This is a genomic window from Bradyrhizobium sp. SZCCHNS3016 (genome assembly GCF_032484535.1).
GTDB lineage: Bacteria > Pseudomonadota > Alphaproteobacteria > Rhizobiales > Xanthobacteraceae > Bradyrhizobium.
The window spans coordinates 282,416-338,528 of sequence record NZ_JAUETE010000003.1; the positions used below are offsets into that span (position 1 = coordinate 282,416).

The 56,113-nt window shown below is 65.9% G+C and carries 56 protein-coding genes and 1 pseudogene (1 of these 57 only partly in view); 39 read left to right on the forward strand and 18 right to left on the reverse strand.

All coding sequences use genetic code 11. From position 1 onward, the window contains the following. The first annotated feature begins 350 nt into the window (after positions 1-350). Positions 351-1,498 (forward strand): annotated as a pseudogene (locus QW881_RS08780) (PcfJ domain-containing protein). Between the two features lie 47 nt (positions 1,499-1,545). Here QW881_RS08780 and QW881_RS08785 read toward each other — a convergent pair. Continuing rightward, complete coding sequence (locus QW881_RS08785; RefSeq protein WP_315755469.1) at positions 1,546-2,826, reverse strand: gallate dioxygenase; 1,281 nt, start codon at positions 2,824-2,826, stop codon at positions 1,546-1,548. Between the two features lie 135 nt (positions 2,827-2,961). On the opposite strand from QW881_RS08785, the gene QW881_RS08790 reads away from it, so the two are divergent. Beyond that, positions 2,962-3,882, forward strand: a complete 921-nt coding sequence (locus QW881_RS08790; RefSeq protein WP_315755470.1) for a LysR family transcriptional regulator — start codon at positions 2,962-2,964, stop codon at positions 3,880-3,882. Positions 3,883-3,901: 19 nt separating this feature from the next. On the opposite strand, the gene QW881_RS08795 is transcribed toward QW881_RS08790, so the two are convergent. The 5 genes from QW881_RS08795 to QW881_RS08815 all read right to left on the reverse strand — a co-directional run bounded on the left by QW881_RS08795 (position 3,902) and on the right by QW881_RS08815 (position 6,791). Continuing rightward, positions 3,902-4,273, reverse strand: coding sequence for a signal transduction histidine kinase (locus tag QW881_RS08795; RefSeq protein WP_315755471.1), 372 nt, complete (start codon positions 4,271-4,273; stop codon positions 3,902-3,904). Then, complete coding sequence (locus tag QW881_RS08800) at positions 4,264-5,070, reverse strand: sensor histidine kinase (RefSeq protein ID WP_315755472.1); 807 nt, start codon at positions 5,068-5,070, stop codon at positions 4,264-4,266. Before QW881_RS08800 ends, QW881_RS08795 begins: the two co-directional genes overlap by 10 nt. A 73-nt stretch (positions 5,071-5,143) precedes the next feature. Then, positions 5,144-5,542 carry a hypothetical protein gene (locus tag QW881_RS08805; RefSeq protein WP_315755473.1) on the reverse strand — a complete coding sequence of 133 codons (399 nt, stop codon included), beginning with the start codon at positions 5,540-5,542 and terminating at the stop codon, positions 5,144-5,146. Positions 5,543-5,812: 270 nt separating this feature from the next. Continuing rightward, positions 5,813-6,121: a hypothetical protein gene (locus QW881_RS08810; protein ID WP_315755506.1), complete on the reverse strand. Its 309-nt coding sequence runs from the start codon at positions 6,119-6,121 to the stop codon at positions 5,813-5,815. A 190-nt stretch (positions 6,122-6,311) separates the two neighbouring features. After that, entirely contained in the window at positions 6,312-6,791 is a 480-nt protein-coding gene (locus QW881_RS08815; protein ID WP_315755474.1) for a VOC family protein, read from the reverse strand. A gap of 269 nt (positions 6,792-7,060) precedes the next feature. Here QW881_RS08815 and QW881_RS08820 point away from each other — a divergent pair, with 269 nt between their 5' ends. From QW881_RS08820 to QW881_RS08885, 14 genes are all read left to right on the forward strand, one after another. Then, complete coding sequence (locus QW881_RS08820; RefSeq protein ID WP_315755475.1) at positions 7,061-7,303, forward strand: hypothetical protein; 243 nt, start codon at positions 7,061-7,063, stop codon at positions 7,301-7,303. A 143-nt stretch (positions 7,304-7,446) separates the two neighbouring features. Further along, positions 7,447-7,791 (forward strand): hypothetical protein, encoded by a 345-nt coding sequence (locus QW881_RS08825; protein WP_315755476.1) that lies wholly within the window; start codon positions 7,447-7,449, stop codon positions 7,789-7,791. Positions 7,792-7,811: 20 nt separating this feature from the next. Beyond that, positions 7,812-8,384: a TlpA disulfide reductase family protein gene (locus QW881_RS08830; protein ID WP_315755478.1), complete on the forward strand. Its 573-nt coding sequence runs from the start codon at positions 7,812-7,814 to the stop codon at positions 8,382-8,384. 128 nt (positions 8,385-8,512) lie between these two features. After that, positions 8,513-8,860 (forward strand): DUF2282 domain-containing protein, encoded by a 348-nt coding sequence (locus tag QW881_RS08835; RefSeq protein ID WP_315755479.1) that lies wholly within the window; start codon positions 8,513-8,515, stop codon positions 8,858-8,860. 53 nt (positions 8,861-8,913) lie between these two features. After that, a complete protein-coding gene (locus QW881_RS08840; RefSeq protein WP_315755480.1) occupies positions 8,914-9,783 on the forward strand; it encodes a DUF692 domain-containing protein in 870 nt (289 codons plus the stop codon). Beyond that, positions 9,783-10,568: a DNA-binding domain-containing protein gene (locus tag QW881_RS08845; RefSeq protein ID WP_315755481.1), complete on the forward strand. Its 786-nt coding sequence runs from the start codon at positions 9,783-9,785 to the stop codon at positions 10,566-10,568. Before QW881_RS08840 ends, QW881_RS08845 begins: the two co-directional genes overlap by 1 nt. Then, positions 10,565-11,071 (forward strand): DoxX family protein, encoded by a 507-nt coding sequence (locus QW881_RS08850; RefSeq protein ID WP_315755483.1) that lies wholly within the window; start codon positions 10,565-10,567, stop codon positions 11,069-11,071. The genes QW881_RS08845 and QW881_RS08850 overlap by 4 nt, the downstream gene beginning before the upstream one ends. Next, positions 11,061-11,693, forward strand: a complete 633-nt coding sequence (locus tag QW881_RS08855) for a sigma-70 family RNA polymerase sigma factor (protein WP_315755484.1) — start codon at positions 11,061-11,063, stop codon at positions 11,691-11,693. The genes QW881_RS08850 and QW881_RS08855 overlap by 11 nt, the downstream gene beginning before the upstream one ends. Beyond that, on the forward strand, positions 11,690-12,358 hold the full coding sequence (locus QW881_RS08860) for a DUF1109 domain-containing protein (RefSeq protein WP_315755485.1): 669 nt from the start codon (positions 11,690-11,692) through the stop codon (positions 12,356-12,358). The genes QW881_RS08855 and QW881_RS08860 overlap by 4 nt, the downstream gene beginning before the upstream one ends. 152 nt (positions 12,359-12,510) lie before the next feature. Then, positions 12,511-13,179: a hypothetical protein gene (locus QW881_RS08865; RefSeq protein WP_315755486.1), complete on the forward strand. Its 669-nt coding sequence runs from the start codon at positions 12,511-12,513 to the stop codon at positions 13,177-13,179. Between the two features lie 1,087 nt (positions 13,180-14,266). Then, on the forward strand, positions 14,267-14,875 hold the full coding sequence (locus tag QW881_RS08870) for a nuclear transport factor 2 family protein (protein ID WP_315756953.1): 609 nt from the start codon (positions 14,267-14,269) through the stop codon (positions 14,873-14,875). Between the two features lie 373 nt (positions 14,876-15,248). Beyond that, positions 15,249-16,292 carry an aromatic ring-hydroxylating dioxygenase subunit alpha gene (locus tag QW881_RS08875; RefSeq protein ID WP_315756954.1) on the forward strand — a complete coding sequence of 348 codons (1,044 nt, stop codon included), beginning with the start codon at positions 15,249-15,251 and terminating at the stop codon, positions 16,290-16,292. A 5-nt stretch (positions 16,293-16,297) separates the two neighbouring features. Beyond that, complete coding sequence (locus QW881_RS08880) at positions 16,298-17,053, forward strand: GntR family transcriptional regulator (protein ID WP_315738426.1); 756 nt, start codon at positions 16,298-16,300, stop codon at positions 17,051-17,053. 10 nt (positions 17,054-17,063) lie between these two features. Next, on the forward strand, positions 17,064-18,044 hold the full coding sequence (locus QW881_RS08885; RefSeq protein ID WP_315756955.1) for a PDR/VanB family oxidoreductase: 981 nt from the start codon (positions 17,064-17,066) through the stop codon (positions 18,042-18,044). A 12-nt stretch (positions 18,045-18,056) separates the two neighbouring features. On the opposite strand, the gene QW881_RS08890 is transcribed toward QW881_RS08885, so the two are convergent. Both QW881_RS08890 and QW881_RS08895 read right to left on the reverse strand, forming a co-directional pair. Then, the gene (locus tag QW881_RS08890) at positions 18,057-18,704 is read right to left on the reverse strand and encodes a hypothetical protein (protein WP_315756956.1); all 648 of its coding nucleotides are present in this window, start codon (positions 18,702-18,704) and stop codon (positions 18,057-18,059) included. A 138-nt stretch (positions 18,705-18,842) separates the two neighbouring features. Then, a complete protein-coding gene (locus tag QW881_RS08895; RefSeq protein WP_315757101.1) occupies positions 18,843-19,877 on the reverse strand; it encodes a uroporphyrinogen decarboxylase family protein in 1,035 nt (344 codons plus the stop codon). A gap of 170 nt (positions 19,878-20,047) precedes the next feature. Between QW881_RS08895 and QW881_RS08900 the strand changes: the two genes are divergently transcribed. From QW881_RS08900 to hemC, 3 genes are all read left to right on the forward strand, one after another. Next, entirely contained in the window at positions 20,048-21,226 is a 1,179-nt protein-coding gene (locus tag QW881_RS08900; protein ID WP_315756957.1) for an acetate/propionate family kinase, read from the forward strand. A gap of 91 nt (positions 21,227-21,317) precedes the next feature. After that, positions 21,318-22,943, forward strand: a complete 1,626-nt coding sequence (locus QW881_RS08905; RefSeq protein ID WP_315756958.1) for a choline dehydrogenase — start codon at positions 21,318-21,320, stop codon at positions 22,941-22,943. 15 nt (positions 22,944-22,958) lie between these two features. Then, entirely contained in the window at positions 22,959-23,936 is a 978-nt protein-coding gene (gene hemC, locus QW881_RS08910) for a hydroxymethylbilane synthase (protein WP_315756959.1), read from the forward strand. A gap of 4 nt (positions 23,937-23,940) precedes the next feature. Here hemC and hemE read toward each other — a convergent pair whose 3' ends face one another. After that, a complete protein-coding gene (gene hemE, locus QW881_RS08915; RefSeq protein ID WP_409998997.1) occupies positions 23,941-24,987 on the reverse strand; it encodes a uroporphyrinogen decarboxylase in 1,047 nt (348 codons plus the stop codon). A gap of 182 nt (positions 24,988-25,169) precedes the next feature. Here hemE and QW881_RS08920 point away from each other — a divergent pair, with 182 nt between their 5' ends. Both QW881_RS08920 and QW881_RS08925 read left to right on the forward strand, forming a co-directional pair. Beyond that, complete coding sequence (locus tag QW881_RS08920; RefSeq protein ID WP_315738420.1) at positions 25,170-25,409, forward strand: hypothetical protein; 240 nt, start codon at positions 25,170-25,172, stop codon at positions 25,407-25,409. A 170-nt stretch (positions 25,410-25,579) separates the two neighbouring features. Continuing rightward, a complete protein-coding gene (locus QW881_RS08925) occupies positions 25,580-27,490 on the forward strand; it encodes a diguanylate cyclase (protein WP_315756960.1) in 1,911 nt (636 codons plus the stop codon). Positions 27,491-27,503: 13 nt separating this feature from the next. Here QW881_RS08925 and QW881_RS08930 read toward each other — a convergent pair whose 3' ends face one another. Both QW881_RS08930 and QW881_RS08935 read right to left on the reverse strand, forming a co-directional pair. Further along, entirely contained in the window at positions 27,504-27,731 is a 228-nt protein-coding gene (locus QW881_RS08930; protein ID WP_315756961.1) for a SlyX family protein, read from the reverse strand. Further along, a complete protein-coding gene (locus QW881_RS08935) occupies positions 27,718-28,497 on the reverse strand; it encodes a rhodanese-related sulfurtransferase (RefSeq protein WP_315756962.1) in 780 nt (259 codons plus the stop codon). Before QW881_RS08935 ends, QW881_RS08930 begins: the two co-directional genes overlap by 14 nt. A gap of 132 nt (positions 28,498-28,629) precedes the next feature. Between QW881_RS08935 and ggt the strand changes: the two genes are divergently transcribed. Both ggt and QW881_RS08945 read left to right on the forward strand, forming a co-directional pair. Further along, positions 28,630-30,216, forward strand: coding sequence for a gamma-glutamyltransferase (ggt, locus tag QW881_RS08940; RefSeq protein WP_316158239.1), 1,587 nt, complete (start codon positions 28,630-28,632; stop codon positions 30,214-30,216). 872 nt (positions 30,217-31,088) lie between these two features. Then, positions 31,089-31,547 carry an FKBP-type peptidyl-prolyl cis-trans isomerase gene (locus tag QW881_RS08945; RefSeq protein WP_409977948.1) on the forward strand — a complete coding sequence of 153 codons (459 nt, stop codon included), beginning with the start codon at positions 31,089-31,091 and terminating at the stop codon, positions 31,545-31,547. 441 nt (positions 31,548-31,988) lie between these two features. On the opposite strand, the gene QW881_RS08950 is transcribed toward QW881_RS08945, so the two are convergent. Further along, on the reverse strand, positions 31,989-32,204 hold the full coding sequence (locus QW881_RS08950; protein ID WP_315756964.1) for a CsbD family protein: 216 nt from the start codon (positions 32,202-32,204) through the stop codon (positions 31,989-31,991). A 149-nt stretch (positions 32,205-32,353) separates the two neighbouring features. Between QW881_RS08950 and QW881_RS08955 the strand changes: the two genes are divergently transcribed. Then, a complete protein-coding gene (locus QW881_RS08955; RefSeq protein ID WP_315717363.1) occupies positions 32,354-32,872 on the forward strand; it encodes a cupin domain-containing protein in 519 nt (172 codons plus the stop codon). 152 nt (positions 32,873-33,024) lie between these two features. On the opposite strand, the gene zigA is transcribed toward QW881_RS08955, so the two are convergent. The 5 genes from zigA to QW881_RS08980 all read right to left on the reverse strand — a co-directional run bounded on the left by zigA (position 33,025) and on the right by QW881_RS08980 (position 39,632). Next, entirely contained in the window at positions 33,025-34,230 is a 1,206-nt protein-coding gene (zigA, locus tag QW881_RS08960; RefSeq protein ID WP_315756966.1) for a zinc metallochaperone GTPase ZigA, read from the reverse strand. A gap of 429 nt (positions 34,231-34,659) precedes the next feature. After that, positions 34,660-35,889, reverse strand: coding sequence for a Tad domain-containing protein (locus QW881_RS08965; protein ID WP_315756967.1), 1,230 nt, complete (start codon positions 35,887-35,889; stop codon positions 34,660-34,662). Positions 35,890-36,175: 286 nt separating this feature from the next. Further along, the gene (locus QW881_RS08970) at positions 36,176-37,609 is read right to left on the reverse strand and encodes an MATE family efflux transporter (RefSeq protein ID WP_315756968.1); all 1,434 of its coding nucleotides are present in this window, start codon (positions 37,607-37,609) and stop codon (positions 36,176-36,178) included. 152 nt (positions 37,610-37,761) lie between these two features. Continuing rightward, entirely contained in the window at positions 37,762-38,928 is a 1,167-nt protein-coding gene (locus QW881_RS08975) for a hypothetical protein (protein WP_316158242.1), read from the reverse strand. 2 nt (positions 38,929-38,930) lie between these two features. Further along, on the reverse strand, positions 38,931-39,632 hold the full coding sequence (locus QW881_RS08980; protein ID WP_315756970.1) for a FecR domain-containing protein: 702 nt from the start codon (positions 39,630-39,632) through the stop codon (positions 38,931-38,933). A 139-nt stretch (positions 39,633-39,771) separates the two neighbouring features. Here QW881_RS08980 and QW881_RS08985 point away from each other — a divergent pair, with 139 nt between their 5' ends. Continuing rightward, positions 39,772-41,100: a phospholipid carrier-dependent glycosyltransferase gene (locus QW881_RS08985; protein WP_315756971.1), complete on the forward strand. Its 1,329-nt coding sequence runs from the start codon at positions 39,772-39,774 to the stop codon at positions 41,098-41,100. Between the two features lie 68 nt (positions 41,101-41,168). Here QW881_RS08985 and QW881_RS08990 read toward each other — a convergent pair whose 3' ends face one another. Further along, on the reverse strand, positions 41,169-41,819 hold the full coding sequence (locus QW881_RS08990; RefSeq protein ID WP_316158244.1) for an OmpA family protein: 651 nt from the start codon (positions 41,817-41,819) through the stop codon (positions 41,169-41,171). A gap of 385 nt (positions 41,820-42,204) precedes the next feature. Here QW881_RS08990 and QW881_RS08995 point away from each other — a divergent pair, with 385 nt between their 5' ends. The 14 genes from QW881_RS08995 to glpD form a co-directional block, all read left to right on the forward strand. After that, entirely contained in the window at positions 42,205-42,435 is a 231-nt protein-coding gene (locus QW881_RS08995) for a hypothetical protein (protein WP_315756972.1), read from the forward strand. A 74-nt stretch (positions 42,436-42,509) separates the two neighbouring features. Further along, positions 42,510-43,682 carry a winged helix-turn-helix domain-containing protein gene (locus tag QW881_RS09000; RefSeq protein ID WP_316158246.1) on the forward strand — a complete coding sequence of 391 codons (1,173 nt, stop codon included), beginning with the start codon at positions 42,510-42,512 and terminating at the stop codon, positions 43,680-43,682. Between the two features lie 127 nt (positions 43,683-43,809). After that, on the forward strand, positions 43,810-44,367 hold the full coding sequence (locus QW881_RS09005) for a TetR/AcrR family transcriptional regulator (RefSeq protein WP_315756974.1): 558 nt from the start codon (positions 43,810-43,812) through the stop codon (positions 44,365-44,367). Between the two features lie 49 nt (positions 44,368-44,416). After that, positions 44,417-45,379: an alpha/beta hydrolase gene (locus QW881_RS09010; protein ID WP_315756975.1), complete on the forward strand. Its 963-nt coding sequence runs from the start codon at positions 44,417-44,419 to the stop codon at positions 45,377-45,379. Positions 45,380-45,638: 259 nt separating this feature from the next. Further along, the gene (locus QW881_RS09015; protein ID WP_315756976.1) at positions 45,639-46,970 is read left to right on the forward strand and encodes an MFS transporter; all 1,332 of its coding nucleotides are present in this window, start codon (positions 45,639-45,641) and stop codon (positions 46,968-46,970) included. 225 nt (positions 46,971-47,195) lie between these two features. Beyond that, complete coding sequence (locus QW881_RS09020) at positions 47,196-48,302, forward strand: efflux RND transporter periplasmic adaptor subunit (RefSeq protein WP_315756977.1); 1,107 nt, start codon at positions 47,196-47,198, stop codon at positions 48,300-48,302. Positions 48,303-48,573: 271 nt separating this feature from the next. Then, on the forward strand, positions 48,574-51,714 hold the full coding sequence (locus QW881_RS09025; RefSeq protein ID WP_315756978.1) for an efflux RND transporter permease subunit: 3,141 nt from the start codon (positions 48,574-48,576) through the stop codon (positions 51,712-51,714). Positions 51,715-51,738: 24 nt separating this feature from the next. Then, positions 51,739-52,347, forward strand: coding sequence for a TetR/AcrR family transcriptional regulator (locus tag QW881_RS09030; RefSeq protein WP_315738721.1), 609 nt, complete (start codon positions 51,739-51,741; stop codon positions 52,345-52,347). 123 nt (positions 52,348-52,470) lie between these two features. Next, a complete protein-coding gene (locus QW881_RS09035) occupies positions 52,471-53,094 on the forward strand; it encodes a flavin reductase family protein (protein WP_315756979.1) in 624 nt (207 codons plus the stop codon). A gap of 46 nt (positions 53,095-53,140) precedes the next feature. After that, entirely contained in the window at positions 53,141-53,569 is a 429-nt protein-coding gene (locus QW881_RS09040) for an acyl-CoA thioesterase (protein ID WP_315756980.1), read from the forward strand. A gap of 369 nt (positions 53,570-53,938) precedes the next feature. Next, positions 53,939-54,181: a hypothetical protein gene (locus QW881_RS09045; protein ID WP_315738400.1), complete on the forward strand. Its 243-nt coding sequence runs from the start codon at positions 53,939-53,941 to the stop codon at positions 54,179-54,181. 160 nt (positions 54,182-54,341) lie between these two features. Next, a complete protein-coding gene (locus QW881_RS09050) occupies positions 54,342-54,533 on the forward strand; it encodes a hypothetical protein (protein WP_315738399.1) in 192 nt (63 codons plus the stop codon). A gap of 159 nt (positions 54,534-54,692) precedes the next feature. Continuing rightward, positions 54,693-55,526, forward strand: coding sequence for a DeoR/GlpR family DNA-binding transcription regulator (locus QW881_RS09055; RefSeq protein WP_315750374.1), 834 nt, complete (start codon positions 54,693-54,695; stop codon positions 55,524-55,526). Between the two features lie 153 nt (positions 55,527-55,679). Next, positions 55,680-56,113 carry the 5' end (the start) of a glycerol-3-phosphate dehydrogenase gene (gene glpD / locus QW881_RS09060; RefSeq protein WP_315756981.1) on the forward strand. The gene runs 1,120 nt beyond the window's last position, so 434 of the gene's 1,554 nt are visible here — the first part of the coding sequence; its start codon is at positions 55,680-55,682; its stop codon lies beyond the right edge, outside the window.

A 56,113-nucleotide genomic window follows, 5' to 3' on the forward strand; every position in this document is an offset into this window, starting at 1 on the left:
TAGGCGCGTGCGACGTTCTGCCGCATGCCTGATTGGGCGCTGCATCCTGCTCGTCGATGAATAGAATCATTTGCAACTAACAGCGCCGCGCCTTCGTGATGATGCGCGGCTGAAAGAATATAGCGTTGGCGTGCCCCGCCGCTGATGCCTCGTGACATGCCTGCGCTGAAGAGCTGCGCACGACGGCTTGCAATATCTGCAGTTCGGATGTATGAGCGTCGCCCGTTTCAATACCCAAAGCGTTCAACGCGAGAGGCCATCAGCCATGTCAAGTCCACTGTGCGCGACACGATCCGTGCCGACGCCCGCAGTGCGTCCGGCTGACAGTCACTCCATCATGTTGAACGACCATGGCACGGTCATTGATGGCGCGCCGGCGGGAGGCCGAGCGCGCGCGGGTTGAATCGTATCAGCTGACGCTGCGCCGCGCGGCGCGGCCGACGCGTTCGCCGCCGGATCTGCACAATGCGATCCGCGAGGCGCGGCGCGGCTTCGAGGCTGACATCATTCGCGATCCAGAAGGCTGGAAGCCCCAGTTGAAGACGCGCGACGCCGCGCGGCTGCGCGTCATCTGTTCGGCCGCTATTCGGTGGCCCAGCACTTGGAGCTGATCTGGATCGATGACGGCGGGCTCGACCGCGACGAGACGATCCTGCGCAGGCGCTGGTACATCGCGGCCGCCGGCGGCGGCTCGCTGTACAAGGCAGGCGCCTCGGCCTGGCTGTCGCGCAAGGAGGTTCACGCCTTCCTCCATCCGCTCGGGCAGGTCGGCTTCGACGAGGCGATCTGGCAGGCGATTGCGCGGTCCTACACGGGCGATCCGGCGATCGTGTCGCGGATCGCCCGGTCCAGGATTGCGCGGACGCCGCGGGGCGAGATCGCGTTCTGGCGCGAGGCGGCGCAGTTGTTCTGCGCACATCCGACGACGGGCGAGGAGATCGACGATCTCTGCGACTACATCGCGCATCGTCGCCGGCGCGAGCGCCAGTTCAGCCTCAAGGGCCGCTCGCTGGCCGCGCTGCGCCGGCTGATGAACGCATGGCATCGTGATCTCGCGGTGATCGCCCGCATCGAGGCGGCGCGGCGGCGGGCCGAGATCGCCCGTGGCCGCATGGCCGCACGGACGGCGGAGCTTGCGGCGGATTGGCCGGGGGCCGCGCTGACGGACTGGTCATGGAGCCCGTCGAAGGGCTCGGCCACGCGCGACGCGTATGTCATCATGCAGTTGCGGACCGCCGAGGATCTCGTCGCGGAGTCCAGGGCGATGCATCACTGTGTCGCGAGCTACGCGGACAAGTGCATCGCCGGCTACGCCTCGATCTGGTCGCTGCGCTATTGTCACGCCGGCAAGACGCAGCGGCTGCTGACGATCGAGCTCAACCCGCGGCGCCGCGCGGTTCAGATCCGCGGCTTCGCCAACCGCGTCGCTCACGCGGACGAGCGCAAGGTCCTGGAGCGCTGGGCCAAGGCGCGCGGCATCAACCTGCCGGAGACATGACCTGCGTCGCCGCTGCGGGGCGGCGGCGCGGGTCGTGCGTGCCAATGTCAATGGGCGTCGATCGCGTCCGCCTTGGCGCCGCCGGCGACGGAGTAGCGCATCGGCACCTTGCGGGTTTTCAGAAAGGCTTCCAGCGTCTCGCCGCGAAACGCGGCATAGACCTCCGGGTTGGAGACGCCGATCACGGCGGCCATCTTCTCCAGCACGAAGAAGCTGACGCCGCGTCGGATCATCTCGATCCAGCTGCGGTTCTTGATGAGCTCGCGCTCCTCGGAGGTGAGACCGTACTCGTCCGCCAGCGCGTCGAATTCCGCAACGAATCTCGCGCGATGCGCGGGGATGACGAGCCGGTGCAGGAAGTCGTTGATGCGGAAATTGGCCTGGCTGCGGCCATGGGTGAACGGGTAGGTGCCGGTCAGCATCTCCGCGCCCGCGAGTTCATGGCCGATGTGTGCGCGATAGGCCGCGACCTCCTGCGGGTCGGGCGCGCCGCCGAGATCCTCGAAGACCAGCGTGGCGATGTTGGTCACCGACGGTGCGTAGGTCTGCTTGTGCACGAGCCTCACACTGTCCGAGAGCGCACCGCGCATGATCAGCCACATGATGACCTCGGCGCCTTCCATGCCGGCCTTGACCGCGTAGTCGGCGATGCGCATCGCCGTCAGCTGCTCCGGGTCGTTCTCCAGCAGATCGAGGAATTCGTCGTCCCAGTCCTCGTTGAGAAAGCCCGCGCGCTCGCCATGCACCTGGTGCGACAGCCCGCCCGTGGCGAAGATGGCGACCTTCAGATCCTCCGGATAGCTCCCGATCGCCTTGCGCAGCGTCTTGCCGAGCTTCCACATCCGCTTCGCATTGGGAATCGGCAATTGCAGCACGCCGACCTGCAGCGGCACCACCATGCCCGGCCACGGGCCGCTGGCATCGCCCATCATCGACAGCGGCGACAGCAGGCCGTGATCGACCGGCTTGCCCTGGAAGAACGACATGTCGAACTCGTCCGCCATCATGGCCATCGCGATGTGCTGCGACAGGCCGAGGTGGCCCTTGGCCGGCGGCACGTCGCGCGGTCCGCCGCCTTCGTCGGCGGCGATATAGCGGTCGTCAATGCCGAGCGCGAAGGCGGAGTAGTGATCGAAGAAGAACGAGGTGATGTGATCATTGTAGATCATGAACAGGACGTCGATGTCCTTCTGCTTCACCCAGTCGCGCACGACCGCGAAGCCGTCGAAGATCGGCTTCCAGGCCGGGTCGTTCTGCTTGTTGGTGTCGCGTGCGAAGCCGATGGTGGGCGAGTGCGAGGCGCCGATGCCGCCGATGATCCGCGCCATGTGTCCCTCCGCGAAATGAGCCGCCGTTGACCGTGACCCGCGGCCGCGCTGGGACGGACCTTACGAAGTTTCCCATGCTAGACAATCATGCTAACGTGTACGGATCGTTTCTCTCGATGAACGAGCGGCTCTAGGATGAAATGGCGGATCGAGGACATTCCGGTGTTCCATGCGGTGGTCGCGACCGGCGGCATGACCGGCGCCTCGCGGTCCCTGGGCATGCCGAAATCCTCGGTCAGCAAATCGGTCGCCCGGCTCGAGCAGGATCTCGGCATCCGGCTGTTCGACCGCAACTCGCGGCGCGTCCGGGTGACCCGCGAGGGCGAGCTGTTCTTCCAGCAATGTCAGAAGATCCTGGATCAGGTCTCTGAGGCCGACGCGGTCATGACCGGGCTGGTCGGCGTGCCAAGCGGCCGACTGTCGGTGGCGCTGCCGCCGGCATTCTGCGAGGAGATCCTGGCGCCGCAGCTCGCCGAATTCCACCGCCGCTATCCGCGCATCGAGCTCGATGTCGAGGCGACCACGCGGGCGATCGACATGCTGGCCGACCGCTTCGACATCGCGGTCGTGGTCGGCGTGCAGGAGAATTCCGAACTGGCGCAGAAGGTGCTGATCGGCGGCCGCCTGATCTGGGTGACCAGCCCCGCTTATCTCGCCGCGCACGACATCGGCGAGGACGTCCGCGCGCTGGAGCGCCATCTCATGATCTGCGAGCGCCGCTATGGCGACCGCACCCTGATGATCAAGCAGCACGGCCATCTCGTCCGCTTCGACGTCGGTGCGCATGTCGCCCGCATCAACAATCCGCTGGCGGTGCGCCGCGCCGTCGCCCACGGCGCCGGCATTTCCTTTCTGCCGGAGCACTATTGCGTCGAGCTGCTCGGCGAGGGCCGGCTGGTCGAGATCGGCAGGGGGGTCGTGTTCGACACCCGCGCCGCCCAGTTGACCGCGATCTTTCCGAGCCGCAAGCTGATCTCCTCGCGCGCCCGCGCCTTCCTCGACTTCCTCGAGGAGATCTGCACCGCGTCCGCGCACACCCTGATCGGTCAGACCTGAGGTGCGCCGTCCGCCTGTCTCACCCAAGCCGATGGAACGACGGCGGCAATGGCTCTCGCACCAGCTCGCTCAGATCGAGCGTTTCACCGCTGTCGGCGATATCCGAGAACAACACCTCGATGAAGGGATGCTGACGGTTGGATGCGGCGCCGCGCCGATATTTCCTGCTCACGATCCGCTCGATCGCAGCAAGGTTCAATTTTCCCAGCGCATTGTATTGGACACGAAACAGGCTCTGCCGGCCGCCCGTGTGCTCGATCGACTCGGCCCAGATGTCCATCACCTTGCGGCTGACGAAGGCCTCGACGCCGACGGCGCCATCCTGGGCGAGCAGGCGCAATCCGTCCATCGTGTGCGGCTGCTCATCGACGCTAAATTGGCTCAGCGACATCGGAGATCCCTTTCTGTTGCGTGCATCGGCGGTCTCACGGGAGAGTCGAGAACGGCGATCGGCGCGTCGAACGTGTAGGAGAGCCCTGACGGCGCATAGTTCAACTGAACCTCGCCGCCGAGCTGCACGCCGAGCGTTTCGATCAGCCGGGTTCCGAAGCTTCGGCTCGCGGGCTGTTGAACGACCGGGCCGTGTCTTTCAGTCCAGGCGAAGCGGACCCGGCGTTGGTCAACGGTCCAAAGCAGGTCGACGCGTCCTTCCGGCACGGACAGCGCACCGAACTTCAGGGCGTTCGTGCACAGCTCGTTGAGCGTCATCGCGATGGCGATGACGGCATCCGGCGTCACCAGCACGTCGGGCCCGGTGATCGCAAAGCGTGAGTCGTCGGGCGTGTCGAAGGCCTGGACGGACGTACGGATCACCGTGCGGAGATCGCCGCTGGACAATTTCGCTTGCAGGAGGAGATCGTGTGCCCGTCCGAGGGCCAGGAGCCGCCCGGAGATGGCATGCTGTGCATCCTTGGTCGCCGGCACGTTGCGGAGGCTCTGGGAGACGATGGCGGTGACGGTCGCGAGCGTATTCTTGATGCGATGGTGCAGCTCCTCGAGAATGAGCTTTTGCAGCCTGCTCGCCGTCTCGCGTTCTCTCGCCTCGATTTCGGCCTGCTCGGACCGGGTCTTGGCATTGCTCTCGGCCTCGGCGAGCAGGCGCTTCAGCCCGATGATTTCCGTCAGCAGAAAGTCGGGATCCACGACCGTGCCGTGAGGAGGCTCTGTGGTGAGGTTGATCTCGAGCATTGGCTGACATGTCCTTGCACCGGATGCCGCCCTCTGAGGGCACGATGGTACGCAGGAGCAGGCCGCCCCAGCGTCACTTCGTTCGCGAGCGGACACTTCCGTTGAAATGCCCGAGTATCTCGGCGGCGTTTGCGAGGATGGTCGCCTTCCTGATCGCGGCAGCGCGCTCGCCGCCCTGCTGCATCAGGCCCGCCGTCTCCAACGCATTCTCCGCCCTGGTGGCGAGCGTCGCGTGCAGCGATGACCGCTCTCGCTTGGCCGGCTCGGAGGGCTTGTCGGGCTGAACTGGCGCAAGCGCCTCGCTCTGAACGGCAGTCACCGGATCAGAATCGCGGCGACGATCAGCAGCCCAAAGAATGGCGGCGCCAGGAGCGGTCGCACCAACCACGCGCGCACTGGACTTGGGGGTGTTAGAAGAGGTGTTCGAAGTTTTCGACATGCTGTCCGCCTTCAGGTCGCGGCGGGAGCGCATGGCTCTCAGTCACCGATGGCAGCCGGGGAACGCGCGGTGATCATCAACATATGGTGTGCGCGCGCGCAATAGCGAGGTCGAGCCGAAACTATTTGCCGTGAGGATCTGGTCGCCGCCATCGCCTGACGCGAGAGCGAGTCTGGCCTTGCGGCTCATCCGACGTTCGCAGCATCGTTGCATCGACATGCGAACGTCGGACGCCTGGCTCATTTGCAGATCATTTGCAGTCCTGATCACGATGCCTTGGCATGAGTCAGAACGTCGGACGTGTTATCGGCCGATTCCGACGCTCACGCCGGGCGCGTGGATGCCGATGCCGCCACGATCTTCATAGCCACGTCCTTCATAGCCACGCCGCTCGTGCCGGCCATAGCCGTAGGCGCCGCGGTCTTCGCGGATGATGACACGGCGTTCGCGGCTTTGGCGCCAGCAGCGGCCGTTCTCGTTGCAGATCAGGCGAACCTGCTGGATGCTGCTCTCCGGGAGGACCGATATACCGGCCGTGAGCGGGGCAGCGGAGGCGGCTGCAGCCATCAATGTGCTCGCGGCTACTGCGAGAGTGATCGTAAGAATCTTCATGGTCATGAGATGTCTCCGGGTGGGGATTGCGTCATGGAACCAATCTGCTGGCCATCCCATGGTTCCCCCGGCGGCGTCATTTGTTTCGTCCCCGAGGCTCTGGCGTCGAACGGCTGCCTGCGCGCCATCGTGGCGGCAGCCTGCGCCCGTGACGCCGGAGCGCGGCGATGCTGCGCTCCGGCTGGCAAGGTCATCCCCGCCGCGCCGCCTCGATGGCGGCGACGTCGATCTTCTTCATCGTCATCATCGCGGCGAACACGCGCTTGGCCTCCGCTCCGCCGGCCGCCATCGCGTCGGTGAGTGCGCGCGGCGTGATCTGCCAGGAGATGCCCCATTTGTCCTTGCACCAGCCGCACTGGCTTTCCTGGCCGCCATGGCCAACGATGGCGTTCCAGTAGCGGTCGGTCTCTTCCTGATCGTCGGTGGCGATCTGGAACGAGAAGGATTCGTTGTGGGTGAACGCGGGACCGCCATTGAGGCCGAGGCAGGGGATGCCACACACCGTGAATTGCACTGTCAGCACGTCGCCGGCCTTGCCGGACGGATAGTCGCCCGGCGCGCGGTGCACGGAGGCCACGTGGCTGTCGGGAAACACCTCGGCATAGAACCGCGCGGCCGCCTCGGCGTCCTTGTCGAACCACAGGCAGATCGTGTTTTTGTTCGTCGGCATCGCAGGGGTCCTCTCCGGTCCGGGTGCAGGCCACGCTTCAACCTTGGATAGGCGGCCATTTGGGAGTGCTCAAGCCAGCTCGTATCGATACGGCTGACCCAAGGACGGTCCGCATGCGCACATGCCGACACGACGGCCGGCGTTTCCAGCAGATTTTTTTCAGGTGGTCTGCAGCGGGTCGGTTCCGCCAACGGTTGTGGTCTTGGCGCAGTCATATCGTATAGACTTGTGAGGCTTGCCGCCGCGGGTCCAGCCGCAGGGGGAATTGCATGAAAGCCATCACGCCGTCCGTGATATCGGGCGCGCTCGTCCTGCTGGCATTCGTTTTCGCAGCCGGGAGCGTCACCGAGGCGGCCGGGTTCGCCTGCGCCGCGAAGATGTCGCAGCAGCTCACGCCGGCCAATCTGGAGAGTCTGATCACGCGAACCTGCCTTCATCTCGGTCCGCTCGTGATTGGCGACGCTGCCGATCGGGCAGGGCGTGTGATCTCGATCCGGATTCGTCAGCCGTGAGGCCAGTCGAGGCTCGGGCCGCCGTAGCCGGATTTGCGCCGCGGATATCTGCTCCGCCGTGACAAGCTGCCAGGTAACCCTTCCAGGTCCGCGATCGAACCGTCGGAACGACATGGTTCGGAGCGGTCAGCGGAGGTATCCGATTGCAAATCACACGCCCGCGCATCGCGCGCATCACGCACCGGCCGAGCGGCGAGGTGATTGCCGAGGGGCCGGTCGGACTCTGGGGCATCACGCCGTTCGAAGGAAATCTCTACATCCGGCGGCGTTACCTGAAGACGGGCCATCTTCGGCTGAACTGGATCCCCGGGCTGTGCATCTACAAGTTCTTGTACGTTTGGCTGGACCTTCGGCTTCCGGATGGCCGTCGTGAGCTGTCGATCGGCTGGCTGTACTGGCTACCCAACCCGCTGTTCTTCTTCATCGCATTCCGTCCCGCCGTGCCGCAGTCGTCGCCCGTTCTCGTCGTCGAGGAGGTGACGGAATGAGCGTGGCGAGCCGGCGCGATGTGACCGGCGGCCTGCTGTCGGTCCTCATGGCGGGCGCGGGATCCGCCCTGGCTGCGCCGCCTCACGATGACGTGTCGGCCTTCGCGGACGGGCGCCATCAGCTCATCTTGCTGCGGCCGCAACAGAGCCTGCCGCCGGTGAGGCTGTTTCGCCTCGAGGGCGGGACGCTCGATCTGGCCGCGCTGCGCGGCGCGCCGATCCTGCTGAACTTCTTCGCCTCATGGTGCGCGGCCTGCCGCACCGAACTGCCGGTGCTGGATCAACTCGCGCGCAGCGTCACCCATGATCGCCTGCAGGTCGTCGCGGTGTCTGAAGTCCGGAGCGATCGCGACCGTGTCGGTCGTTTCGTCGGGGCGCTTGGGCTGAAGACGCTGCCGATCTGCCTCGATCCGAACGGATATGTGGCCCAGCAGGGCGACGGCAGCGGCAGGACCGCGCCGTTCATCCTCCATGGAATGCCGATCACCTACCTGATCTCCGCTTCGGGCCTCGTCATCGGATACCTCCAGGGCGCCGCCGATTGGTCGTCGTCGGTGGCCGCCGATCTATTCGCCTATCTCAGGCGCAACTGAGGGACGCCATCTCGAACGCGGCGACGTAACCTTCCGCCGCATCCGAGCGAACCAATGTGCAGGCGTGCCGATGGCCGCCAGACGCCTGCAATGTCCGCAGGCTGAACCCTGAGAATGGAGGAACACGCATGTCCAATCGCACGCTGTCCGCAGTGATTGTCGGCGCATTCGCGGTCGCCGCCGGCACGCTTGCCGTGACGTCCGCCTCGGCGGAGATGATGGCCAAGGGCGACATGGAAAAGATGATGAAGGCCAAGCAGGCCGAGACCATGAAGGCCATGAAGGACGGCAAGATGGAGAAGTGCTTCGGCGTCGCGCTGAAGGGCCAGAACGATTGCTTCGCAGGCGCCGGCACGACCTGCGCGGGCACGAGCACGGCGGACTATCAGGGCAATGCCTTCAAGCTCGAACCCAAGGGCACCTGCACGACGATGCAGACCCCGAAGGGATCGGGAAGCCTCACGCCGAAGGCCTGATGCCGCGGGCGGGCTGCGCGCGGCCCGCCTCACTTCTTGATCGGAGCCACCACATGTCACGCTCGCAATTCTCGACGGCTGCAGGGATCCCTGCACGGGGGGGCGTCGGCCTGAAGGCCGAGCACTACCGCTGCATCGTCGAAACATCGCCCGACATCGGCTTCTTCGAAGTGCATGCCGAGAACTACATGGGCGCCGGCGGACCGCCGCACCGCTACCTCATGGCTATTCGCGAGCGCTATCCGTTGTCGCTTCACGGCGTCGGATTGTCGATCGGCGCCGATCGCCCGCTCGACCACGCGCATCTCGGCCGCCTCCGCCAATTGATCGCGCGCTACGAGCCGGGATTGTTCTCGGAACACCTCGCGTGGTCGTCGCACGAGTCCGGGTTCTTCAACGATCTGCTTCCGGTCCCTTACACGACGGAAACCCTGAACCGCATCTGCGCCAATATCGACGAGGTGCAGAGCGCGCTCGGCCGCCGCATGCTGCTCGAAAATCCGTCCACCTATGTCGCGTTCGCCGAGAGCAACTGGTCCGAACCCGCCTTCATTGCCGAGATCGCGCGCCGCACCGGCTGCGGACTCCTGCTCGACGTCAACAACGTGTACGTCGCCGCAACTAATCAGCAGTGGGATCCGTATTCCTATCTCGACGCATTTCCGCTTCGGCATGTGCTGCAGATCCATCTCGCCGGTCACGCGCGCGAGGCCGACGAGCACGGACAGCCGCTCCTTATCGATACCCATGACCGTCCGGTCGACGACGTGGTCTGGGCGCTGTATGCGCGCGCCATCCGGTCGATCGGCCCGGTGCCGACGCTGATCGAGTGGGACGCCGAGGTGCCACCCTGGCCGGTGCTCGCGGAAGACGCCAGCCGCGCCGAGGCGATCATGCAGATGCAAGTGACGGAGGTGGCGTGATGCCGCCGCCTGCTGAACCTCTTGGCAGCTTTGCGCGGGCGCTGCTCGATCCCGAGCAGCCGGTGCCCGCCGGCCTGGTCGGGCCGGACGGCACGCCGAGCCGGCGACGTTTCGGCGTCTACCGCAACAACGTCGTGGTCGGCTTGACGGCCACGCTGAAGGACGCCTATCCCGCAGTGCATCGCATCGTCGGAGCGGAGTTCTTCCAGGCCATGGCGCGCCGCTATGTCGTCTCCGAGCTTCCGCGCTCTCCCATCCTGCTCGATTACGGCGCCGGCTTCGCCGCGTTCATCCACGGCTTCGCGCCGGCATCGGCGCTGCCCTATCTGGCGGATGTCGCGCGGATCGAGCGCGCCTGGACGGAGGCATATCACGCCGCCGAGGCCGGGCCGGTCACACCGGCGGCCTTCGCAGCCGTTGCGCCGGCCGCTCTGCCCGGGCTTCGCCTGCGGTTTCATCCGTCGTTGCGGCTCGTCGGCTCATCGTTTCCTGCGCTCACGATTTGGCAGATGAATACGGCGGGAGGAATTCCTGGCCCTGTAGATCTCGACGCCGGAGAGGCCGCGCTGATCGTCCGTCCGGACGCTGATGTCGTGGTCCGCTCGATCCCCGCGGGCAGCCTCGCTTTCGTCGAGGCCCTCCTGGCTGGCCGATCGGTCCTGACGGCGCTCGAGAATGCGCCGCGCGCCGACGTCCGGTTCGAGCTGGCCGGAACGCTCCACGACCTGATCCACAGCGGAGCCGTGATCGGCTTCGACCTCGCGCCGATGGCGGGGACGGCATGAGAACGGCCGCAACCATTCCAGCCCTCGCCGTCGTCGTGCGTGACGTCGCGGATCGGCTCGCTCGCCTGGCGGGGACCGTGGCGCCCCCGGTGCTGCGGATCGCGCTGGCGGTCCCGTTCTTCAGATCCGGCCTGACCAAGTGGGATGGGTTGCTGTCGCTGTCGCCGGCCGCTTCCTATCTGTTCGAGGATGAGTTCAAGCTGCATGTGTTCGGGCAGGCCTACGATCTTCCCTGGCCTACGGCCTTCGCGTTCTTCGATGGCGTGGCCGAGATCGTGCTGCCCGTGCTTCTCGTGGCCGGGCTCGCGACCCGGCTGAGCGCGCTCGGGCTTCTGATGATGACCGCAATCATTCAGCTCGTGGTCCCCGACGGCTGGGCCAATTTTCATCTGCCATGGGCTGCGATGGCCGTTGCGATCATCGCCCTGGGGCCGGGGCCTGTCAGTCTCGATCGTCTCGCAGCGTCGTTCGGTCGAAAGGCGGAGGGCGCCGATGAGCAGTGATCCGGGCGGTCCCGCACCGCGGCTGAGGCTCGTCTCGGCCGACCATCAGGCGCGTGCCGAGGTCAAGCCGGGGCGGCGGGCGCTCGATTGGGCGATCCTGATGGCGCATGCCCAGGAGGGTGACCGCGTCGCCTATCAGCGACTGCTGCGGGAGATCACGCCGTATCTGCGCTCGCTCGCGGCCCGGCGCTGCAACGACCGCAGCGACATCGAGGACGCGGTGCAGGACGTGCTGTTGACCATTCATTCGATCCGCCACACCTATGATCCGACGCGCCCGTTCGCGCCGTGGCTGGTGACCATCGCCAACCGCCGACTGATCGATCGGGTGCGGCGGCAGGTCCGCCAGCGTGGGCGAGAGATCGCGCTGGCGCCGGAGCACGAGATTGCAGCCGAGCCCGAGACCAGTGCGGAGGCGGCCCCTGACCGCCGCGAACTGGAGCGGGCGATCGGCAACCTTCCGCCGGCCCAGCAACAGGCCGTGCGGCTGCTCAAGCTCAAGGAGCTGTCGCTCAGGGAGGCGTCGGCGGCGACCGGAATGTCCACGACCTCCTTGAAAGTCAACATGCACCGCGCTCTGAAGAGCCTTCAGAAGCTGCTCATTCCGCGGAACGAGCCATGATCAAGACCGATGACCTGATCGACTCCCTTGCGACCGACATGCGGCCGGTGAGACGGCTGCGGCCGCCGCTGCTGCGCGCCTGCGGCTGGCTGCTGGGAGCAGTCGCCATCGTGGCGTTGCTCGCCGTCAACCAGGGGATCCGTCCGGATCTGGCGCAGCGCCTCCACGATGCGCCCTTCGTCACCAGCCTCCTGGGATCGATCCTGACCGGCGTGCTGGCGGTGATCGCGGCGTTCCTGATCAGTCTTCCCGACCGCTCGCGACTCTGGATGCTCCTGCCGCTGCCGGCGCTTGCGCTCTGGCTGTCCAACATCGGCTATCAGTGTCTGACGGACTGGGTCTCGATCGGTCCCGACGGCATGAGTCCGGGCGAAGCGGCGCGCTGCTTCACGACGCTCGCGGTGACGAGTCTGCCGCTGTCGCTGGCCTTGCTGGTGATGCTGCGCTATGCCGCGCGGCTTCGTCCCACCATGGTCGCTCTGATGGGAAGCCTCGCCGTCTCTGCGATCACGTCGACGGCGCTCGCGCTGTTCCATACCATCGACGCCTCGGTGATGATCCTGATGTGGAACGTCGGAACGGCGGTCCTGCTCATGGGGGGGGCCGCCCTGTTTGGCCGCCGCATGTTCCTCTCGATCGCGCCACGCGTCTTTGCCCAGGACTGAGCTCGCAGTGCTGCGCGCCACGACATGGGCGGCAGCGGGCGTAACCTTTGTCGCATTCGAAGCGAACAGCCAGCAGGGCTTCGGCGCGGGCAGGCCCGCCAGGACGCGCATCGCGCGCGTCGACATGCACGCGGCGCCAGGAGAATAGGACGATGCAACGATCGAAGAATCTGATCTCGTGGGCCGGCCCGGTGCTGCTGCTCGCGTCACTCGCTGACTCCGGCCCCAGCATGGCGGCCGATGCAAGCCATCTGACCTTCGTCACGCATGCTGCATTCTTCTCGGCCGAGACAAAGCAGCCGAAGTCGGTCGATCCCCATGCCTTCGTCGCGGACGCGGCAGCGCCGGTCGCCGTCGGGCCGCAGAACATCTCGCATGTCGCCAGCTTCCGGCCAGCGTTCATCGATCAGGATGCGATGAACGTTGCAATCTCCAATGCCAAGGGAGAGGCGATCGGCTTCACGCTCGGCGACTGGCTGGCGGCGAGCGGCAGCGTGACGCTCACGCCGGCGGCTGGCGGCAAGGTCGAGATTGCCATGAGCTTCGATGATCTGAAGCCGGGCGGCCATTACAGCCTGTTCGAAAACCATTTCGACCAGAAGCCTGTCGGCTTCACGCCGCTCGACGGCACTGCCACGACCAACGACTTCGTGGCCAGCGCAGATGGCAAGGCCAAGCTGACGATCATGGCGCCGCAGTCTCTGACCCACGACAACGCCGTACTGCTCGTCTATCACAGCGACGGTGCGGCTCATGGCGCGCAGCGCGGCGACATCGGCGTCAATGCCCATCATCAGCTGATCGCACGGATTCCGGAATAGGCGGTCAGAGAGCTGGCGCATGATGGCAAGGCCGGCGAGGTGACCCGACTATTCGTAGGCCATCATGCACGGTTGTGGGGGCAGGGGGATCGCAGATGGACAAGAGCGCAGTGCTGGCGGCGCCTGCGGCCGTCCTCTGAGACCGCCGCTTGCCGCGGCCCTCGGACCATGAGAGCTCAGCAACGGCTGCGGACATCAACGACGCAAATGCGATCGCTTTGGTCGTTCAGGGGGAAGGCCTTAGGAGCGACCGAACGGCCGAACGATGAGCTTCTCGCGCTGTTTCGGGGCAGGCGGCCTGCCGACTGGAAAGATTTTGGTTGCGGTTTTTCCGAAATTGTGCTTATGTCGGCGCAACCCGCCTCGAGCAGAGGGACGTACGCGTCGTCACGAACGTGGAGGTGGGCTGCGATGGACGTGACGGCTGTGCCAGACGAGCGCAGGCGGCACGGACGGCGAAGTCGTGTGGTCCTGGCCTCTCGACGCTGAGGTCAAGTCCGTGAGCGTTGCTTGACGGCACGCGCGGGCGATGGGGGCAAGAACGCCGATCCCCAGGGAGAGCACGAAGGACACCGTTAACACCGTCGCGCGGGGAAGGCCGGGTCTGTCCGGCTGTACCTGTGGTACCTGCCGCCTGCATTCTTTTGAGCAGGCGGGCCACGGGCCTCAGCCGAGGTCCGGCCTTCCTCGCGCCCTCTCATGATCAGGAGGGACACGAATGCTGCATCACCCGGGCACGACGTGCCGCGGGATGAAAGATGCTTATCACTTCGCCTCCGTGATGAGGCCGAAGGTGTCGACATTTACTCAACCGTCGTCCCGGACAAGCGCGCAACGCGCGCGCCGATCCGGGATCCATAACCCCAAGGAGATGTGCGAGGCACGATGGTCGACCATTCTCGCCCAGCCGCATCCGCCGCGGCGTATGGATCCCGGGTCGGCGTCCGGCAACGCTCCGCGTTGTCGGACTTGCCCGGAACGACACTGAATGCTTGGCGCGTCTTGGACTTCATCACCAGCAATGTGAGTTTTGCAGCGCTGCTCCGATCCATGTATCCAGCAGCCGCACAACACAGAGGAAATGCACATGACCAAGACCGCCGCCGAAATCGAGGACGACCGTCAGATCCGCGAGCTTTTGCAGAACTGGGCGATCTGGCGCGATGCCGGCGATTGGGAGCGTTTCCGCACGGTGTGGCATCCGGATGGGCGGATGATGGCGACGTGGACGCAGGGCACCGGCGACGAGTTCATCGAGATCAGCAAGGCGGCCTGGGCCAAGGGCGTGAACATCCTGCACTTTCTCGGCGGCATCTCGGTCGATCTCGCCGGCCACCGCGCGATTTCGCAGACGAAGATGACGATCTCGCAGCGCGCCGAGGTCGAAGGCGTCGTTTGCGACGTGCTCTGCACCGGCCGCTTCTACGACTTTCTCGAGAAGCGCGCGGGCAAATGGGGCATCGTGCTGCGCCAGCCGATCTATGAGAAGGATCGCATGGACCCGGTGACACCCGGCGCGGTGCCGGCGCTGGATCGTGCGCTGCTCGAGCAGTTTCCCGTGGGGTATCGGCATCTCGCCTATCTGCAGACGCGCATCGGCTACACGGTGAAGCGCGACATGCCCGGGCTGAAGGGGCCGGAAGTCGAAGCGCTCTATGCACGCGGCGCCGCGTGGCTTCGGGGCGAGCACTCCTGATCGTCGAACCCTGCCTCGCTGGTGCCGCGCTGCCTGCGGGATCTGCTCTCGCCGTGGGGGCGGCTGATCCCTCGTGCCTGTGGTCCCGCTGCCAGGCAAAGATGCCAAGGGATCGAGCGCTCGCTGGGTGGCGAAGACCGAAGCCGAACGGGTGACATCTGGTCGAGGACCGGCGAGGAATCAACGCAAGTCACTGAATCAGAAAGGATTGTCTGTCAGCTTCGTTCCTTCTGGCGGAACCGTCGCGCGGCTGAGACGGTGTGTTGTATACAAAGATGGCAGCTGGGGACATGGAACAGGCGGAACTTGCGCCTTGTCTCCCACTTATTGTATACAGCGGCCAGTTGGACGTATACCGACACGAGGACACGCCATGGCCGCTTCTTTTCCGATGAATGCCTGGTACGCCGCTGCCTGGGACGCCGAGGTCAAGCAGGCCCTGCTGCCGCGGACGATCTGCGGCAAGCACGTCGTGATGTACCGTAAGGCCGACGGCACCATCGCCGCGCTCGAAGATGCCTGCTGGCACCGGCTGGTGCCGCTGTCCAAGGGGCGGCTGGAAGGCGATACTGTCGTTTGCGGCTATCACGGCTTGAAGTTCAGCCCGCAGGGCCGCTGCACGTTCATGCCCTCGCAGGAGACCATCAACCCCTCGGCCTGCGTGCGGGCCTATCCGGCGGTCGAGCGGCATCGGTTCATCTGGCTGTGGATGGGCGATCTGGCGCTGGCCGATCCCGCGACCATTCCCGACATGCACTGGAATCACGATCCGGCCTGGGCCGGCGATGGCAAGACCATCCACGTCAAATGCGACTACCGGCTGGTGGTCGACAATCTGATGGATCTCACGCACGAGACCTTCGTGCACGGCTCGTCGATCGGCAACGACGCGGTGGCGGAAGCGCCGTTCGACGTCACCCATGGCGAGCGCACCGCGACCGTGACGCGCTGGATGCGCGGCATCGAGCCGCCGCCGTTCTGGGCGAAGCAGCTCGGCAAGCCCGGTCTCGTCGACCGCTGGCAGATCATCCGTTTCGAGGCGCCATGCACGGTGACGATCGACGTCGGCGTCGCCCCGACCGAGACGGGCGCGCCGGAGGGCGACCGCTCGCAGGGCGTCAACGGCATGGTGCTCAACACCATCACGCCGGAGACCGACAAGACCTGCCACTATTTCTGGGCGTTCGCCCGCAACTACCAGCTCTCCGAGCAGCGGCTGACGACGGAGATTCGCGAGGGCGTGTCGGGCATCTTCCGCGAGGACGAGCTGATCCTGGAAGCGCAGCAGCGTGCGATGGACGAGAATCCAGGACGCGTTTTCTACAACCTCAACATCGATGCAGGCGCAATGTGGGCACGACGGATCATCGATCGGATGATCGCGCGCGAAACGCCGCTGCGCGAAGCCGCGGAGTAAATGGAATGGCTGAGCGTGACAGCGAGCGCTCGATCTCGCAGACCGTCCGTGCGCAGCTCACTTTGCGCGACCTGATTCTCACCGGCGGCTTGCGCCCTGGCGAGCGCATCTCCGAGCTGCAGGCGGTCGAGGCCGCCGGCGTCTCGCGCACGCCGGTGCGGATGGCGCTGGTGCGGCTGGAGGAGGAGGGGCTGCTCGAGGCCATTCCATCCGGCGGCTTCATGGTGAAGTCGTTCTCCGAGCGCGACGTGCTCGACTCCATCGAGGTGCGCGGCACGATGGAAGGACTGGCGGCGCGGCTCGCCGCCGAGCGCGGCGTGTCCGTGCGCGACACCGAGCCGATGCGCGAATGCCTCGCCCAGATCGACGAGCTCATCGCGCCCGCCGAGCTCTCGTTCGATGGGTTCTCGGCCTATGTGGCGCTGAACGCGCGCTTTCATGCCTTATTGGCCGAATTGTCGCGCAGTCCGCCCGTGATCCGCCAGGTCGACCGCGCCAGCGCGCTGCCGTTCGCCTCGCCGAGCGGTTTCGTGATGGCGCAATCGGCGCTCCCCGAGGCGCGTCACATCCTGGTGGTCGCGCAGGAGCATCACCGCATTGTCATCGACGCGATCGAGAACCGCGAGGGCGCGCGCGCCGAGGGGATCATGCGCGAGCATGCCCGGCTTGCCGCCCGCAACCTGCGGCTGGCCGTGAAGGCGCGTGGTCCGATGGACCTGGTGCCGGCGGCGGTCCTGATCAAGACGCAGACCAACGGCTGAGGAGGCGATCATGCGTTTCCAGGACAATTGGTCGCCTGCGACCCTGGTCTCGACACGCGACCTCGCGCCGGGCATCCGCGAATTCATTCTGCGGCCCGACGGCTATGTCTGCGCGCCCTATGCGGTTGGCAGCCACATCAAGGTCGGCGTTCTCGCCGCCGGCCAGCCCGATGTCCGCTCCTATTCGCTGGTCGGCGAGGCGGATCCGCGTGGCTACCGGATCGCCGTGCGCTTCGCCGAGGATTCCCGCGGCGGGTCGCGCTATCTGTGGTCGCTGCAGCCCGGTGCGCGGCTGGATGTGGCGAGCCCGACCTCGCTGCTGCAGGTCGACTGGCAGCGGCCGCATTATTGTCTGGTGGCCGGCGGCATCGGCATCACGCCGCTGGTTGGGGCCGCGCACGCGCTGCTCCGCAAGACGCCGAACGTCTCGTTGCACTACGCAGTGCGATCGCAGGGCGAGGCGGCCTATGTTGATGAGCTCTCGGCACTGCTCGGCGATCGGCTCGCGGTGTATGCCGCAGACCAGTCGCAGCGGCTGGACCTGACCGGTCTGTTTTCGGGTTTGCCGTCCGGAGCAGCCGTGCTGTTCTGCGGACCGATGCGGATGCTGGATGCCGCGCGCAGCGCGTGGGCGGCGTGCGGCCGCGCTCCCGCCGATCTCAGCTATGAGACGTTCGGATCGAGCGGCCGGCTGTCGACCGAGCCGTTCAAGGTCCGGCTGCGTGGCAGCGGCGAGGAAATCGTGGTGCCGCGCGACCGCTCGATGCTCGACGTGCTGAATGTCGCCGGCCATGAGGTTATGGCGGATTGCCGGCGCGGCGAGTGCGGCGTCTGCGCGGTCGATGTGGTCGAGGTCGAGGGCGAGATCGATCATCGCGACGTGTTCTTCAGCGCCGAGCAGAAGCAAGACAACCGCAAGCTCTGCGCCTGCGTGTCGCGCGCCCATGGCGTGGTCACGATCGATACGATGGAACGAGCCGACGCGCTGTGAGCGCGATGCCGGCTACTTGTCGGCGAGGCTGACCGGCATCGCTTCCTGCGGCTTGGCGGCCGGTCTCCGGCCGCTCTGCTCCGCGGCAAGAGCGGCCCGCGCCGCCTTGAGGCGCGCGTCGGCGTCCTTGTCGGCGAGCAGCGCGTCGGTGAGGTTGGCCTCCGCGAGGTAGGCGGCCTCGGCCGCGGCCTTGGCCGCCGCGATGTTGGTAGCGGTGGGATTGGCCTTCGCCAGCGCCTCCGCCGCGTCGCGGTCGGAAATGGCCTTCTCGTTGGCCGCCAGCGCCGCATCGAGATTGGCGTCGGCGACCGTCTCGGCTGCATGGGCAGCCGCCAGCGTCGTCGCGGCGGGACTGAGCGGCGGCCGGGGGCGCAGTGGTTTCGCCGCGGCCTGCGGCTTGACGGTCTGAGCCTGTGGCGGGAGCGCGGGCGGAGAGGATGGTGGGAGTGCCGTTGGCTGCTGGATGGGAGGGGGCTGGAGCGATGGCATGGTCGGTACGAGCCCGATCGGCACCATCCGCGCAAACGAGCTGCGCGCGTCGCGCATCAGGCCGCCCATGATGTCGTCGAGCGGATCGGCCATCGCGGTCCCGCTCAACGCTGCGCCGGCAAGCATGCCGATCGCACCGGCGACATGTCTCGACGTGATGCAGACGGCCATCGGAGCCTCCCTTGCGACGAGATCGGGCCAGCCGACTCCTCGCGCTCGCCGGCTGCCTTATTCCGGAAATGGGTTTGCAGGGTGGCGCCATCGTGGAGCGTCGCGCCCGACATGCGCCGCATCTGCCACATTGGGCTTTCAGGCGAGCTCTTCGCGCACCCGCGCCGCCGCCCCACACATCGCCTTCAATTTCCCGAAGGCGGTCGCACGCGGCAGATATTTCATGCCACAGTCCGGCGCCACGACCAGCCGCTCCGGCGCCACCACTTTGAGGCCGTTGCGGATGCGCTCGGCGACGACTGCGACGGGCTCGACCTCGGCATCGCCGAGATCGAGGACGCCGAGCACGATGGTCTTGGTCGAGAGATCTTTGAGAACGCCGAGGTCGAGTCGCGGCTGCGCCGCCTCGATCGCGATCTGCGCGGCGTGGCAATCGGCAAGCTCGGCCAGGAACGCATATCCGCTCGGCTTGCTGGAGCCCGGCACGATGGCGGCATAACCGAAGCAGACGTGAACGATGGTGGGCACCGTAATATGATCGAGCGCCCGGTTGATCGCCTTGACGGCATAGCGCCGCGCCGCCTGCGGATTGTTGCGGACCCAGGGCTCGTCGAGCTGGATGACGTCGGCGCCGGCGCGTTGCAGGTTGCGGGCCTCGGCATTGACGGCCTCGGCGAAGGCCATCGCGAGCGCCTCGTCGTCACCGTAGAAGTCGTCCTGGGCTTGCTGGCTCAATGTGAACGGCCCGGGCAGGGTGATCTTGGCGGCACGCTTGGTGTTACGGCGGAGGAACTCCATGTCACGCAGCTCGACCGGGTGTGTCCGCCGGATCGGGCTGACGACGCGCGGCACCGGCGTCTTGATCCCGGACGGCGAGATGATGATGGCGGGATTGTCGGCATCGACGCCGTCGAGCGCAGTCGCGAACCGGTTGGAGTAGCTTTCGCGCCGGATCTCGCCATCCGACACGATGTCGATCCCGGCCTGTTCCATGTCGTGGATCGCGACGATGGTCGCATCGTCCTGGGCGTCGTCGAGCAGCGGCCGGGGGATGCGCCACATGCCCTGCATGCGAATGCGGGGAACGGACTTCGACAGCATTGCGCGATCGACCAGCCAATCCGGCTGCGGGTAGCTTCCGACCACGGTGGTCGGCAGGAGATGTCGAGGCATATTCACGCAATGCTCTCCCGCGGGTCCGACTCAACCTTTGATATGATAGCAGGCAGTGAGCTCAGGGCGGAATGCAACCTAGCGTTTTGTTCGTCTTCGGATCGTCACGGAAATAGTTCGTATTTTCTGCAGTTTATCAGTTCATCATTCTCCACGAGGCGGCATCATCGATGCAACACATCCTGACCCTCAACTCCGGCTCATCCTCGATCAAGTTCGCCTTGTTCGAGGAAGATGCCGCCCTTGTCGAGGCCGTGCATGGCCAGATCGAAGGGCTTGGCAGTGCGGCGCCGCATCTCGAAGCAAAGCTGAGGGACGGTGCGCTGGCTGACGAACGGCTCGATGCCGCGAGCGCCACCGATCACGAGGCGGCTCTCGGCGTCGTGCTCGAGGTACTGCAACGCGCCATCGGCCGCACCGAAGTCGACGCCGTCGGTCATCGCGTCGTCCATGGCGGGCTCGCTTTCACGCAGCCGATCGTCGTCAATGACGATGTTCTGAATGATCTGCAAAAGCTCATTCCGCTGGCACCATTGCACCAGCCTCACAATCTCTCCGGCGTCCGCGCCGCGCATCGCGCCTTTCCCGATGCCGTGCAGGTCGCATGTTTCGACACCGCGTTCCATCGCTCGCACCCCTGGGTCAATGACACCTACGCCTTGCCGCGTGAGCTCTATGATCAAGGCGTCCGCCGCTACGGCTTTCACGGCCTGTCCTACGAATACGTCGTTTCGCGACTGAAGGAGATCGCTCCGCTCGACGAGAAGGGCCGGGTGGTCGTGATGCATCTCGGCAACGGCGCCTCGATGTGTGCGATCCGGGATGGGCAGAGCATCGGTTCGTCGATGGGATTCACGGCGCTCGACGGTCTGCCGATGGGCACGCGCTGCGGTCAGCTGGACCCTGGCGTCGTCCTCTATCTGCTTCAGGAGAAGCGGATGACCGCCGAGGCGGTCACCGATCTCCTCTACAATCATTCGGGCCTCAAGGGATTGTCGGGACTGTCGCAGGACATGCGCGAATTGGAGGCAGCCGGCACGCCGGAGGCCCGACAGGCGATCGACTACTTTGTCGACCGCATCAGGCGCGAGCTCGGCGCCATGGCCGCGATCCTCTCGGGCATCGACGCGGTGGTGTTCTGCGGCGGCATCGGCGAGCACGCATGGCGCATTCGCCAGCGCGTCTGCGAAGGCTTCGAATGGCTCGGGATCGCGTTGGACGACGGCCGCAATCGTGCGAGCCATTCCTTGATCTCTTCGGACCGGTCGCGGGTGCACGTGCGCGTGGTCAATACCAATGAGGAAATGATGATCGCGCGGCACGCCGCGCGCCTGCTTAGGCAGCAATGACTGAGATGGCCGACCAGACCTGCTGATTTGCCGCTTGCATGTCCTTGCGTTTTGGTATCATCGAAAGAACAACAAGGCCGGTGGGGAAGCGATGGAAGGCAGCGTGGCGTTGCGTGAGGCGGACATGGAATTCGACTACGTCGTGGTCGGTGCCGGCTCGGCCGGCTGCGTTCTCGCCAACAGGCTCAGCAGCGACGGCAAGCACACGGTGCTGCTGCTCGAGGCCGGTCCGAAGGACAGCAACATCTGGATCCACGTTCCGCTCGGCTACGGCAAGCTGTTCAAGGAAAAATCCGTCAACTGGATGTACCAGACCGAGCCGGAGCCCGGGCTCGACGGCCGCTCCGTGTTCCAGCCGCGCGGCAAGGTGCTCGGCGGCTCCAGCTCGATCAACGGCCTGCTGTATGTGCGCGGCCAGCACGAAGATTACGACCGCTGGCGCCAGCGCGGCAATGTCGGCTGGGGCTATGACGACGTGCTGCCCTATTTCAAGCGGGCGGAAAATCAGTCCCGCGGCGGCGACGACTATCATGGCGTCGACGGTCCGCTGTCGGTGTCCGACTGGCGACACGAGGACCCGTTGTCCGAAGCGTTCGTGAAGGCGGCGGTCGAGGCCGGGTTGCCCTTCAATGGCGACTTCAACGGTGCGAGTCAGGAGGGCGCGGGGTTCTTCCAGACCACCACACGCCATGGCCGGCGCGCCAGCAGCGCAGTCTCCTACCTGCGGCCGGCGCTCGGCCGCAGCAACCTCCACGTCGAGACCGACGCGCTGGCCCAGCGCATCCTGTTCGAGGGACGCCGGGCGTGCGGCGTGACGTTCAGCCAGCGCGGCCGGATGCGGACGGCCCGCGCTCGCAAAGAGATCCTGGTGTCGAGCGGTGCCTATAACTCGCCGCAACTGCTGCAGTTGTCCGGGGTCGGTCCGGGCGAACTGCTGAAGCAGCACGGCCTCGACGTGATCCTCGATGCGCCCGGTGTCGGGAGTGATCTGCAGGACCATCTGCAGGTCCGCATCGTGATGCGCTGCAGCCAGCGCATCACGCTCAACGACATCGTCAACAACCCCGTGCGCAAGGTGCTGGCCGGCGCACGCTATGCGGCCTTCCGCAACGGTCCGCTGACGATCGCGGCGGGTACGGCCGGCGCGTTCTTCAAGACCGATCCGCGGCTTGCGAGCCCTGACATCCAGATCCACTTCATCCCGTTCTCGACCGACAAGATGGGCGAGAAGCTGCACACCTTCTCCGGCTTCACCGCCTCGGTCTGCCAGCTCAGGCCCGAAAGCCGCGGTTCGCTGCGGATCAGGAGCGCGGATCCGACGGTGCCGCCGGAAATCCGCATCAATTATCTCGCCAGTGAAACCGACCGGCGGGCCAACATCGATGGTCTCCGGATCCTGCGGAAAATCCTGGCGGCACCGGCGCTGAAGCCGTATGTCTCGGATGAAGCCTATCCGGGATCCAAGATCGCGAGCGATGACGACATCCTGGCCTATTGCCGGCAGACCGGCAGCACGATCTACCATCCGACCTCGACCTGCCGGATGGGGACCGATGCGGTCGCCGTGGTCGATCAACGCTTGCGCGTGCGCGGCGTCGACGGCCTGCGCGTGGTCGATGCCTCGATCATGCCGGATCTGGTTTCGGGCAACACCAACGCGCCGGTCATCATGATCGCGGAGAAGGCCTCCGACATGATCTTGCAGGACGCGCGCTGACGCAGGAATGAGTTCGTGACACGTTTCCGGATCGGCACCCGCAAGAGCACGATGGCCTTGGCGCAGACGGAGGAGATCGCCCGCCGGCTGCAGGCTGCGATTCCGTCGCTCGACATCGAGATCGTCAAATTCGAGACAACGGGCGATTCCGACCAGACCAGCAAGCTGCTTTCGCATGGCGGCAAGGGTGGGGCGTTCGTGGCCGAGATCCGCCGTGCCATGCTGGACGGCCGGCTGCATGCAGCGATGCACTCGCTGAAGGACATGCCGGGCAACGAGGAGACGCCCGGTCTCGTCATCGCAGCGCTGCTGTCGCGCGATCCGCCGGGCGACGTACTGGTGCTGCGGCGCGGGCTGTCGCTTGACGAATTTCGCAAGGATGGCGGCCGGGGCTTCAAGATCGGCACCAATGCCGTGCGCCGGGCCGCCTATGCGCGGCGGCTGTTTCCGCAGGCCGAGCTGATCCATTTCCGCGGCGCGGCCGACACCCGCATCCGCAAGCTCGACAATGGCGAGCTGCAGCGGCTACCGGACGGCGGCGCCGTGGGGCCGGCCGACGCCCTGATCATGGCGCGATCCGGGCTGGAGCGGGTCGGCTTGTCCGACCGCGCCTCCTACGAGTTTCCGGTCGCCGACATGCTGCCGGCGGTCGGGCAGGGCATCGTCGCCGTCGAGTGCCCCGCGTCGGATTGGGAAACCCGGCGCATCCTAGCGACCATCGACGATGCGGCGGCGCGGACCTGCGCCGACGCCGAGCGCGAGGTGCTCTGGGTGCTCAACGGCCATTGCAACTCGCCGATCGCAGGCTTTTCGACCATCGACGGCGGACAGTTGACGCTGACCGCCTCGGTCCTCGACGAGGACGGCGGCCGCTTCATCGAGGCGCAGCGTTCGGCGCCCGCTGATCGCCCGCGCGAGCTCGGCCGCGCGGTCGGGCTCGAGCTGCTTGCCAACGGCGCGGCCGAGCTGATCGAGCGCAGCCGGCCGCGTTGATCGGTCATCTCCTGTAGGCGCGGACGCGCGCCAGCATCTGCTCGACATGGGCGATCGGTGTCTCCGGCAGGATGCCGTGGCCGAGATTGAAGATGTGACGTCCCCCGGCATAGCTCGCCAGCACGTCGTCGACCGCCTGGTCGAGCGCCGCGCCACCGGTGATCAGCGCCAGCGGATCGAGATTGCCCTGAACAGCCACCTTGCTCTGCACCCGTTCGCGGATAAAGGCGGGCTCCGCCGTCCAGTCGATGCTGACCGCATCGATTCCGGTTTCGGTGACGTAGCCCGGCAACAGCGCGCCGGCGCCACGCGGAAAGCCGATGATCTTCGCATCCGGCCGCGCCTTGCGCACGCCCTCGACGATGCGTCGCGTCGGCGCGACCGACCAGCGCGCGAACTCGCGCGGCGACAGCACCCCGGCCCAGGTGTCGAAGATCTGCAGCGCGTCGGCACCGGCCTCCAGCTGCTTCAAGAGATAGGCGATCGAGCTGTCGACCAGCGCATCGATGATTCTGCCGAACGCATCGGGATGCCGATAGGCGAGCAGCCGCGCCGGCGCCTGATCAGGTGTGCCTTGGCCCGCGACCATGTAGGTCGCGACCGTCCACGGGGCGCCGCAAAAGCCGATCAGGGCGGTGCTCGGTGGCAGCTCGGCCCGCACACGGCGCAGCGCCTCGAACACCGCTTCCAGCTTCGACAGGTCTGCCTTCGCCGACAGCGTCGCGATCTTCTCCGGCGTATCGAGCGGGTCGAGCCGCGGACCTTCGCCGACCTCGAAGCGGACGCTGCGGCCGAGCGCATGCGGGATCACCAGAATGTCCGAAAAAATGATCGCCGCATCGAAGCCGAAGCGCCGGATCGGCTGCAGCGTGACTTCGGCCGCGAGCTCAGGATTGAAGCAGAGATCGAGAAAGCCCCCGGCCTTGGCGCGGACCTCGCGATACTCCGGCAGATAGCGGCCGGCCTGCCGCATCATCCAGATCGGCGGTCCGCTCTGGCGCTGACCAGACAGCACGTCGATGAAAGGCTTGTTCACGGCAGTCTTACTCACGCTCGGGGCTCCGCAACTTCGGGAACAGTTTACCGTCCGTGATACATGCCCAAGCGGTTCCGGCCAAGGTCATATCCGCTCGGGCGTCGCGGGAGATGCGAGCGTCCCCGCAGTCGCAGGGCGTCACATCGAGGGGAACACGTCCTTCGCCCCTGCGTTGTCGTCCCACAGGGAGATTGGTCATGGCCGAGAAATTCAATCCTGCGCCGCACGACAAGCACGCGGTCGATCCCCGCGAAGCCGCGCGTCTCGACCGCAAGACTGCAACGCAGCTCGACAAGGGACTGATGGACACGTTTCCGGCCTCGGATCCGGTGAGCCTGCAGCAGCCCTCGACGACCCGTGTGAAGGACGATGCTGACGTTGACCGAGACCATTCGCCATCGCTTTGGGACAAGGTGCGATCGGTGTTCGTTCGCTGAACTAACAGGCTGAACGCCCGCCTTGACCGCGGCGCCGCCGCTGTTTGTCCGTAGTCGTACGGGAGATGCCGTAATCTTACGGGGCGCCGCGGACGCCTTCGGACCCGCCGCATTTCAGGGTTAAATAAGATGTCCATGGGACTCTCCCGGCGTCCGGAGAGTCCCGCGGAATGGACGTTGGTGCGACCAGAGTTGATCGAAGCCGCCTGCCGATGTGGGCGGCTGGCGTGCTTGCGCTCGTGTCGGTCGCGATTCTCGCTTACAGCGTCTGGGGCGAATGGACGTCCCGACAGGCGGAGGTGCGCAATGCCGAAACCGATCTCGGCAACCTCGCTCACTCGCTCACCCAGCACGTCGAGGATACCTTCGAGCTTGCGGATTCGCTGTTGCGCGGCGTCGTCGCCGCGCTCGAGACCGATGACGGCAAGCCCGGTGCGATCGCCCGACTGCAGACGATTCTGAAGACGAGGAAGGCCAATCTCGGCCGCATCCGGGGCATCTTCGCCTATGGCGAAAACGGCGACTGGCTTGCCACCACCGAGGATGTCACGCTCACCAACTACAACAATGCCGATCGCGACTACTTCGCATACCATAGGATTTCGGCCGATCGCTCGCTGCTGATCGGTCGTCCGGTGCAGAGCAGGGCCGGCGGTCAATGGGTCATCACCCTGTCGAGGCGATGGAATCACGCGGATGGCCGGTTCGGCGGCGTCGTGCTGGCAACCATCGACGTTGCCTATTTCGCTCAGTTCTACCGTCAGTTTGCCGTCGGTCGTGAGGGGACGATCAGCCTGATGAGCCGTGACGGAGCCGTCCTCGCCGACAATGCGGAACCGGACCCGCAGACGGTCGGGCGCCCCGTACTTGAAGCGATCCCCTATCATCCGGCGTCGGGGCCGTTGCAGTTCCGAAGGCTCGGCGAAACATCGGAACGCATCGGGTTCTATCAGCACGCGCAGCGCTATCCGTTCCTCATTCTGGTGACGCGCACGGAGGCGGAGGTCCTGGCCGAATGGAAGCGTGATGCGCTGATTCGGCTCACGGTGCTGGTCTGTCTGGTCGCGCTCGTCATTGCGATCGGCATCTTCCTCGCGAAGCAGCTGCTGCAGCGGCAGCAGCTTGCCGCGGCGCTGGCGGCAAAGGAGGAGAACTTCCGGCTGCTCGCCGAAGGCTCCAGCGACATCGTGACGCGGATCGAGCTGGACGAATGCATCGGCTACGTCTCGCCCTCGACCATGCGCGTGCTGGGCTGGCTCCCGTCGCAGCTCCTGGGCAAGCGCGCGCTCTCCGGCGTGCATCCGCTCGATCGCCCGCAGTTGCAGGAGATCCTCGATCAGCTCAGGAGGGGCGTCGTCGACGAGGCGCGCGCCACCTATCGCATGCGCCGCCGCGATAAGTCGGAGATCTGGGTAGAGGCCACGATCCGCGCCACCCGTCAGCCGGACGGCGCGTTCGACGGCTTCGTCGCCGTCACCCGCGACGTGACGCAGCAGAAGACGCTGCAAGGACGGCTCGAGACGCTGGCCATCGAGGACGGACTCACCGGGCTCGCCAACCGCCGCCGGTTCGACGAGCGTTTGCTGGAGGAGTGGGGCAGGGCCTACCGCGACAAGACTTCGCTGGCGCTGCTGATGATTGACATCGACCACTTCAAGGCCTTCAACGACGCCTATGGTCACCCGGCCGGCGACGAATGCCTGCACACCGTGGCCGGCATTCTCGCCGACGAGGCGCAGCGCAGCTCGGATCTGGCGGCCCGCTACGGCGGCGAGGAGTTCGCCATCCTGCTGCCGAACACCGATGCCGGGGGCTGCGCCAGGCTCGGCGAGCGGATCAGGCGGGCACTGCACGAGGCCCACATCGTCCACGACCACAACCCGGCGGGCATCGTCACCGCGAGCATCGGCGGCGCGGTGTGCCGGCCGGGCTTCGAGCGATCGGCCGGACCGGCCTCGCTGATCGAGGCGGCCGACCGCGCGCTCTATGCCGCGAAGGACGCCGGCCGCGACCGCCTGATCATGGCCGGAGAGGTGATCGATCTGCCCGCCGGCAAGGCGCCGGCGACCGTCCCGGCCTGAGATCGCCGCGCACTCAGTAGTGCGGTGGCGGCTCATTGCGCGGCCCTTCGGCGTTGCCTTGCGCATCCTCGAGCCGCTCGACCAGCAGGGCGATCTTGCGCTTCAGCGCATCGATCTCGCGCCACTGCGCGGTGATGGTCTGGTTCAGCGTCTCGATCGTGTCGTCCTGGAAGGTGAGGCGCATCTCCAGCGTGTCGATCCGCTCGCCGAGCTCCGCGTTGGATGGATCAGAGCTGCTCATCGCGTGCGCCCTCCGGAACTGCCTTGATCGTGGCCGCGCTGTGCTCCCGCAGACCGTGGCCGAGCGCGACGCGTTCGTCGAACACGAAGCAGCCGCCGCGCCAGCGGCTCTCGGCTTCCGGGATCTCCTCGAGATACTTCAGGATGCCGCCCTTGAGGTGGTAGACCTCGGAAAAGCCGCGCGCCAGCAGCAGCGCGCTCGCCTTCTCGCAGCGGATGCCGCCGGTGCAGAACATCGCGATCCGCTTGTGCCTCGCAGGATCGAGTGCGCGTTCCGCAAAATCCTTGAACTGCCCGAAGCTCTGCAGGCCTGGATCGACCGCGCCTTCGAACGTCCCCATCGCCACCTCGAACGCATTCCTTGTGTCGAGCACGACGGTATCCGGCGCGGCGATCAGCGCGTTCCAATCGGCGGGACTGACATAGGTCCCGACCTGCCGGGTCGGATCGGCGGTGGGATCGCCGAGCGTCACGATCTCCCGCTTCAGCCGCACCTTGAGGCGCCGGAACGGCATGGCCGTGGCGCGCGAATATTTCAGCTCCAGACTGTCCAGCCGGCCGGCGAACAGCGTTCCGTCGCGAAACTCGCCTACCAGAGCGGCAATAGCCGGTTCGGTCCCGGCCACGGTGCCGTTGATGCCCTCCTCGGCCAGCAGGACGCTGCCCTTGATGCCGCGCTCGGCGCAAAAGGCGTGGAGCGGCGCGCGCAGGTCGCGAAAATCCGGCAGGGCGACGAACTGATAGAAGGCGGCGACGGCGAGGGGCATGCGGCCGTTTACCAGCAGAGCTGACCATAGAAAAGCTGGTATCCCCGGGCATTGCCGAGCCTGGAAGGAATGTGCGATGTAGCCGGTCAGCACTGGCATTCCAGCCACCAAACGATCACGCAGCGAGCAACGATGAGAAGCTTCCATTTCCCCGGCAGGTCGACGGTCCACGCCCAGAACGGAATGATCGCCACCTCGCACCCGCAGGCGGCGCTGGCCGGGATCGAGGTGCTGCGGGCCGGCGGCACCGCAGCCGACGCGGCGGTGGCGGCCTGCGCTCTGCTCGGGGTGATCGAGCCGCAATCGACCGGCATCGGCGGCGACTGCTTCGCCTTGGTCCAGCCCAGGGGCGAAGGCCGGATCATGGCCTATAACGGCTCGGGCCGGGCGCCCGCCGCCGCGACCGTGGACTGGTTTCTCGAGCGCAAGATCCATTCGGTCCCTCTGACCTCGGCTCATGCCGTCTCCGTGCCCGGCGCGATCGATGCCTGGGACCGCATCCTGCGCGACCACGGCCGGCTCGGGCTCGACCGGCTGCTGCAGCCCGCGATCCGCGCCGCGGAGGACGGCTATGTGGTGGCGCCGCGTGTCGCGTTCGACTGGAACAACCAGTTCGAGAAGCTCAAGAACGGCACCAACACCGCGCGCTACTTTCTGCCGCATGGCAAGGCCGCTGCCGTGGGTGACGTGATCCGCCAGCCGGAGCTGGCGCAGACCCTGCGCGTCATCGCCAAGGACGGGCCGAAGGGCTTCTACACCGGCGCGGTCGCCGAGGACATGGTGCAGACCCTGCGTGGCATCGGCGGCCTGCACACCTTGGAGGATTTCGCCAACCACCAGACCGAGGTGACCTCGCCGATCGGCACCACCTACAAGGACTACGACGTCTGGCAGTGCCCGCCGAACGGCCCGGGCATCACCATGCTGGTGATGCTCAACATCCTCTCGCGCTTCGACCTCACGCGCATCGATCCGCTCAGCGTCGAGCGCTTTCACCTCGAGGCTGAGGCCGCGCGCATCGCCTACATGATGCGCGAGCAGCACATCGGCGATCCCGCGCACATGACGACGGAGGTCGCCAGCATCCTCGCCAAGGAGTTCGCCGACGAGTACATCTCGCAGATCAGCCTCGACAAGCTGCTTGATCTGCCGAACGTCGCGCCGCCGATGAATCCGGAGACGGTCTACATCACGGTCGTCGACCGCGACCGCAACGTCTGCTCCTTCATCAATTCGATCGCGCATTCGTTCGGCTCGGCCATCGTCTCCAACGAGACCGGCGTGCTGCTGCAGAACCGCGCCGGCGGCTTCCGCATCCAGCCGGGCCATCCGAACTGCATCGGTCCAGGCAAGCGTCCGCTGCACACGATCATCCCGGCGCTCGCCACCAAGGCCGGCCGCGCCCAGATGTCGTTCGGTGTCATGGGCGGGCAGTATCAGCCGGTCGGCCAGACCCACGTGCTGACCAACATCCTCGACTATGGCTGCGACGTGCAGGAAGCGATCGATATGGCCAGGGGTCTGCATTACGAGGGCGTCTATCAGCTCGAGGATGGCGTGCCGGCCGAGGTGGTCGAGGGCTTGCAGAAGATCGGCCACAAGACCGCCAAGGTGGTGTCGCCGCTCGGCGGCGGTCAGGCGATCTGGATCGACTGGGACAAGGGCACGCTCACCGGCGGCTCCGACCCGCGCAAGGACGGCTGCGCGCTGGGCTATTGAGGCGCCGGAATTCCTCCGTGCGTTCGTCATCGCGAGCGCAGCGAAACGATCAGAGTGGCGATCGTGACCCCGGATTGCTTCGTCGCTTCGCTCCTCGCAATGACGATGGTGGCTACGCAAGCCGCATCCACACACACCGCTGTCGTCCCGGCCTTGCGCGGGAACCCATAACCCCAGGCAGTGGTTTGAGGCAGGCCAGCCGTTAGTTCCTCGCACGTCACGTCCGCCGCGGCGTATGGGTCCCGGATCGGAGCCGGGACGACGGCGGTGGATGGGGCGGATACACGGCTCAAACAACGATCGACACACGGTCTCGTTCTCGCGGCACGGACGCCCGAGGTCTGCGATCATCGTGGCCCTTGCAAAAATGCAGAGGGCGCAGGGAATGCCGGGTGAAGGCCCCACCCATGGCCCGCCTGCGAAAAGAATGCAGGCGGCAGGTACCACAGGCAAAGCCGATTCAACCGGCATTCCCTGCGCGACGGTCTTCACGCTTATACGCAGTCTCCCTGGTGCGCCGGGCTTGTTGGCCACCATTGCGACAATGCGCTTGCGCGCACTGCGCGTGATACCAGCATCGGGGTATCAGGACGCTGCGACTTCACGTCCGCGGCATTGCCGTTCGTCCGCACACCAGACAAGCATGCTGCGGCAACAACGCGGCCATCGCATCCCACCTCGCGTGTCGTGACGATCGCGCGCTACGCCCCTCTGCGGTGAGGCGGGATGTGCGGAGAAAATCATGATTTCCGATTATACGCAAGTGAATTATTTTTTTCGGAAGTCGATGCCGGGCTGGCCAGCCGCCCCCGCATGGGCTAAACCGCGGCTCCCGTGAACGAGCAGAGGCGGTCTGGAGCATGCGGCGTCCGATGAACAGAAGAGTTGCGCTGATGGCGGCGGCATCGGCCGCGACCGGCGTCGTGCTGGGCTCCCGCGCGGTCTCGGCACAGACCAGTTCCGCCAAACCCACAGGAAAGACCATGACCACTCCCTCCGGACTGCAGATCATCGACACCAAGGAAGGCACCGGCGCCACTCCGACGCGCGGTCAGACCTGCGTGATGCACTATACGGGCTGGCTCTATGAGAACGGCCAGAAGGGCAAGAAATTCGACTCGTCGGTGGATCGCAACGAGCCGTTCGAATTCCCGATCGGCATGAAGCGCGTGATCGCCGGCTGGGACGAGGGCGTCGCCACCATGAAGGTCGGCGGCAAGCGGACCCTGATCATTCCGCCCGAGCTCGGCTATGGCGCACGCGGCGCCGGCGGCGTGATTCCGCCGAACGCGACGCTGATGTTCGACGTCGAGCTGCTCGGCGTGAAGTAGGGCGAACTGCGCTCCCGTCTGGGAGTCGATCTACAAAGTGAATGATTGCACCGGCGACAGCCATCTTCGTTGCGAGGGGCGAAGCGACGAAGCAATCCAGGGCACCGGCGCGGCTCTGGATCGCGTCGCTTCGCTCGCGATGACGGCGGATGGATGATTGCGGTTCGTAAGGTTGGCAAAGGCGCGCGGGATTGCTGCCCAGAGGCAAGCTCTCTCGTGCGCCGTGCCCACCCCGCGACAACACGAGGCGCTGGTAGGCACGGTGCACGATGGACCGATTCCGCGGAAGCCGCATCGCAGCGCGCGCCTTTGCCCACCCTGAGGATCACCGATCAAACTGACAGGCAGAAAAAACCGGCCCCGCGAGGGGCCGGTTTTGTCAACTCGTCATCGAACGATCATCTTCGCGACATCAGTTTCGCGACGTCGCGCTGATCTTGTTCAGAGGTTCTTGTTGGCCGCGCCGGCCGCGGTGTTCACCGCATCCTTGGTCGCCTGCTTGACATCGCCCAGCGCCTGCTGGCCCTTGCCCTTGATTTCCTGCACGGCACCCTCGCCCTGCAGGCGCTCGGAGCCGGTGGCTTCGCCGATACCCTGCTTGGCCTTGCCGATGGTCTCGTTGGCGACGCCCTTGATCTTGTCGGTGGTGGCACCCATGATTTCGTCCTCCGCTGTTTGTGTGAACTCCACCGATCCAACGCACGCGATGCAGAAAGGTTCGCGCGGAACTGCGAATAGCTTCGCTGCGGTATTTCGGCTAAGAGCGGTTTGGTTCCCTCGAACAGACGAAATCCCGAGAAGAAATCATGTCAGGCTCTCACGATCACGCGCACGGCCATTCCCACGATCACGGCGACGAGCGCTGGAAGCACGACGGCGTCCGCGTCATTCCGGGCAATCAGCTCGATTCCAACGTGCCGTCGACGCCGGGCATGGACCGCAAGGCGGCGATCAACTTCGCGCGCGTCGGGGCACAGAAATTGTGGGCGGGCACGGTCACGATCAGGCCTGACGCCAAGACCGGGGCACATCATCACGGTCATCTCGAAAGCGTGATCTACGTCGTGAAGGGCAAGGCGCGGATGCGCTGGGGCGATCGGCTGCAGTTCACCGCGGAGGCCGGTCCCGGCGACTTCATCTTCGTGCCGCCCTACGTGCCGCACCAGGAGATCAATGCGAGCCCGGACGAAGTGCTGGAATGCGTGCTGGTGCGCAGCGACGGCGAGGCGGTCGCGATCAACATCGACATCGAGCCGGTCGAGAAGCCGGAGACGGTGCTGTGGATCGACCCGGTGCACCGCGATCCCGCCGAGTCGAAGTCGTAGCCGTCAAGCAAATGGCGGAGCCATCTCGCGATGGCTCCGCCTGGCAGGGAGCGGCTATGCCGCCTTCCCTCTCACACGCGAAGCAGGGGCGACTGTCGCGCGTGTGTCTCACGGTTCGTTGCACCCGAGCCGCCGGTTCGGATGAATGCTGATCAGGCCGCCTCGTTGGCGCGGCGCCAGACCGGAAATGGGTCCGACAGCCGTGCCCATGCGGCGACATCCATCGAGGGCTCCCCCGGCAGCAGGCAGGCGTCGAGGCGGGCGCGCAAGCCTGCCTCCTCCATGTTGCTGCCGATGAACACGATCTCCTGGCGGCGGTCGCCATAGACCTCGTCCCAGCGCTTGAGCATGCGTTTGCGCCAGTCGGGGTCCTCGGGCCACAATTTCTGCGGCACCGAAGCCCACCAGAAGCCGAGCGCGCTGGTGCGTACGATGGCGCCGGCCTGGCTGATCTCGCCGAGCCATTGCGGCCGGGTCGCCAGCCAGAAATGGCCCTTGGCGCGGATCACGCCCGGCCAGGATTCGCGCAGGAACTGGTCGAAACGCGCCGGAATGAATGGCCGCCGGGCGCGATAGACGAAGCTGGTGACCCCATAGGCCTCGGTCTCCGGCGCATGGTCGGCGAAGCCGTAGAGTTCATTGTACCAGAGCGGGTGCTGCTGGGCGCGGTCGAAGTCGAAGCGCCCGGTCGCAAGCACGCGCTCCAATGGCACACGGCCCTGGCTGGTCTCGATGATGTCGGCGTCCGGATTGAGCGCGCGAATGATCTTGCGCGCGGCGTCGCGCTCATCGTCGCTGGCGTCGTCGACCTTGTTGAGCACGATCACGTCGGCGAACTCGATCTGCTCGACCAGCAGATCGACCAGCGCGCGCCGGTCGCCGTCGAGCTGGTCGCCGCGATCAGGCAGGAAGTCGGACGACGCATAGTCCTTGAGCAGGTTGACCGCGTCGACCACCGTCACCATCGTGTCGAGGCGCGCGACATCCGACAGGCTCATGCCGTGCTCGTCGCGGAAGTCGAACGTCGCCGCAACCGGTAACGGCTCGGAAATGCCGGTCGCTTCGATCACGAGATAGTCGAAACGACCGCTCTCGGCCAGCGTGCGGACCTCCTTCAGCAGGTCGTCGCGCAAGGTGCAGCAGATGCAGCCATTGGTCATCTCGACCAGTTGCTCATCCGTCCGTGAAAGATTGGCTCCGCCATCGCGAACGAGGTCCGCATCGATGTTCACCTCGCTCATGTCGTTGACGATCACCGCCACCTTCAGTCGCTGGCGGTTGTTCAGGATGTGGTTGAGCAAAGTGGTCTTCCCAGCCCCGAGGAAGCCGGACAAGACCGTGACGGGGAGTTTGCGCATCGAGATCGAACAGCCTCTTCAGGGGGAGGGGTCGGTGCCGGCGAGCGGGCATGCGGCCTCTTTATGAAATGTTATAACGTAACATCATCTGAAACGGGAGAGGGTGTCAAGGGGAGGGAGTGGCGACGAAGGCGTGAGTGGGTGGGCCGGCGGCGGCTTGGGGAGTCGGCAGAGGCGGCGGCCGAGACGCAGGGCGCGAGCGGCTCTGGTGAGCTGGTGAAGTCCTTGCAGTGCTGAAACGACGCTGCAGCCGCCAGCGACACCGCGTTCCCTCTGCCGTGAAGAACGGGGAGAGGGAAGCAGTATCGGTGGCGGGATGCAGCTCCGTTTCATCTCCTAAGAGAGGAGCTGATATCTTTTCGCCGGGTCGTCAGTCCCGGCGACCAGCCGCTGAAACAGCACTCACGAGAATTGGCTCAGCTATGGCAACTACCTCGACAGGAACGCCGTGCCGGCCGGACCACTGGCCGCCGACATCGACAACGCGCCGGGCGCGATCGCCCAGTTGGTCTGGTTCAGGATCAGCGTGTTGAACACCATCGTGACGCTGTTGCTGCTCATGGTCGAGACCGAGTTGATGGTGACGTTGCGGCTCGGCAGATACATCAGGCCGGTGTAGGACGAGCTGCTGGTGCCGTTGATCGGAAGGTTCGTCGTCGACAGGCCGCTCGGCTCGTACATCAGGATATTGGCGTAGGTGCCGCTGGTCGGCGCCGACAGGGTCGCATTGACGTTGCCGTTGAAGGTGAGCGTCGCGTTCTGGTCGACCAGGTAGAAGGTGACGCCGCTGCCGGTGACCGTCCATCCCGAGTTGAAGGTCATCGCGCCGCCCTTGATGACGTAGAGGCCCGGATTGAGCGTCAGCGTGCCGGAGCCGTTGAAATTGGTCGCGCCGCAATAGACGCCGGGGTTGAGCGTGACCGAGCCGGGATCATAGACTTTGTTGTTGGTGGTGCACGCGCCCACCGTGACGGCGGGCAGCTTGCCGGCAAATGGGTCGGAGATCGCCGCGCAGCCGGTCTCGGCCGGCGGAGTGGCGCCGCCGTTCTTGGTGATATTGGTGCCCTTGATGCAGATGCGCTTGACGTTGAGCGTGGCGTTGAACATCGCGGCCGGGCTCTGCGTCGACAGCACGTGGATCTCGCAGCTCGGCGCATTGAGCTGGGCCCCGGAATTCACCAGCAATGATTGCGCGTTGATGGTGCTGACCAGCAGGATGCAGACGGGCGACGTGGTCTGCGCGCCGGCCTTGGCCGTTGCGGATGCCGTCACGCCGAGCGATGTCGTGCCCATCACGTTGAGGAACGAGGTCTTCACCGAGGTCGTCGCGGTGCCCGACAGCGAGCCGTCGCTGTTGGGCGTGAAGGTCGCCGTTGTGCCGGTGCCGAACCGGCCTTTGAAGCTGCCCGAGAACACCGCGCTCGCGGTCGACACCTGCTGCGCGCTGGCCTGGGTCACGCCGGCGAGGACCGCGGCGTCGACCGACTTCTGCAACTGCGCCTTGGTGTCGCTCGACTTGGCGAAATCGACCGCGGCGCCGACCGAAACCAGGATCGGGATGATGGTGATGGCGAAGATCATGCTGATCTGGCCGTCCTTCGCGCGGCCAAATCTCCATGCCAGATTGCGAAGAGCCTTCGACGAAATCGATGCGGTCATGTGCGACGCTTCCTGCTGATGGCTATCCGAGGCTCGATGCCGGCGGATGCGAGCCCCTGCTGCAAAGGAAGTGGCGGTCAGACATTACCGCATGCTGAATCCGGTTCCGTAAAGGAACCCGGCAGCGGAGTAGCGGAAGCGGAAGGTTATCAGCCCGTTTGTCGGATCATCGACAGGTGCCCGTTCGCACCACTCATTGGTAGCAGCCGCGCGAAATTGCCTGTATTTGGCGGTGACGGCTTGTGAGTTGCAAGCGGTTGGATTGCGCCCGCCGGTGCATGTCGCGCTAACGAGGCGAGCGCCAGATCCGGGGCGAGAGAACGAGGCTGCACACCAATGCGTAGGCGACGAGCGACAGCGTGACCATCGCGGCGAGCGAGGCCATGCCGCCGCCGAGCATGATGATTGCGATGTAGCCGCCGCCCGCCGCGATCAGCACGCGCAGGGCGGACCCGACGAATGGCCACAGCACGTGGCCCGCGCCTTGGCCGGCAAAAGCCAGCACGAAGCCGAAGCCGAGCGCGGCGTAGGCCGGCGCCACGGTGCGCAGATAGGTCGCGCCCTCGCGCAGAACCTCGGCGTCGCGGCTGAACAGGCCGAGCCAGAGCGGCGGATGCAGCGCCACGATCAGGCCGATGGTCCCGACCAGGGCTGCGCCCGCCAGGGCACTGATCCAGGCGATGCGGCGCGCACGGCCGCGCTGGCCGGCGCCGACATTGATGCCGACCATCGTCAGGGTGGCCGTGCACAGCCCGAACAGGATCGGGATCATGATGTAGTCGAGCCGTGAGGCGATGCCGTAGGCGGCGAGCTCGGAGGTCCCGAAGCGGCCGGCGAGCGCGGTCACCAGGATGACGGTGAGATTGACCATGACCGCGTTGAGCGCGGTCGGCAGCCCGACTCCCAGGATGTCGGCGAACAGCCGGGCCTGCAGCCGCGCAACGCGCACATGCAGGCTGGAGCGGCCGGAGGCCATGTAGCGCACCAGCACCAGCATGGCGCCGCAGTAATAGAGGCCGAAGGCGATGCCCGCGCCGGCGATGCCGAGCCCCGGCAGCGGGCCGAGGCCGAAGATCAGCAGCGGCGAGGCGGGAATCATGACCAGCGCGCCGACCAGGGTGACCAACGCCGGCACCCGCACATTGCCGGCGCCGCGCAGCGCCGCCGCCTGCAGATTGACGATCCACACCGGGATCGCGCCGGCGAACAGATAGTTGGAGTAGCGCAGCGCCGCCTCCAGCGCGCCGGCTCGCCCGCCGAGCGCGTGGTACAGCGCCGGTCCGAACAGCGCGGTCGCAAGCGTGAACAGGCCGCCGGCGATCACCGCCAGCGCGATGGCATGGAAGGCGATGGCATCCGCATCGGCGTTGTGCCCGGCGCCGACCGCGCGCGCCACCGCCGAGGAGACGCCGCTGCCGATGCCGCCATTGGACATCATCGTCATCAGCATGAAGATCGGAAACACCAGTGCGACGCCGGCCAGCGCATCGGTGCCGAGGAAGCCGACGTAATACGCTTCGGCGACGTTGACCGCGGTTTGCGCCACCAGCACGGTCATGGTCGGCAGCGCCAGCCGGATCAGCGCCGGCAGCACCGGGCCGGAGAGCAATGCCGTGCGGACCGACGCGGCCTTGGCGCGCGGCGGATCCGGGGCCGGCTCGAACGGCGCCGCCGCAACACCGGGCCGGGCTTCGGTGGTCGCCTGGGTGGAAACGTCCATCGGATCTCCGCGCGCCTTGCGAACCATCGCGTTTAAATGATGATTATCATTCAATAGGTCCGCCGGCGGGCGCGGGTCAAGGCGACCCGAGCGCAGGCCGATCATGAAATTTTGACGGAGCGAGGGTGATCCGCTCGGCGCCGGGCCAGCCGCTAATAATGGACGCGCAGGCCGATGCCGCCGTGGATGGTGTTGCCGACCGGCTGCGGGCCGAGCGTGCCGTTGACGAACAGATCGGCGATCCAGCCCTGCGGCAGGCGGAAGCCGAGCCGGCCGCCATATTCGAACCAGCCCTGGTTGCCCATGGTCGGCGTCACCGTGCCGTTGCCGGTGACGGTGGCGACGATGCCGGAGCTGGTCGCGAACGACTGGACGTAGCCGCCATTGATGTTGGCTTCGATGCTGGAGCCGAACAGGTGGGTCCATTGGCCGCCGACCTTGACCAGGCTGGTGCGGTCGGTGCCGCCGGCGATCGTCGCATCGAACGGGTTGAAGGCCACCGCGGGATCGCGATAGCCGGCGACGTGCTGCCACAATTGCCACAGCTCGACCGACGCCGCGAGCTCGTCGCGCGGCGACAACCGGCTGATCCAGCCGGCGCGGCCATAGACCGCGTAGTTCGACGCCGTGGTGGTGCCGTCCACCGTGACGTTACCGAGGCTCGTCGCATAGCTCCGGCCGTAGCGCACGCGCTCATACGGCGTCAGGATCGTCCCGATGTCGAAGAACGGCCGCGACGAGCCCCAATCGGTGAAGTCGTAGCGCAGCGCGAAGGCGCCGATCGGCGCCGAGGTCACATGGTAGCCGTTCTCGTCGTAGTGCGTGTAGGCGAGGCCGGCGAGCAGCGCCAGATTGTTGGTGAGCTGCTTGCGGCCATGGATGCCGGCCGAGAACGAGCCGGCCGAGCCGAACGCGCTGACGCAGTCGTTGCAGTTGACCTGCTCGTTGACGCCGAGCAGCACCAGGCCGAGCACCCGGTTGGTGATCATCTGGTTGAAGCGCTGGTCGGCGAGGCCGTTGATCGCGTTCGCGCTGTTTCCCGCGCCGGTGGGCGTCGGCGACGGGGTCGGCGAGATCGAGGGCGAGGGCGAGGGCGTCGGCGTCGGGCTGGAGGTCGATGTCGGCGTGGCCGACGGCGTGGGCGTTGCGGTGGGCGAGGAGGTCGGCGACGGCGACGGGGGCGGGCACGGCGCCGCCGCGAAATTGTCCGCCCCGCAACTGCTCTGCGCGGCGGCCGGCGCGGCCTGCAGGGCGAGCGGGAGCAGCCCGCCGGCGATGGCGGTCATCAGGAGAGCAAGCTGACCGCGGCGCGTTCTCATCGTCACCGCCCGCACAGGATGCCGGTGAAGTCCTGCGGCGGCGCATTGCTGGCGAGATCGGTGACCGTGCAAAGGCCCGATGTCGACGCGCAGGTGGCGGCAAAGCTCCAGGACGGATTGCCGGTCTTTTTGATCGCGCTCCGGCCCTGGCCGGTCGCGGTGATGATCGCGGTGTCGCCCGGCTGCGTCAGCTCGAGGCATTGGAAGGTGAGGGTGCAGACCCGCGAGGCGCCTTCCTGCAGCACGACCATGGTCTGGCCGCGCTGCGAGCGGATGTCGAGGATGGTGCCGCGCACGCCGATGGTCGCGAGCGGCGTGTTGATCTTGTAGGCGGTTTTCTCGGAATGGCCGGTGACGAAGCGGAACGCGCCGGTGCCGAGCCGGATCGCGATGTCGCGATAGCTGGTCTCGTCGTTGAAGACGGTGCGGTCGAGCGTCAGGGTGGCGTTGGCGCCGAGCGAGAGATTGGTGCTGTCGATCATGACGAGCCGCGCGGCACTGTCATTGCCGGTGCGCACCGTCTCGTTGCGCACGACGCCGTCGCCGACGCTGATCGGGCTGCTCGAGGCGCCTGCCACGCGCAGCACGTCCTTCTGCACCAGCACGGCTTCGCCGATGCGGCTGTCGGCGCTTGCGCCGCCCGCGACGCCCAGCAGGGCGGCCGCCGAGATCGCAGCGACACAGGTTCGGCGACGCAGACTCATATCCACACCGAAGATTGTTTCCTGCTCAATCTAGCCGAAGACGGCGCGCGGGGTTGTTGTAAAATGGGCACAAGTTTGCCTCGATGACCGTTCGGTGGTTAGTTGCCGTCACCGTGAGATCAGTTCAACGCGGAGGCCCATGAAGGTATCTGCTGCTCGCCGGGATGACGACGACGAGGACGGCGAGGTTGCGCAGGATGGCGCTCTGTCGGTCCGCCGCTGTGTGATGACGGCATTGCTGATCTTCGCGATCGCGCACGTCGTGCTGATGATCGGGCTCGCCTCGCCGCCGAAATTCGTCTTCGACGAGGTGCATTACGTCCCGGCGGCGCGGCAGATGCTGGGACTGGCGCCGGCGACGCCGCAGCTCAACCCGATGCATCCGCCGCTCGCCAAGGAGCTGATTGCACTGTCGATCAGGACGTTCGGCGACAACGCCTTCGCATGGCGCTATCCCGGTACCGTGCTCGGCGGGCTCGCAGTTGCCGCGATCTATCTGTGCGGCCTGGCGCTGTTCGCGGCGCAATGGCCTGCCATCGCAGCGGCGCTGCTCGCGGCCTTCAACCAGATGCTGTTCGTGCAGGCGCGCATCGCGATGCTCGACATCGGCGCGCTCGCCTTCAGCCTGCTCGGGATCGCGGCCTTTCTGTTTTCGTTCAGGCAGCGCCGGCCGCAGATCGTGTTCGCGCTGGCGGGAGCGCTGTTCGGCCTTGCGATCGCCTGCAAATGGAGCGGGCTGTTTCCGCTCTTGACGGCGCTTCTCATCATCGGTCTCATCAAGCTGTTGCAGCACTGGCAGACCTCGTTCGGCGATGGCGAGCCGACCGACTGGTATCGGCCCGAGCAATGGCCGCAACTGAGCTGGCTGCAGATCGTGCTGTGCCTCGTCGCAATGCCGGCCGTTTGCTATCTCGCGACCTTCGTCCCGCTGCATGGCCTGTCCGTCATCGGCATCTTCGAAGCGCAGCGGCGCATCTTCGCCGACAGCGTCACCACGGCGATCGCCGGCCATACCTACATGAGCGCGTGGCCGACCTGGCCGTTGCTGGTCCGTCCGGTCTGGTTCCTGTTCGACAAGACCAGCGACACCGACATCGCCGCGGTGGTGCTGCTCGGCAATCCGCTGGTGCTGTGGCCGGCACTTGCCGCGCTCGGCATCTGCGTCCGGGATTTCATCGCGACGCGCAGCGCGGCGGCGTTCCTGATCCTGGCGTTCTATCTCGGCTGCTATCTGCCCTGGGCGCTGCTGCCGCGCGCGCTGAGCTTCATCTACTACTACCTGCCGTCGGCGATGCTGGCGAGCCTCGCGCTCGTCCATGCGCTGAGCCGCTGGCCGCGCTGGGTGCTGTTGAGCTATGTCGCCGTGGTGGTGCTGGGCTTCGTCGCGATGCTGCCGGTCAGCGCCGCCTTCATCGGCACGACGATGCAGACCTTCACCCGGCTGATGCTGTTCCAGAGCTGGATCTGAAGTGCGGACAAAAAAGCGCCCCGCCTGCCAGGGACCGTGGGCAGGCGGGGCGATGCGCGGCGGAGCGCTCACTTCGCCGCGGTCTTGGTGTCCATGTTGACGACCTGGACCCGCCGGTTGAGCGGATCGGCCGGGTTGGCCGTGTCCTTGAGCTTGGTCTTGCCATAGCCGACCGTGACGAGGTCCTGGCCGGCGAGGGCGAACTTCTCGACCAGATAGCGCTTGATGGTGTCGGCACGGCGCTCGGAGAGGTCCTGGTTGAAGCCGTCGCTGCCGATGCCATCGGTATGGCCGGCGACCACGAAGGTCGAGCCCTTCAGGTTCGGATCGGACAGCGCCTTGCCGAGTTCCTGCACGGCCGGCATCGAGGCCTTGCTGATCTCGGCCGAGTTGTAGTCGAACTGGATCTCGAGATCGATCTTGGGCTTGGTCGCCGCGATCTCGGCGATCTGCTCGCGCTCGCCGAGCGACAGCGAGCGGGTCTTGCGGTTGCGCATGCTGTCGATGAAGGCCGCCTGCTTCGCCTGCGCTGCCGCGTCGGCCTGCGGGGTCGCCTGCGGTCCGACCGAAATGCCGCGCGTCACGGCCTTCGGCTTCAGCGCGTTGAGGATCTTGTCGGCCGACACGGCCTCGCCGGCGAGGGCGGTGCCTGCGCCGATCGCCAGCATGGCGGAGAACGCCGCCGCCTGAACTGCAAAGCGTCCAAAATATGGGGTCATCGTCGTTATCCTCGTGTCGTCATGCCCTATGGCCATTGGATGCGGGAACGATAGAACGGGTTCAAAGCGCCAAATGTGATCGACGTCACGTTGCCGGACCGGGCGGCCCTTGAGGGGCGAAGCGCGTGGTCCGCGGGACGCGCCGCGCGCTGCCGCAAAGCGATCGGCAGGTGGCCGGTCCGCGAACAACAAATCGGCCAGATGCGGTTCTACCGGATAGCGTTCGCCGGGAAAAAATCGCAAACCTGAAGGACGCGAACGGCGACTGGATTCGTAGTCTAAGAAACGCAAACAGAAAAGCAGAGCCGTGTTCAACCCATCGCACAGGCGCGACTATCAGTCCCATCGGGCGAGCAGTCAGGATCAGACGGGATCAGCCGGTTCTATGTCGACGCTGATCGGGGCTGGCATCATTGCGGCATCGATCCTGCTGTCGACGCTGATCACCGCGGTCGGCAACCGCTATGTCGGCTTGGAAAGTCCGGCCGAGGATACGGCCTGGCTGGTCGACCGCCTGACCGGCCGCATCTACAAGTGCCGTGCGCCCGATCCCGGCCGCGCCAGCTGCAAGGCCGAGATCGCCACCGGCAGCATTCCGGACAAGTCCAAGCCTTGAGGTTCCGCAAGGGGATCTCGCCGGCCTGATTTGCCGTTGCGGGAGCGGGGGCGAATCTCGCACCATTGCGCGGCATGCCCGCCGTTTCCACGCCCATCCCGCTCTCCAAGCCGCAGGCGCGCCGGATCTGGCTGCGCGCGCAGCGGCTCGATGCCGAGGCGCCGTTCGGCGCGGGCCCCGAGGCCGTCGCCGCCGCCATTGCCCATCTCGGCTATGTGCAGATCGACACCATCAACGTGATCGAGCGCTGCCATCACCACATCCTGTTCAGCCGCATTCCCGCCTATCGCCGCGCCGATCTCAGGCAGGCGCAGAGCACCGACAAGACCGTCTTCGAATATTGGACCCACGCGCTGTCCTACATCCCGCTGCAGGACTTCCGCTACTTCGTTCCGGCGATGCGCCGCTACCGCCGCGAGGGCCATCGCTGGCTCACGACCGTGAAGCCCGAGGATACGCGCAAGGTCATGCGGCTGATCCGCCAAGGCGGCGCGCTGACGATCCGCGACATCGACGACGACGTGCTGCGCGAGAAGGACCACGCCTGGGCCAGCCGCAAGCCGTCGAAGCGCGCGCTGCAGCTCGGCTTCTACGAGGGCGTGCTGACGGTGTCGGGCCGCGACGGCATGCTCAAGACCTACGACCTCACCACCCGGCATTTCGGCTGGGAACGGCTGCCGAAGGGCGCCAACGATCGCGAGATCGCAGCCTATCTGCTCGACCGCGGCTTGCGCGCCCAAGGCGTCGTGAGCCTCGATTCGCTCTGCCATCTCAATGCGCCGAGCAAGGCCGCGGTGCGCCGGGTCATCGATGCCAGGGTCCGGCGCGGCGAGCTCGTGCCGGTGACGCTGGAGGGCGCCGGCAGGCAGGAGCACTGGGCGACGCCGGCCGCGCTGGAGGAGCCGATCGACATCAGCTCCGAGCGCGTGCACATCCTGTCGCCGTTCGATCCGCTCATCATCCAGCGCAAGCGGACGCAGGCGATCTTCGACTATGATCATCGCTTCGAGGCCTATGTCCCGAAGGACAAGCGCCTGTTCGGCTATTTCGCGCTGCCAGTGCTGGTCGGCGAGGAGATCGTCGCGGCATTGGACCTGAAGACCGACCGCCAGAACGGCAAGCTCCTGATGCAGAAATGGAGCTGGGTCGGCGAGGGCAAGGCGGCGCGCGGCGACCAGCGCAAGGCGCTGAAGCGGACCATCGAGGACGAGCTGCACCGGTTCCAGCGCTTTCAGCTTGGAGACTGACCCTGGTCGTCGGAGATCCGCTCAGTGCTCTTGATTTGGAAACGAATGTTTCCTAAAAGGAGGGATGACGAGGTCGCAACAGGATTCATCCGAGCGCCGCGGGCCCGGTCGGCCGCGCGAGTTCGATATGGACACCGCCCTGAACAAGGCCCTGGTGGTCTTCAGCGAGCGCGGCTACCACGCCGCGTCGCTGGCAGAATTGCGTGCCGCCATGAAGCTCGCCACCGGCAGCCTGTACAAGGCCTTTGCCGACAAGCGCGCGATCTTCCTGGCGACGTTGGATCATTACATCGCGCGCCGCGACCAGCAGGTGCGCGAGCGCATCGATGCGCAGCCCAGAGGCCGCGACAAGCTGGTGGCCTTGCTGCAGTTCTACGCGGAATCCGCCAGCGACAGCGAAGGCCGGCGCGGCTGCCTCGTCGTCACCAGCGCGGCCGAACTCGCCACCTTGGATGCGGAGGCCGCCGCCAAGGTCCGCGGAGCGTTTCGGCGGGTCGAGACCCTGTTGCGCGATCTGATCAAGCTGGGCCAGGCGGATGGATCGATCCGGCCGGATCTCGACGCGGAAGTCGTGGCCGGAGCCTTGTTCTGCGTGATCCAGGGATTTCGGGTGGTCGGCAAGACAGGGCGCACGAGGAGCGAGATGATGGCCGTGGCAGACCAGGCTGCCGCCTTGTTCGCGTGATGTCGTGTCTAAATAGGAAACGTTTGTTCTATAATTAGGAGGATGATCCATGACTGAGTTGATGAGTGCCATCTCTACCGAAAGTCCGTCGCGGCTGGTCGCGGCCGAGCCGTTCGGTCGCGCCGATGCGTCGCTGCCGGGCTTTACCCACCGCTTCGAGACCGTCGATGGCGTCCGGTTGCACTATGTCAGCGGTGGCCCGCCGGATGGCGAGGTCGTGGTGCTGCTCGCCGGCTTTCCCGAAAGCTGGTTTGCCTGGCGCAAGCTCATGCCGCTGCTCGCGTCGCGCTATCGGGTCATTGCGCCGGATCTCCCCGGGCAGGGTGACTCGGACCGGCCAGCCGACGGCTACGACACTCAGACCCTGGCCACGGCGGTGCATCGCCTGCTGCAGCAACTCGGCGTCACCAGCTATCATCTGGTGGCCCACGATATCGGTGCGTGGGTGGCCTACCCCTATGCCGTGCTGTTCGAAGCCGAGGTGCGCAGCCTGGCTCTGCTCGATGCGGGAATTCCCGGCGTCACCTTGCCCGAGGCGCTGCCCTTCGCGCCAGACCGCGCGTGGCGCACTTGGCACTTCGCGTTCCACGCCGTCGCGGATCTCCCGGAGATGCTGATCCACGGCCGCGAACGCGACTATCTCGCTTGGTTCCTGCGCCGCAAAGGGGCCAATCCCCAGGCGTTCTCCGAAAGCGATCTCGACGAATACGCCCGCGTGCTGACCAAGGCCGGCGGCTTGCGCGCCGGGCTCGCTTATTATCGTGCCGCTGCACTGTCCGCGCTTCAGAACCGCGAGCTGAAACAAAGGGGCAAGCTGAAGCCGCCGGTGCTCGCCGTCGGTGCCGACCAGGGATCGATCGTGGACATGGCCGCGCCGCTCAGGGAGGTCGCCGATCACGTCGAGGGCATCACCATCTCCTCGTGCGGCCACTACATTCCGGAAGAGCAGCCTGCCGTTCTGGCCGAGGAGCTCAACGCCTTCTTCAGCCGCGCCGGTGCTGGGCCGATCTGAGCTTTCGGTTGATATCGCGGCTTGCCGTTGGCAGGCCTATGCCCAAGCAGGCCGCATCGCGATCCGGTCGATCCAGATGCCGAGCAGGATGCCGACGACGCGGATGAGCATCTCGGGCGAGGAGGGGTCATGCGCGCGCCGCGCCCCCGCGATGCGCCGACGGGCTGTGGGATTCAGGTTTTCCGATTGACTTGTCGCGACCGGTGCTCAACACCGCCCATCAACTACCAATGTCTGCCATGCTCCGGGGAGGAGATCGATGAGTCCGTCCGCCACCAGTCCGGCCGCGCTTGGCCGCTCCAATATCGAGTCCGCGACCATCCGCGCCATCTCCTGGCGCCTGATCCCGTTCCTGGTGCTGGCCTATTTCTTCTCCTATCTCGACCGGGTCAATCTCGGCTTCGCCGCGCTGACCATGAACGCGGAGCTGAAATTCTCACCGCTGGTGTTCGCCTGGGGTGCGGGCATCTTCTTCATCGGCTATTTCATCTTCGAGGTGCCGAGCAATCTGGCGCTGGAGAGGTTCGGCGCCAGCCGCTGGATCGCGCGCATCATGGTGACCTGGGGCATCATCTCGGCGCTCATGGCGCTGGTCTCGGGCCCGTGGAGCTTCTACACGCTGCGTTTCCTGCTCGGCGTCGCCGAGGCCGGCTTCTTTCCCGGCATCATCCTCTATCTCACTTATTGGTACCCCGCCCAGTATCGCGCGCGCTTCCTCGCCGCCTTCGCGGTTGCCGTGCCGATTTCGACCGTGATCGGCGCGCCGGTCTCCGGCCTGCTGCTCGGCATGCACGGCCTGATGGGATTGCAGGGCTGGCAGTGGCTGTTCATCATCGAGGGCATCCCCTCGGTCATCCTCGGCGTCGTCACCTGGTTCTACCTGACCGACCGGCCGGAGCATGCGACCTGGCTGTCCGCGGAGCAGAAGGCCTGGCTCGCGGCGAAGCTCGAGGCCGAGACTGCGGCGAAGCAGGCCGCCGGCCACATGACGCTCGGCGAGGCGCTGTCGTCACCGAAGGTGATCGTGCTCAGCCTGATCTATTTCGGCTTCGTCGGCGCGCTCTACGGCATGCAGTTCTGGCTGCCGCAGATCGTCAAGGCATTCGGCCTGACCAATGTGCAGACCGGCTTCGTCACCGCGATCCCCTATGCGTTCGGTACCGTTGCGATGATTTTGTGGGCGCGGCATTCCGATGCGACACGCGAGCGCGTGGTGCATGTCGGCGCGCCGCTAATCCTGATCGCGGTGGCGCTGGCCGCATCGAGCGTGATCGGCGATCCCACGCTCACCATGGTCGCGCTCACGGTCGCGGCGATCGGCGTGTTCTGTGTCTTCGGCGTGTTCTGGACGCTGCCGACGGCGTGGCTGTCGGGTACGGCCGCGGCCGGCGCCATCGCGCTGATCAACTCGATCGGCAATCTCGCCGGCTTCGGCGGCCCCTATCTGGTCGGCTGGATCAAGGACACCACCGGCTCCACCACCCACGGCCTGCTCGCGCTGTCGGTGCTGCCGCTGATCGCCGGGCTGCTCGCGTTCTTCGGCGGCCATGAGAGCAAGGTCGAATTCGCCGGGCAGGCGCCCGCGGAGTGAAGCGCACGGTGCATGCCGTGATCGAGATGCGCGGGGGCGACGGCTGTCGCGGTCGCCGCGGCTGACGATGGCGGGCGAGCACATGACGGAGTTCAGAGCTCGCCTGCCGCCACCGAGCACCTGCGGCAACATGTCCAGATGTTCACGAAGTCATGATCAATGACGAATATTGACAATCGTCACTCAACATTCGACACTTCCTCGTAAGAGCAGCGAGGGTGCCCCATGTTGATCCGCCTGATTTTCGCGAGCTATTCCAAGCTGTTGACCGGCCTTGCGCTGGCCACGATGGCCGTCGCCCTGGCCGGGTGCAATGAAACCGTCGCCCAGAAGGCCGAGCCGGTCCGGCCGGTTCTGGTCGCGCCCGTCCATTACGAGGCCGAGACGCCCGAGCGTAGCTTCGTCGGCACCATCCGGCCGCGCATCGAGGCCGATATCGGCTTCCGCGTCGCCGGCAAGGTCGCCAAGCGCCTGGTCGAGGTCGGCCAGACCGTGGAGGTCGGCCAGCCGCTCGCCACGCTCGACGAGGTCGACCTGAAGCTGCAGGCCGAGCAGGCCGAAGCCGAATTCCGCGCCGCCACCGGCGTGCTGGCGCAGGCCTCCGCTGCCGAGACCCGCGCCAAGGAGCTGCGCGCCAAGGGCTGGACCACGGATGCCCAGATGGACCAGGCCAGGGCGTCCGCCGACGAGGCGAGGGCGCGGCTCAATCGCGCCGAGCGCTCGGTCGAGCTGACACGCAACTCGCTGTCCTATGCGACGCTGGTTGCCGACGCGCGCGGCGTCGTCACCGCGAGCATGATCGAGCCAGGCGTGGTCGTTGCCGCCGGCCAGGCCGCGATCCGTGTCGCGCGCTTTGCCGAGAAGGAAGCCGTTGTCGCGATCCCGGAGACCCTGCTCGAACGCGCCAAGACCGGCAGCGCCTACGTCACATTGTGGTCGGAGGCAAACAAGCAATATGCGGCGAAGCTGCGCGAGATCGCGCCCACCGCCGATTCCGCGACGCGCACCTATCTCGCCAAGTTCTCGCTGCCGGACGCCGGCGACGCCGTCTCGCTCGGCATGACTGCGACGTTGACGCTCGCCGATCCCGCCACCACGCGCGTCGCGCGGCTGCCGCTGTCGGCGCTGTTCAGCGATGGCCGCGATCCGTCGCTCTACGTCGTCAACGACAAGGGCGAGGTGGCGCTGAAGCCGGTGAAGGTGAAGGCCTATGACAGCAAGGACGTGCTCGTCACGTCAGGCGTCGACGAAGGCGACAAGGTCGTGGCGCTCGGCGTGCAGAAGATCGATCCCAGCCAGAGGGTGCGCGTCGTGTCGGCGCTGACGTTCTAGCTCTGCCGTCGTTCCGGGGCGCACGTAGTGCGAACCCGGAACCTCAAGATTCCGGGTTCGATGCTTCGCATCGCCCCGGAATGACGGACGTAACGGTCGTCATCGCTAGGAGTGAAGCGACGGCGCAATCCAGACTGTTTTTTCTGCAGGCGGATTCTGGATTGCTTCCGCCGTCGCCCTTTGGGCTATGGCGGACAGGTCGCTTCTTTCGCAATGACGGTGACTAACAGCAACGGCTCGGACCAGTGATATCGAATCTCGGAGAGCACCCATGAAGCGGTTCAACCTGTCGGCCTGGGCGGTCAATCATCCGCCGCTGGTGCTGTTCCTGATCGTCGCGCTCGGCGTCGCCGGCTTCTTCTCCTATCAGAAGCTCGGCCGCGCCGAAGATCCGTTCTTCACCGTCAAGGTCGTCAACGTCTCGGTGATGTGGCCCGGCGCCACGGCGACTGAGATGCAGAGCCAGGTCGCCGACCCCATCGAGAAGAAGCTGCAGGAGCTGCCTTACTTCGAGAAGGTGCAGACCTATTCGAAGCCGGCCTTCACCGCGATGCAGGTGACCTTCCGCGATTCGACCCCGCCGGCCCAGGTGCCGCACCTGTTCTATCTGATCCGCAAGAAGCTCGACGACGTGCAGTCGTCGCTGCCGTCGGGCATCATCGGTCCGTTCGTCAATGACGAGTTCTCCGACGTCGATTCCATCCTGTTCATGATGACCGGCGACGGCGCCGACTATGCGCAGCTGAAGAAGACCGCCGAAGGCCTGCGCCAGCGCCTGCTGAAGGTCGCCGGCGTCACCAAGGTCAATCTCTACGGCACCCAGGACGAGCGCATCTATGTCGAGTTCAGCCATGCCAAGCTCGCCACCCTCGGCATCACGCCGCAGGCGCTGTTCGATTCGCTTGCCAAGCAGAACAATGTGACCCCGGCCGGCACGGTCGAAACTTCGTCGCAGCGCGTGCCGCTGCGCGTCACCGGCGCGCTCGACGGCGCCAAGGCGGTCGCGGAGACGCCGGTCGAAAGCAACGGACGCGTGTTCCGGCTCGGCGATATCGCCACCGTCAGCCACGGCTTCGTCGATCCGCCGAGCTTCAAGGTGCGGCAGGAGGGCAAGCCCGCGCTCGGCATCGGCGTCGTCACGGCCAAGGAGGCCAACATCCTGGAGCTCGGCAAGGACGTCCATGCCGCCGCCGACGACTTCATGAAGGCCGTGCCGCAGGGCATCGAGATCGAGCAGATCGCCGACCAGCCCAAGGTGGTCGAGCACGCCGTCAGCGAGTTCGTGCACTCGTTCGTCGAAGCGCTGGTGATCGTGCTGTTCGTGTCGTTCCTGGCGCTCGGCTGGCGCACCGGCATCGTCGTGGCACTGTCGGTGCCGCTGGTGCTCGGGCTCGTCTTCATCGTCATGAACATCATGGGGCTCAACCTGCATCGCATCTCGCTCGGAGCCCTCATCATCGCGCTCGGCCTCCTGGTGGACGATGCCATCATCGCGGTCGAGATGATGGTGGTGAAGATGGAGCAGGGCTGGGACCGGATGCGCGCCGCGTCCTTTGCTTGGGAATCCACCGCGTTCCCGATGCTGACCGGAACCCTGGTCACGGCTGCCGGCTTCCTGCCGATCGGCTTCGCCAATTCGGCCGTCGGCGAATATGCCGGCAGCATCTTCTGGATCGTCGCCATCGCGCTGGTCGCGTCCTGGTTCGTCGCCGTGATCTTCACGCCCTATATCGGTGTCAAGCTGCTGCCCGACATGAAGGCCCATCACGGCCATGACGAGCACGCGGTCTACGACACGCGCATGTATCGCGGCCTGCGCGCCATCGTGCGCTGGTGCGTCACGCATCGCATCACCACCGTTGCCGCGACGGTCGGCGTTTTCGCGGCATCGATCGTGGCGTTCGGCCATGTCCAGCAGCAGTTCTTTCCGCTGTCGGAGCGGCCCGAGCTGTTCTTGCAGCTGCGGCTGCCGGAGGGCACCGCCTTCAACGTCACCGAGAAGGCGGCACGCAAGGCCGAAGCGCTCTTGAAGGACGACAAGGACATCGAGACCTACACCGCCTATGTCGGGCAGGGCTCGCCGCGCTTCTGGCTCGGTCTCAACCCGCAACTGCCGAACGAAGCCTTCGCCGAGATCGTGATCGTCGCCAAGGACGTCGCCGCGCGCGAGCGCATCAAGGCCAAGATCGAGACCGCGGCTGCGAATGGCGAGCTGAACGAAGCGCGCGTCCGGGTCGATCGCTTCAATTTCGGTCCGCCGGTCGGCTTCCCCGTCCAGTTCCGCATCATCGGCCCCGATGCGGCCAAGGTGCGCGAGATCGCCTACCAGGTGCGCGACGTCATGCGCCAGAACCCGAACGTCAGGGATCCGCAGCTCGACTGGAACGAGCAGTCGCCCTACCTCAAGCTGGTCGTCGACCAGGATCGTGCCCGCGCACTTGGCCTGACCCCGCAGGACGTGTCGCAGTCGCTGGCGATGCTGATCTCCGGCGTGCAGGTCACGACCATCCGCGACGGCATCGAGAAGGTCGGCGTCGTCGCGCGTGCAGCGCCGTCCGAGCGGCTGGATCTCGCCCATGTCGGCGACCTCACCATCACCTCGAAGAACGGCGTCGCGGTGCCGCTGCAGCAGATCGCCAGGATCGAGTATTCCCACGAGGAGCCGATCCTGTGGCGGCGCAACCGCGACATGGCGATCACCGTGCGCGCCGACGTGGCGGACGGAGTCCAGGCGCCCGATGTCACCAACCAGATCTCGCCGAAGCTACAGGATATCCGCAACCACCTCGAGCCCGCTTACCGGATCGAGGCCGGCGGCGCGTTCGAGGAATCCGCCAAGGGCAATGCCTCGATCTTCGTGCTGTTTCCGCTGATGGTCATCGTGATGCTGACCCTGCTGATGATCCAGCTGCAGAGCTTCTCGCGGCTGATCCTGGTGTTCCTGACCGCGCCGCTCGGCATCGTCGGCGCCTCGCTCGGGCTCAACGTCGCCAACGCGCCGTTCGGCTTCGTGGCGCTGCTCGGCCTGATCGCGCTGGCCGGCATGATCATGCGCAACGCGGTGATCCTGGTCGATCAGATCGAGACCGACGTCGCCCATGGCCTGACCCGCAGGGAGGCGATCATCGAGGCCACGGTGCGCCGCGCCCGGCCCGTGGTGCTCACCGCGCTGGCCGCGATCCTCGCCATGATCCCGCTGTCGCGCTCGGCGTTCTGGGGCCCGATGGCGATCACCATCATGGGCGGGTTGTTCGTTGCAACCTTTCTCACGCTGCTGTACTTGCCAGGATTGTATGCCCTATGGTTCCGCAAGAGCCTGGACGAGCGCGGAGCGGAGGACGCGGATCATTCCGCAACGCAGCACGTTGACGTGCCGAGGCCCGCGCTTCCTTTGGCCGAGGCCGCCGAATGAAGGACCAACAAGATCGCAGGCATGATGACCCTGGTTTCCGACCATATCGAATCCGATACGCACGAACGCATTCTCGTCGTTGCTGAGCGTCTGTTTCGACAGATCGGCTACCAGAAGACGACCGTCGCCGACATCGCCAAGGAGCTCCGCATGAGCCCGGCGAATGTCTACCGGTTCTTCGATTCCAAGAAGGCGATCCACCGGGGTGTCGCCCGCACGCTGATGGCGCAGGTCGAGGCGGCTGCCATCGCGATCGCGGAGCGGGCGGGGCCTGCGGCGCCACGGCTGCGCGAGCTGCTCGGCACCATTCATCGCATGAACACCGAGCGCTATGTCGGCGACAACAAGCTGCACGAGATGGTCGCGGTGGCGATGGAAGAGAGCTGGGACGTCTGCGAGGCGCACATGCTGCTGATCACCGAGATCATCGGCCGCGTGATCGGGCAGGGCGCGGCCTCCGGCGAATTCGCCGTCACCGATCTGCTGCTGGCGGCAAAATGTGCGACGACCGCGATGATGCGCTTCTTCCATCCGCAGATGATCGCGCAATGCGCGACCAAGCCGGGCCCGACAGTCGACGAGATGATCGATTTCGTGCTGGCAGGGCTTGGTTCCAGGGGCGCTGCAAGCTAAGTTCGCCGTCATTCGAGCGAAGCGACCTGTCCGCCATAGCCCAAAGGGCGACGGCGGAAGCAATCCAGGGCGGCGTGTGCGGCTCTCGCTTGCGCTCCGCGCAATGACGGAAGGGACGGCCGCGTGACTGAACGGGATCTGCATTTCTACGAACCGAAGAACGGCCACGGCCTGCGCCACGATCCCTTCAATGCCATCGTCGCGCCCCGTCCGATCGGCTGGATCTCGTCGCGCGATCCGGACGGTCACGTCAATCTCGCCCCCTACAGCTTCTTCAACGCCTTCAACTACACGCCGCCGATCATCGGCTTCTCCTCGACGCAGTGGAAGGACTCGGTCGCCAACATCCAGGACACCGGCGAGTTCGTCTGGAATCTGGTGACGCGCGACCTGGCGACGCAGATGAATGCGACCGCCGCGCATGTCGCGCGCGAGGTCGACGAGTTCAAGCTCGCGGGCGTCACGCCGGTGCCGTGCAAATTCGTCAACGTGCCGCGGGTCGGCGAAAGCCCCGTGGCGTTCGAGTGCAAAGTGACGCAGATCATTCAGCTGCAGGGCGCCGATGGCGCCAAGGCGCAGGCCTGGCTGACGCTCGGCGAGGTGGTCGGCGTGCATATCGACAAGACGCTGATCAAGGACGGGGTCTATCAGACTGCGCTGGCGCATCCGATCGTCCGCGCCGGCCGTCGCGGCGACTATTTCGAGATCATGCAGGAGGCGATGTTCGAAATGGCGAGGCCCGACTGACGGACTTGCGCCTCTTGAACGCTCCCGCAACTGGAGACCACCCGACGTGACCGAAGCGACCGTCCATGCCGCGCTGTCCGCGCCGACCGAGCCCCGCGGCGATCTCTGCATTCGCACCCTGGCGATGCCGGCCGATACCAATGCCAATGGCGACATCTTCGGCGGCTGGCTGCTCAGCCAGATGGATGTCGGCGGCGGCGTGTACGCCGCCAAGGTCGCGAAGTCGCGCACGGTGACGGTCGCGATCGAGGCGATGAACTTCCGCAAGGCGGTCTATGTCGGCGATCTCGTTTCGGTCTATGCGCATCTCGTCCGCGTCGGCCGCACCTCGATGACGGTGCGTCTCGAAGCCTGGGTGCTGCGCCGGAAGGAGGAGCAGCCGATCCTCGTCACCGACGGCAACTTCACCTACGTCTCGATCGACGACGACGGCCGGCCGCAGCCGATCCGGCGCGACGGGGCGACCACGGCCTGATCGCAATCTTGGTCTCCCGCCAAAATAACATCAGTTAATGCCCGGCATATGCCACTTGCTCGGCATAGGAACCGTGATCCGGCAGCGCGCGTTCATTCGAGCACGCGTTTGCGGCGTCTGTGCCGATCAATCTCGCGCGATGTAGGTCTTGTCCACAGGACAGGCGTCTTTACGATATTTGCAATTTTTGGTTGCTAGAAGTTGCGGTGTCGCGTCTCTGCCTCATTGCGCTCTTCGAGTGGCGCATCGGACGGGCATCGAGGATGGTAGTCCGCTTCCGATCAACAAGGCCAAAAGAGCCAGCCGGAAAAAATTGCCGGCACAGGGAAACGGTGGGGCATGGTGCGCGAACAGGGTGGGAGGAAGTCCATGTCGGACGTCGACGAGAAACTGATCTTGCAGGTCCTGAAGAAGCTGCAGCAGCGGCTTCTCCACGCCGAGCGCAGGATTTGCGTCTACGAGAATCAGCTCAGTGCGTTTCGTGAAGATCAAGTCGAGGTGTTGAAGGATCTGCGCACCATCTATCAGTTGCTCGGTCAGCATCACGATCGCATCGGCGGGGCCGATGCGTCGCTGCGCAGGCCGACGCTCGTCCCGAATGATCCACGCTGATTCGGCCGTGTCGTGACGGCGAAGGCGCGTGCAGCGCAGCCAACATAACATCCACACAATTTCCTGTTGGCATGCAGATCGGATAGCCGGCGGCTCCAGGACCGGAACGTTCGTCATAGAGCCCCGTTATACGCCCCGGAATGAACGACGGGATTTCGCAATGTCCGACACCTATATCATCGAGGTCAGCTCCCAGGCGGCGGGGATCGTCGTCCGCGATCGTGGCGGCTTCCGCTTCTTCGCGGCGTCCCACCGCTTCAATGCCCTCGAGGGCCAGGTGTTTCGCAATGCCCGCGAAGCCGAACGCGCCGCGCTTCGGCTCGTGACCGGCGAGCTGAGCGCAGCCGCCTGAGCGAGCTTGGCGCACGCGGCCCGCCGGCGCACGTCAGCCGGACCGTGCCGCGCCGGACGTGCTCCGAGCCGGCGATTGCTGCGATGCGCCCAATGCTTCGCCGATTGACGCTTGACTCGATCAGCATCACCATGGTGCAGCTTGTCCTGAAAGCTTGCCATGGCCGTCCTTTCCCAACGCCAGACCGACATCCTCAACATCGCCCGCGCCTCCGGCCGCGTCATGGTGGAGGATCTCGCGCGCCGCTTCGAGGTCTCGGCCCAGACCATCCGCAAGGACCTCAATGATCTGTGCGAGCAGCGCGCGCTGACGCGCATCCATGGCGGCGCCATCATCGCCTCCGGCGTCGAGAATCTCGCCTACGAGGCGCGGCGCTTCGTCGCTGCCGACGAGAAGAAGGCGATCGGCGCGGTCGCCGCCGCGCGGATTCCGAACGGCTCCTCGCTCTTCATCAACATCGGCACCACGACGGAGGAGGTGGCGAGCGCGCTGTCGTCGCACCAAGACCTGCTCGTCATCACCAACAATCTCAACGTCGCGATGCTGCTCTATCCGCATCCGCGCATCGAGGTGATCGTGGCCGGCGGCACCGTGCGACGCTCGGATGGCGGCGTGATCGGATCGACGGCGACGCAGCTGATAGGCCAGTTCAAGGTCGACTACGCGATCATCGGCGCATCCGCGATCGACGAGGAGGGCGCGCTGCTCGACTTCGACTATCGCGAGGTGCAGGTCGCCCAGGCCATCATCGCCAATGCCCGCAGCGTGATGCTGGTCGCCGATTCCACCAAGCTTCATCGCAGCGCGCCGGTGCGCATCGCCCATCTCAGCCAGATCCAGACCTTCGTCACCGACCGGCCACTGCCGGACGGACTGGCCAGCCTCTGCCATAGCCGCGGCATCGAGGTGGTCTCGGCGATGTCCGCCGACGAGGCCGACGACGCCGCAGAGGCAACCGAAACGGCGGGGTCCGCCGTGCTCCGCCGCGCCTGACTTTCCGCCACTCTCGCAGGCTCCTTGATCCCGGTTTGGGCAGGTTTTGCCCAACCGCGGCCCAACATGCGAATTTCGATTTGCTTTCACTTTCGTTTGTGATTAACTCGAAACCGAAAGTGAAATCGCCGCAGTCAAGGCGATTGCCGGGGGATGCGTCTGTTGGAGCGGATCTACGACCTCGCCATTATCGGAGGCGGCGTGAACGGTTGCGGCATCGCGCGCGATGCGGCCGGACGCGGAAATTCCGTTTTCCTTTGTGAAATGAACGATCTGGCGAGCGGAACCTCGTCTTGGTCCACCAAGCTCGTGCATGGCGGCCTGCGCTATCTCGAATATTACGAGTTCCGGCTGGTCCGCGAGGCGCTGATCGAGCGCGAAATCCTGTGGCAGATCGCGCCCCACATCATCCGTCCGTTGCGTTTCGTGCTGCCGCATCATTCGGGCCTGCGCCCGGCCTGGCTGCTGCGCCTCGGCCTGTTCCTCTATGATCATCTCGGCGGCCGCAAGCTGCTGCCGCCGACGCGGTCGGTGAACCTGCGCAGCGACGAGGTCGGCCGCCCCTTGATCCCCGGGCGCTACAGCAA

Excerpts from the sequence above, each read along its gene's own strand:
- QW881_RS08920 (WP_315738420.1), top strand. The coding sequence starts at position 25,170 with ATGGCCGAGAAATTCAATCCTGCGCCGCACGACAAGCACGCGGTCGAT.
- QW881_RS08905 (WP_315756958.1), top strand. The coding sequence starts at position 21,318 with ATGGAAGGCAGCGTGGCGTTGCGTGAGGCGGACATGGAATTCGACTAC.
- QW881_RS08935 (WP_315756962.1), bottom strand. The coding sequence starts at position 28,497 with ATGCCCCTCGCCGTCGCCGCCTTCTATCAGTTCGTCGCCCTGCCGGAT.
- ggt (WP_316158239.1), top strand. The coding sequence starts at position 28,630 with ATGAGAAGCTTCCATTTCCCCGGCAGGTCGACGGTCCACGCCCAGAAC.
- QW881_RS08855 (WP_315755484.1), top strand. The coding sequence starts at position 11,061 with ATGAGCAGTGATCCGGGCGGTCCCGCACCGCGGCTGAGGCTCGTCTCG.
- QW881_RS08985 (WP_315756971.1), top strand. The coding sequence starts at position 39,772 with ATGAAGGTATCTGCTGCTCGCCGGGATGACGACGACGAGGACGGCGAG.
- QW881_RS08805 (WP_315755473.1), bottom strand. The coding sequence starts at position 5,542 with ATGCGCTCCCGCCGCGACCTGAAGGCGGACAGCATGTCGAAAACTTCG.
- QW881_RS08875 (WP_315756954.1), top strand. The coding sequence starts at position 15,249 with ATGGCCGCTTCTTTTCCGATGAATGCCTGGTACGCCGCTGCCTGGGAC.
- QW881_RS09055 (WP_315750374.1), top strand. The coding sequence starts at position 54,693 with ATGGCCGTCCTTTCCCAACGCCAGACCGACATCCTCAACATCGCCCGC.
- QW881_RS08980 (WP_315756970.1), bottom strand. The coding sequence starts at position 39,632 with ATGAGTCTGCGTCGCCGAACCTGTGTCGCTGCGATCTCGGCGGCCGCC.
- QW881_RS09045 (WP_315738400.1), top strand. The coding sequence starts at position 53,939 with ATGTCGGACGTCGACGAGAAACTGATCTTGCAGGTCCTGAAGAAGCTG.
- QW881_RS08800 (WP_315755472.1), bottom strand. The coding sequence starts at position 5,070 with ATGCTCGAGATCAACCTCACCACAGAGCCTCCTCACGGCACGGTCGTG.
- QW881_RS08785 (WP_315755469.1), bottom strand. The coding sequence starts at position 2,826 with ATGGCGCGGATCATCGGCGGCATCGGCGCCTCGCACTCGCCCACCATC.
- QW881_RS09015 (WP_315756976.1), top strand. The coding sequence starts at position 45,639 with ATGAGTCCGTCCGCCACCAGTCCGGCCGCGCTTGGCCGCTCCAATATC.
- QW881_RS08790 (WP_315755470.1), top strand. The coding sequence starts at position 2,962 with ATGAAATGGCGGATCGAGGACATTCCGGTGTTCCATGCGGTGGTCGCG.
- QW881_RS08865 (WP_315755486.1), top strand. The coding sequence starts at position 12,511 with ATGCAACGATCGAAGAATCTGATCTCGTGGGCCGGCCCGGTGCTGCTG.
- QW881_RS08860 (WP_315755485.1), top strand. The coding sequence starts at position 11,690 with ATGATCAAGACCGATGACCTGATCGACTCCCTTGCGACCGACATGCGG.
- QW881_RS08925 (WP_315756960.1), top strand. The coding sequence starts at position 25,580 with ATGGACGTTGGTGCGACCAGAGTTGATCGAAGCCGCCTGCCGATGTGG.
- QW881_RS08995 (WP_315756972.1), top strand. The coding sequence starts at position 42,205 with ATGTCGACGCTGATCGGGGCTGGCATCATTGCGGCATCGATCCTGCTG.
- QW881_RS08930 (WP_315756961.1), bottom strand. The coding sequence starts at position 27,731 with ATGAGCAGCTCTGATCCATCCAACGCGGAGCTCGGCGAGCGGATCGAC.
- QW881_RS08895 (WP_315757101.1), bottom strand. The coding sequence starts at position 19,877 with ATGCCTCGACATCTCCTGCCGACCACCGTGGTCGGAAGCTACCCGCAG.
- QW881_RS09030 (WP_315738721.1), top strand. The coding sequence starts at position 51,739 with ATGACCCTGGTTTCCGACCATATCGAATCCGATACGCACGAACGCATT.
- QW881_RS08950 (WP_315756964.1), bottom strand. The coding sequence starts at position 32,204 with ATGGGTGCCACCACCGACAAGATCAAGGGCGTCGCCAACGAGACCATC.
- QW881_RS08890 (WP_315756956.1), bottom strand. The coding sequence starts at position 18,704 with ATGGCCGTCTGCATCACGTCGAGACATGTCGCCGGTGCGATCGGCATG.
- QW881_RS08840 (WP_315755480.1), top strand. The coding sequence starts at position 8,914 with ATGTCACGCTCGCAATTCTCGACGGCTGCAGGGATCCCTGCACGGGGG.
- QW881_RS08990 (WP_316158244.1), bottom strand. The coding sequence starts at position 41,819 with ATGACCCCATATTTTGGACGCTTTGCAGTTCAGGCGGCGGCGTTCTCC.
- QW881_RS09000 (WP_316158246.1), top strand. The coding sequence starts at position 42,510 with ATGCCCGCCGTTTCCACGCCCATCCCGCTCTCCAAGCCGCAGGCGCGC.
- QW881_RS09010 (WP_315756975.1), top strand. The coding sequence starts at position 44,417 with ATGACTGAGTTGATGAGTGCCATCTCTACCGAAAGTCCGTCGCGGCTG.
- QW881_RS09005 (WP_315756974.1), top strand. The coding sequence starts at position 43,810 with ATGGACACCGCCCTGAACAAGGCCCTGGTGGTCTTCAGCGAGCGCGGC.
- QW881_RS08970 (WP_315756968.1), bottom strand. The coding sequence starts at position 37,609 with ATGGACGTTTCCACCCAGGCGACCACCGAAGCCCGGCCCGGTGTTGCG.
- QW881_RS09020 (WP_315756977.1), top strand. The coding sequence starts at position 47,196 with ATGTTGATCCGCCTGATTTTCGCGAGCTATTCCAAGCTGTTGACCGGC.
- QW881_RS08885 (WP_315756955.1), top strand. The coding sequence starts at position 17,064 with ATGCGTTTCCAGGACAATTGGTCGCCTGCGACCCTGGTCTCGACACGC.
- QW881_RS08815 (WP_315755474.1), bottom strand. The coding sequence starts at position 6,791 with ATGCCGACGAACAAAAACACGATCTGCCTGTGGTTCGACAAGGACGCC.
- QW881_RS08810 (WP_315755506.1), bottom strand. The coding sequence starts at position 6,121 with ATGAAGATTCTTACGATCACTCTCGCAGTAGCCGCGAGCACATTGATG.
- QW881_RS08820 (WP_315755475.1), top strand. The coding sequence starts at position 7,061 with ATGAAAGCCATCACGCCGTCCGTGATATCGGGCGCGCTCGTCCTGCTG.
- QW881_RS08975 (WP_316158242.1), bottom strand. The coding sequence starts at position 38,928 with ATGAGAACGCGCCGCGGTCAGCTTGCTCTCCTGATGACCGCCATCGCC.
- QW881_RS08845 (WP_315755481.1), top strand. The coding sequence starts at position 9,783 with ATGCCGCCGCCTGCTGAACCTCTTGGCAGCTTTGCGCGGGCGCTGCTC.
- QW881_RS08900 (WP_315756957.1), top strand. The coding sequence starts at position 20,048 with ATGCAACACATCCTGACCCTCAACTCCGGCTCATCCTCGATCAAGTTC.
- QW881_RS08965 (WP_315756967.1), bottom strand. The coding sequence starts at position 35,889 with ATGACCGCATCGATTTCGTCGAAGGCTCTTCGCAATCTGGCATGGAGA.
- QW881_RS08870 (WP_315756953.1), top strand. The coding sequence starts at position 14,267 with ATGACCAAGACCGCCGCCGAAATCGAGGACGACCGTCAGATCCGCGAG.
- QW881_RS08835 (WP_315755479.1), top strand. The coding sequence starts at position 8,513 with ATGTCCAATCGCACGCTGTCCGCAGTGATTGTCGGCGCATTCGCGGTC.
- QW881_RS08945 (WP_409977948.1), top strand. The coding sequence starts at position 31,089 with ATGAACAGAAGAGTTGCGCTGATGGCGGCGGCATCGGCCGCGACCGGC.
- QW881_RS08880 (WP_315738426.1), top strand. The coding sequence starts at position 16,298 with ATGGCTGAGCGTGACAGCGAGCGCTCGATCTCGCAGACCGTCCGTGCG.
- QW881_RS08955 (WP_315717363.1), top strand. The coding sequence starts at position 32,354 with ATGTCAGGCTCTCACGATCACGCGCACGGCCATTCCCACGATCACGGC.
- QW881_RS08850 (WP_315755483.1), top strand. The coding sequence starts at position 10,565 with ATGAGAACGGCCGCAACCATTCCAGCCCTCGCCGTCGTCGTGCGTGAC.
- QW881_RS09025 (WP_315756978.1), top strand. The coding sequence starts at position 48,574 with ATGAAGCGGTTCAACCTGTCGGCCTGGGCGGTCAATCATCCGCCGCTG.
- QW881_RS09050 (WP_315738399.1), top strand. The coding sequence starts at position 54,342 with ATGTCCGACACCTATATCATCGAGGTCAGCTCCCAGGCGGCGGGGATC.
- QW881_RS08795 (WP_315755471.1), bottom strand. The coding sequence starts at position 4,273 with ATGTCGCTGAGCCAATTTAGCGTCGATGAGCAGCCGCACACGATGGAC.
- zigA (WP_315756966.1), bottom strand. The coding sequence starts at position 34,230 with ATGCGCAAACTCCCCGTCACGGTCTTGTCCGGCTTCCTCGGGGCTGGG.